This window comes from Streptomyces sp. NPDC088817, from assembly GCF_044750345.1.
Classification (GTDB): Bacteria; Actinomycetota; Actinomycetes; order Streptomycetales; family Streptomycetaceae; genus Streptomyces.
Map to the genome: position 1 here is coordinate 1 of NZ_JBIVJN010000019.1, position 57291 is coordinate 57291.

Sequence of the window (57291 nt, forward strand, 5' to 3'; positions counted from 1 at the left end):
TGTGCCATGTGGTGCCCAGTGAGGGACCCAGGATCAGGACAGGGGCCTCTTCCGGCCCGTCAAAGCGGTATTGCAGGGTGTTCGGTGGTGTCTCACTCACGCCCCAGACCCTCTCACGTGTCACGAGCTGTCACACGGCCGGGGAAAACCCCGGCGACTCCCGCGCCTGACAGCGCCACACCGCCGGCGCTGCCGGAACCCTCGAAGACCCAGGTACAAGTTCTCCGACGTGTACGCGTGGCCGCCCGGACAGTGCATCCTCCTGACACGCGCGCTCTCCCAGCCCCTGCTCCGCAGAGCTGCCTGCTTCGGCACTGCTTCCATGCGGTCCGGTTTGCAGCAAAGCGTATACTGCTGGCCCCAAGGATCAGCATGACCCACCTGAGAGGGCGTTAAGTCCCGTTCCTGATGATGTGGTGTCGCCCGTTCGTGGGTGATGGGATGGTTCCATCCTCGTGTCATGTCGTGTGCATGATGGGGTCGCGGCATGGAACGGATGCCGTACTCAACCGACTTGTCCGACGAGCAGTGGGCGTTGATCGAGCCGCTGATCACCGCGTGGAAGCAGGAGCGGGTGGCGCGGTCGGCGACCGGGGACCCGGGCTCCTGCGACCTGCGCGAGGTCGTGAACGCGCTGCTCTACCAGAACCGGACGGGCTGTCAGTGGCGGCTCCTGCCGCACGACCTTCCGGCCTGGTCGGCGGTGTTCTACTACTTCACCCTGTGGCGCCAGGACGGCCTTGACCAGCGGATCCAGGAGATCCTGCGCTGCCAGGTGCGGGAGCGGTCCAGACGATTAGAGGACCCGTCCCTCGTGATCATCGACACCCAGTCCGTCCGCGTGGCGGCCGGGGTGCCGAAGGAGACGACGGGACTGGACGCGAACAAGAAGACGCCCGGCAGGAAGCGGGGACTCGCCGTCGATGTGCTGGGCCTGATCATCGGTGTGGTGGTCCTCGCCGCGAGCGCGCACGACAACGAGGCCGGCATCGCCCTGCTGGACCAGGCGGCCGAGCGGTGCGGGATGCGCCTGGAGAAGGTCCTGGTCGACCAGGGTTTCAAGGACGCCGTGGTCATCCACGGGGCGGTGAAGGACATCACCGTCGAGGTGGTCCGACGCAACCCCGACGACGAGGGCAAAGGCTTCGTCCCGCAACCGAAGCGGTGGGTGGTCGAGCAGGTCAACGGCACCCTCATGCTGCAGCGGCGCCTGGCCCGCGACTACGACCACCGGCCCGACAACGCGGCCTCCCGCGTCTACTGGGCCTCCACCGCCGGCATGCTCCGCCGCCTCACCGCCCCTGCCCCCACCTGGCGGGACGACGTGGAGCTGGCCGCGTGAACGTCTGCGAACTCCTGCGGCTGCTGCAGACCGAACACGATGAGACCGCCGCCCGCGCCGACAACCTGCGCGAGCAGATCGAGCGGCTCACCACCGCCCTCGCCGAGACCGAGGCCCGCCTGGCCGAGCTCGCCGCCACCCGCAAGGTCATCGACGGCCTCACCCCTCCCGACCAGGCAACGGCCCCCGCGGAGACCGCCACCGTCTACCAGCGCATCGTGACCGCATTCAACGAGCACCCTGGAAAGGTGTTCCGCGTCCGCGATCTGCACGAGCACCTCGGCCTGCCCACCGACGAGCCCTCGATCAACGTCACCCGCTCCCGCCTGGGACGACTCGTCCGCCAGGGACTCCTCACCCAACCGGGACGCGGCCGCTATCAGAAACGGACTTAACGCCCTCTGAAAGCCTTCCGGGATCTCACCGACCAGCAGCCGGAACACCACACAGTGGACAAGCTGTGTCTTTCCCTCGTAGGAGACTTGGCCGTAGCCTGACCGCCCCTCCCCGTTACAGCTGCCGGTCCACAACCAGCAGGCGGTGTCCGGATCCATCTCGATCTTGGTTTCACACGGCTGGGCAAATCGCCCCGCTGCCAGGCTTCCTGACTCACGCTTGCTTCTCCGCCTCAAAACCGTGAAGGCCATCCCACGTGGTCGCGGCTCTGCGAAGGTCCTCCACGTCCGGCTTCACGTACCACTTCTTCGTGGTCCTGACGTTCGTGTGCCCAGCCCATCGGGCGAGGATGTGATCCGGCACGCCGTTGTTGGCGAGATAGGTGAGACAGGACGAGCGAGCGTCGTACAGGCGTACTCGGCGAAGACCAAGGATCTCCATGAGCCGGTACGCGCGTCTACGGAGTTGCTTGATCGTGAAGGCTTCCCCGGTCTCGTGCACCACGACGTACCCGGAGTCCAAGTAAGCCTCACCGAGGACGAGCTTCTCCTTGGCCTGGAGAGCCTTGAACGACTGGAGGGCAGCCAGCACCGGAGCCGGCAAGGGCAGATCGCGTTCTCCGGCCAGGGACTTCGTATCCTTTTCCACCACATATCGATTCCCCATCATTGTCCGCGTGTTGGCGATGGTCATCGTGGCATTCTCCAAGCCAACGTCTTCCCATCTAAGTCCGCAGACTTCACCCGGACGCAGACCCATGAGGGAAAGCAGAAGAGGAGCATAGAGCCGGTCTACCTTGACGCCCTGAATGAACGCCTGAACTTCCTTGACGTTCCACGGGTTTACTTCCTGCTTATTCTTCCGCTCCTCCTTGCGCGCCCTACGCGGGATGGTGACATGCTGAGCCACATTTATCGTCAGCAGCCGGCGTGTCACTGCCCGATTCAAGGCATCCCTCAATCGGGCGAGGCTCATTTCTACGCTGGTCACCCCCAACGGAGTTCCTGCTTTATCGCCACGTACTCGCCCATGCTTCAACGCCCACTGCATCCACTCCTCTACGTTCTCCTCCGTAAGGTCTTGAAGGCGAATGTGACCCATTTTCCCCCTGACCCGGTCGAGGGTGATCCGATAGTTGTAGATAGTGGTTTCTTCCAGATCCTCTGCTTTCATGGCGAGCCATTGATCAAGCCACTCATTGAGAGTTATCTGGTTGGGCGGGACGAATGTCCCTTCCTGACGACGGTTGGTGATGCGCGCGTACTCGGCCTTCGCCTCCTTGAGTGTGGCGAACGTACGACGCAGCTGCTTACGCTTCCCCGTTCCAGGGTCCACGCCGACGTCGACCACGAACCGGTAGCGCACTTGCCCCTTGGAGTTGGGCGGGAGCTTCTTGATCGGAGCTGACAGGGGGTACTCACTCTCCTTCTAGGCGGGTCCTACGCCCGAGAAGCAACGGGCTCGCCTGCCTGCTAGCAGACCGGTGCCGACTAGTCGCGCGGCTCTAGCCTCCTGAGCTTCGCTGCAGCTCCGCCGCCGGGCACAACCGCAGAGGCTGAACGCATTTCAGGGTCGCCACGATCGCCGGTTTGGCTAACCGGCGATCCTCGTCTATGTTGCGCTCGCCCACCGCAGGACATCCGCGCGTTCACTGCGTCGCGGACGGCGAGGACGAGGGCGGTATGCGAACAGACCATTCGCGTACGTCACCAAGGGGATCTCCTCAGCGAGACAGGGGCGGATTAGTCGGCCCATGGTTCAGGGGTGTTGTACGTTGACATAGACCCACGGCGGGTTCCACCCTTTCCGAGATGTTCCTCGTCTGCCGTGAGCGAATGAGGGCCTGGTGGGCGCCGAAATCGGCTTCATCGACCAAGAGTCTGTTCCCGCGCCGCTTAGCCTCGAAGTTTCGTGACGGTCCGCCGACGGAGTCAGTGGACCGTTTTCGCGTCGTGGGCTGAGGCTGTGCAGGCCGTAGACCCGAGTGTCGCCTCGGGGTGGCGCCGGGTTCCACTGCTCCGGGTGTTGAGGTGCTGTCGTAGGGAACGGGTGAATCCGCTGGTCAGCCGGGTTTCGGTAGGAGTGCGAGCCGGTCGAGGGCGGCGGTGATGTGGCCGGTCCAGGGCCAGTGCCGGGCCAGACGGAGGACCCGCCGGCGGCCGGTGGTGACGAGCTGTCCGGCCGCGCTGAACAGGCGGAGCCGCAGGCGGCGGGGCTCCCAGAGCCTGGCCTTCCCGGTCAGCGCGAGCATCGGCATCCAGGCCAGCAAATCCAGCGCTATCTGGACGATCTCCAGCCAGATGCGGTTCTGGGCGGTGTGGTGCAGGGGCAGGTTCCGCAGCCCGGTGGCCCGGGCGGCCCGGATGCGGTCCTCGGCCCGGGCCCGCAGCCGGTGACGGAGCTCGAGCTCGGCGATCGGCCGGCCGGAGGTGTTGGTGGCGAAGCATGTCAGCCGCATGCCGTCCGCGTCGGTGAGCCTCAACTGGGCCCCGGGGTGCGGCCTTTCCTTCCGAACGATCAGCCGCATCCCCTTCGGCCAACCCTCCAGGACGTCGCCGGTGAGTTCGGCGACCCAGGCGCCGTCGCGGATCTCGCCGTCCGCCTCGACGGCCGGCGTCCAGGCCGATGCCGGAACCTTCAGCACGTGCTCGTGGATCGCATCGGTGATCACCATGCCGACCGAGTAGGACAGCCACCGTCCCCGCCGGGCCAGCCAGGCAACGAAGTCATGGGTGCCACCCGCGGAGTCGGTGCGAATCAGGGTCCGGCGCCCGCGCCGGTACTTCTTCGGGAGCTGGGACAGGGCCAGGCCGGCGGCGGTGATGTGGTCGGCGGCCGTGTTCGAGCCCGCGTTGCCCGGCCTGAGCACGGCGGCCACGGCCTCCCCGGTGCCGCCCGGTCCGTGGTCGACGAACCCCATCAGCGGGTGATGCCCATAGGTCCGCTTCCAGGTGGGTGCGGCGTCCTCCTTGTCGGAGTGCGCGATCACCAGCACTCCGTCGAGGTCGACGGTCACCGTCCCGTCCGCATCGGGCGCGTTGCGCTCGGCCAACTGCCAGGCCCGCTCGCGTGCTTCGGCCCGCGCGGCACGGATGGCCCGCAGGGCTTTCTCCCCGGAGGCGGCGAGGGTGTCGACCAGGCGGGAGACCGTCGGGTCGGAGGCGACCGGCCCGAACACGGCCGGCTCGGCCCGCAGCATGCCGACATCGGCCAGGCAGTCCCCGCCCAGCGCGACCGCCAGTGCGACATCCAGGAGGACCTTCCCGGGGTCATGAACGGCCCGCGGCTTCCGCCACGGCGCCAGTGCCGCAGATATCGCCCGGTCAAGGCCCACCTTGCGGACTGTCTCCACCAGCAGGACCGAGCCGGCCTGCGAGACCAGCTGGCGGCCGTCCCCCTGGACACGGACACGCGGGTACGACGCGATAGGCTCTCTCACCTGGAAAGTGCTCTTTTCCTTGCAGCCAACAGGACCCTCAGCAAGTCCTATCGTTGCAGGTCAAGGGCACTTTCCGTGTTTCTGATCAGCCTGTGGACAAGGCCACCTCGTGAAAGCGCGAGGTTAGCGGAAAATACCCGCCGAAGCCCCCTCGTCGCGCAGAGCAGGCATCCAGACTCGCTCAGAAAGCCCGCCTATCCAGCGGCCGGCACAGCCCCTCACCGAATACGGGCACGGTTCTGGTGGCTATGCCCCGCCGGAGCCGGGCGAACCAGGCGGGATGCCTCCAGGCCCTCAGCCCTTGTTCGCCTCGTCCGGCTGGCCGAGGCGACTCAGAGCGCACCCCTGTGGAGGCCCGACCACGGAGGTCGCGTCATGAGCACCGCGCACCGGCCGTCTCCCACCGCCATCTGCCCTGCTGGCTGAACGAGGGCTCCGCGGTTCCAGTCCTTTGGAGTTCTTTCTTGTCTGCCGTGGACGAATGCCCGCCGACAGCTGCGTGGAACCCTCCTGCCCCGGACCCATTGAGGCGTAAGACATGCGCCGTCACCTGCGACTGATGCAGGTCGGTGGGTGAGTCCCACCCGCCTTCACCGGTAGCGACCAACCTTCGACGTGCCCTGGACGGCTGGGTAGGGTCGCGGTACCCGAGCTGGAAAGGTAGTTGCATGGCCAACGATATTGTGATCGCTCAGACGACCAGCGACGACGAGGCTCAGGCGAGGGCGCTGGCCCGGGGTGCGGTCGAGCGCAAGCTGGCAGCGGGCGTTCACATCGATGCTCCGATCACCGCCTACTACTGGTGGAAGAGCAAGGTCGAGACGGCGCAGGAGTGGCGGATCTCGTACATGACGACGACGGACCGTCTCCCGGCGCTGGAGGCATGGCTCCACGAGCAGCACCCGTACGACGTCCCCCAGTGGATCACGCTGCCCGTGACCGGTGGGTCGGAGGCGTACCTGTCCTGGGTCGTCGAGGAGACAGCACGGGGCTGACGAGGGGCGGGCCGTATGACGGCGTTCGCGTCCTGCGTTTGCCCGTGTGCCGCGCAAGTGGGTTTCAGGACGTGAACTGCCGCAGGTGAGCCGCGAGTTCCCGCTCGCTGTCGGGAAGTGACGCGGCGATCGTCGCTGCGCGCTCCTTGCCCATCGTGTTGGGCTTGACCTGTGTCGCCGCGGCGAACTGACGTGCTACATAGACGCCTTGGTCGACGTCACCTCCGCGCAGCAGGGCCGAAGCGAGATCGCCGAGGATCACCACACCGCCGTCCGGTAGTTCGTCCCCGAGACGGTCGACTGCGGAGTCGGCTGTGGCAGTGATTGAAAATCGTCGGCTATGTCGCGTCCACGCCTAACCCGATGCTTCCGCGGTCGACCACCTCAGTCGATACGAACTACATAATGCCCTTCCAGCTCCACGGACGCGGTCCGCGGCGGCCACGCAGGCAGTCGACGCGATGCTGGGCCTGATCTGCCCACTCGGGGTTGCTGGCGGCGTGCTGGGCAGCGTACGTCACCATGCGGAGTTCCCGAGCGCCGGCCAGGATCGGGTAACCGGCCCAGTCGGTTACGTCGTACCCATACGCGGCACAGAATTCGTCGTACTCCGCCGGCGTGATCGCGCTTGTCGTCCGCGCCCGTACGGCTGTTGAGACCAGGTCCCATTCCGGTGGGCCCAGTGAGAAGCGCTCCAGGTCGATCATCAGCGGGCCCTCGGCAGTGCGGATCAGGTTGCCGGGCCAGGCGTCGCCGTGCACAGCGCAGTCCGGATGCCCGTGCGGGCGCTCGGCCCACGCTGCCGCAAGTTCTTGATGCAGACCCCTCAACCACTCACGGTCCGTGCTGGCCAACGTAGTTGCTGCCTCCAAGCGCTCGCTGATGCGGACGAACGGGTCCAGGTACCCGAGTTCGACATCGGGAGCGGGCAGCGCATGGAGGCGTTTAAGCAGCTGTGCGACCTCCGTGTGGCTGCCGTGTTCGTGCGGCGGGAGTTCCTCCCAGAAGGTGACGGGCCGGCCACCGGCCTCGACCGGTTGCCTGACGTCGGCGAGGCGGACGGCCGGCATGTGGTTCTCGGCGAGCCATCGCGCAACCCGTACTTCCCGGAGCGCGGCTGCGCTCTGGCCACGCCGCGCGATTCGAACAATCACATGCTGTCCGGGCAGCCTCCATATCTGGTTCTCTGCCAGCCGTACGGGCTCGGCCCCGCTGGGGTCGAGCCCCACGGCGACGCACGCCTGTTCGAGTGCCTCTCGGGCGGGGGCTGCTGCCGAGGTGGTCATGCGGAGACCGTAGCGGCGATGCGCTCCCGCAGGGCGACGGCCTCCGCCACCTTCGGATGCTTGGTGGCGAACGCGCCGAGCTGTCGCAGGTCGTCGGCGGCGCGGCGGGAGGTGAGTCGGCCTACCTCGTCCAGCGCGTCGTGGCCGATGGCAGCCGCCTGGCGGGGGTCGCCCTTGGCCATGACGAGTGCGGCGAGTTTCGTGCGGGAGATCGCCCGGGAGCGTTTGTAGGCGTCCGAGTGGCCCTTGACTGCGGTGTCGAGGCGGCGGGCCGCCCGTCCCGGGTCCTGGTCCGCGAGGATGACGAGGTCGAACAGCCCGTGAGCGGTGTCGCCGTTGTGCTGGGCCTCGTCGTAGTAAGCCATCCACGGCGGATCCTCGGACGGGCGAGCGTGGGAGAACGCTTCGTCGGCCTCGCCGACAGCGGCCATGCAATCGCGGACGTTGCCCATCTTGCCGAACGCCCTGGCCCGTGCCGTGTGCAGCATGGCCCGCTCGGTGGCGGTAAGTCGATCGGAACGCACCAGGCCCTTCTCGGCGTGCGTGAGCCCGTCGTCGGGCTGACCGAGCCACACGGCCTGTCGCGCGAGGAACGAGTATGCCTTCGCACGCAGGTGCCAGTCCCCTGCTTCTTCGGCGCGATCGGCGGCGAAGAGGAACGTCGCGGTGGCGTAGGTGTGGTTGTAGGAGTCGAAAGCCGAGGCGCCAACGACGATGCCCAGCCGGGAGACGGCCGCCAGGAGGTCGGACCGCAAAGTTTCCGGGCACTTGGCGCTCAGGAGTCCGGCCGCCCACTGCATCGCACGACCGGCGACGTCGCCGACCATGCCTCCGCCACCGAACTTGTTGTCCCAACCGCTGATCGCGGTGGCTACTTCCTGAACCTGGTCGACGTTGTGGGAGCTGATCGAATCGGGAAGCGTCAGCTCATACGGGGCGAAACCGTGCGTGAGGTCTATGGGGGCAATGGCGGCCAGGCCGCTGACTTGGAGGAACGCGCGTCGGTCCACGGGCTCGGGGCTCCCAAGGCGAGGAGGTACTTCGTCACTGCCCAGGATGCGGCCTCGATGCACCTGAACCGTTGTCTCCGGCTCCTTGCGAGAACGCTTATCGGCATCAGGGCGCTTTTTATCGGCATCGCGGGGGCCGAAGGCCATCGGCCATGCCCGCTCGAAGACACCACCGGTCTCCAGCACCTTGTCCAGTTGCCGAGCGACCTCCAGCTGGCACGAGGGGTACTGCCCCTTCTCGATCGACAAGATCATGTCATCGCTGACCTGCGCCAACCGTCCCAGAGCCTTGGCCGAGAGGCCATCTGCCTTACGTCGGAAACGTAGCTCACTGCCGAACCAATCCTGCGGAGAGGCTCCCGGGTCGAGCGGCTTCTCTGGCTGCGGCATGTCCGTTCCCCATCCTCGCGATGCCGAACTCTTCGGCTCTCGGCATCAGGGCCTGCACGACGAACGCGTGCTCTGCCTCAATGGTTGCTGACCGATTCGGTCCCAGTACACACCGCAACCGCCCCCCGATGTAGGGCTTCCGGTGCAACGGACGGAGCATCGATGAGCACACTTCTTCAAAGCCCCGGCGCGGGCCCATCGACCCGCGCCGCGTCCAGAAGCAGCCGGGGCCAACTCGACATGACCTTCCAGCTCGAGAAGAGACACCTGGGTCTCGTGCGCGGTGTGGTGCGTCACCACCTCGCCTGGTGGGGGGTCAGCGGTGAAGTCGCCGAGATCGTCCTTCTCGCCGTGAACGAGCTGCTGACGAACGTGCTGGTGCACACCAGCCCGGATGAAAACGGGTGGCGCTCAGCAAGCCTGCTCGTACAGCACGTCCCGGGCGGTGTCACCGCGGTCGTCCGCGATCAAGACCCTCGGCCGATCGTGCGGAAGACAGCGGCGCCTCTCGACCTCGGAGGCCGGGGCCTCGCTCTCGTGCGGGCGTTGGTCGACGAGTTCTCGGTGGCGATGCCCGGCGAGGGGAAAGACGTGTGGTTCTTCATCGCCGATCCCGAACACCATGCCCCGCAGACCGCCGAGCCCACGGAGTCGTAGTGCGCAGGGCGTACAGAACAGCTCAGTCATTCGCACTACACGCCGCGCTCCGCAGGTCGTTCGCTTGCGTCCGCCCAGTAGCTCGGGTCGAGCATATCGCCTGGCCAAGCCGGCTGACGGACCGGGCCCCGAGGCCCCATCTGTTCGAAGTACGGTGCCAGGTCGATCACGGGCGTCCCATCGACGGCATCGAGGTCGGTGACCAGGAGGTCCCGACCGGCTACGTCGAGCAGCCGTGGGTAGCTGATCGCGAGCTGGTTCGGCCGCCGGTGGTTGCGGTGCACGAAGGTCCCTGTGGCCGGCCAGCGGGTGTTCCCTCGAGGGCTGCGGGCATGAAGCTGCACATCCTCCGGGCGCGCCAAGTGGAAGCGCCACGTCACCGTCAGGTGCGAGAACTCCTCGATCCCTTGCAGGGTTTCGAGCGGGTACTCGTCGTGGAGACGGATGATCGACCGGACCCCACCCTGGTAGTCGTCCAGGACGCGGGTGTGTCCTCCCACGACCGTGGCGATCGGCCTGACCTCGTACGTGGAGACCACCGTTCGTTCCTCTCGCTCGGCAGGGCGCGTTGGGCGGCATCCCGAGGGTGGGGGCGCCGCCGTCCGGATCGGTGTTCAGCCTATGGTGCGGAGCATTTCGCGTGCGCGGCGGTCCAGCTCCACAACGTGCCGGCCGCCGCGGTGCCGTACGGGCGAGAGATCGCTCTGCATCCGGACGATGACGTCGCGGGCGCGGCCGGACTGGACGCCGGACATCGCATCGAGGGCTTCACTCCAGGTGGCACACGCCTCGTCAAGGCGGCCCTGCTGGACCTGGACGGCGCCGAGGTAGCCGAGGGTCACGCTGTGGGTACGGGCGTACTGCTGCCGGCGTCGGGTTGCGACGCTGCGCTTGAAGTGGATCTCCGCGTCGAGCGGCCGGCCCAGGTCGCGCAGGGCGCAAGCGGTCTCGTGGGCGAGGGAGGCTTCCTGGAAAAAGCCCACGCGACCCGGCGCCTCCTTGTTGTCGGCACGGGCGAGGTCCCGCTCTGCGCGGCTGATGGCCGCGAGGGTGCCGGCGCGGTCACCGTCGGCCGCCAGGGCTCGTGCGTGGACGATCGCGAGCAGGGCCTTCTCCCGGGGGCTCGCCTGGCCGTAGCGGTCGCGGGACATGGAGGCGTCAGCCAGGGCGAGTGCCCTGCGCGGGTGCCCGAGGTCCACGGCTTGGTGGGCGAGGGCGCGCAGGATGTGGCCGCCGAGCGGTCCGTCGCCGGCTTCGGCTGCGATGCGGGCGGCAAGGGTGAGGTAGCGCTGGGCTGTGCGGTGTTCGGAGGCATCGAAGGCCATCCAGCCAGCGAGGTAGGTCATCTCCGCCACGGCCGAGTACGTGTCGCGGCGGAGCTGTTCCGTGCGGAACCTGTTGCCGAGCAGGGGCACCGCTTCGTCGCGAAGGTGGCCGGCCAGGGCCGAGCGGCCGGCGGCTCCGCCGCGCTGCTGGTCTCGCGCAGAGTAGAAAGTCGTCAGGTCGCGGACATCGTCGATGTCAGCCTGAGTCGCCGGCCGCGGGGAGACCGCTGGCCGCTTCGCCGCTGCGGCGGGGGCGGCTGCCCACCACGAGGCGGTGGGCAAGGCGAGGCCGGCGGCCGAGTACGCGGCAGTCGCCAGCAGTTTGCGTCGGTGCATATCGAGGTCGTCGCTTCCCAGCTCGGCCAGCACGGTCAGAGGGTCGACGCTCCAGTCGGAACCGCTGTCGGTTCGGCCTGTGGCTTCACCTTCCAGCCCGAGGTCGGCCAGGGTGAGGGGGCGGCCGAGTCTGCGGGACAGCGTCTCGCGCAGGATATGAGGTGCCTGGCCGCTCGGTTGTGTGCCCTGCACCCACATGGCGATGTGCGAGCGGGAGATGGCCTCCAGCTCACGCACCCCGCTCTCCGCGGCTACCCGGGCGACCGCTGCGGCTGCTTGTGGCTGGGACCAGCCAGCTTCGCGCAGAAGTGCGGCGAAGGCTTCGTTTCGCGCACGGGCCATGGGCTGCCCCTCGGTTCCGAAATGATCTTTGACGCCTTTGACGGCCCCGGGGGTCGCGCAGGCATACCCCTCGGCGGCGATTCACGGTTCGCTCAACGTAGCGACCAGATCACTCACTTTGCACGACGACCGACGCCGCCGCACGGCGAATCCCGATCAACTTGGCTTGATTCGAACAGGAGTTGTGTCATGCGCCTTTCGCTGGCTCCACGGCAAGCGGACGGTCAACGCGCCACGCCCAGCAGGAAGGCTCGCGTCACTGACGAGCCGGTCCGGCGGCGCGATGAAGCGGCGCCCACGGCGGTGACGGTGGCGCTCGTGCTGGACGAGGAATCGCCGCTGCCGGAGACCGCTGCCGACGTGGAAGACCTCGCGAGGCGTCTGCGGGGTCACATCAATCAACTCGGCGTCATGGTGCCGGAACCGGCGCTGCGCCACGCCCAACAGCTCGGCTCGGCGGGGGTCCCCGACAGCTATGTGTCCAGCAGGGTGTACCTGGTCCAACTGGCCAAGGCGACCCAGGAGCTCGCCGCGGCAGTGGGGTCCTGCGGCAGCCACCGTGCGAAGCAGCAGCGGGAACGGCGCCGTTGGGCGCCTGGAATCAACGTCCTGCGCGGCGCGGTCTTCGCCCTCGCACTCGCCTCTCTCGTCCTGGCTGCCTCCGTGCCCCGGACATGACCGTCACCGGAGCGGTTCTGATCGTCCTGCTCCTTGGTCCCACAGCGTGGCTGGTTCTCCGCGGTGACCGCGCCGTCAGTCCCCGCAAGTCGGCGAGGAGACCTCACCGGGCAGATCGAGTCGCCGCGACGGTGCCCCGCCTCACCGACTGTTCACCTGCCGCCTCAAACGGCCCTGAATCCCACCCCGTTCGCGGGGCCTAACGGAGATCTACACGATGAAACGCATACCGCGCATCGAGCAGTACGACCCCACGATCGGGCGGCAACTGGGCAACTTCCCGCAGGCGTACAGCCACATCCGGGTGATCGGGTCCGCGCTCCTACTGCAGCAGCTCGACTCGGGGGCGCCCGCGCCCGAGCCGGACGTGCTCCTGGTGGCGGGTGTCTGATGAACGCGACCGCCACGACCATGGTCATCCTGTTCGCCGCCGCGGCGATCGTCGCCGCGGCAGCCGCCTGGGTTGCCCACCGCCGCTGGCAGAAGACACGGCAGCAGGCCCACCTCCTGGCCCGCGAACAACAGGCCACCGAACGTGCCCTGCACAGGCTGGTCCACGAGACGCTGCCCCAGATCCACCAGACGGGCGGCCGGATCTCCGTGCCGGCCCCTGCACCGGAATTGGCCGGCACCGCGGTCGGTGAGCAGCTGACCAATGTGGTCAAGGGCACCGTCGGTGTCGTCCAGGCCGTGGTCCGCGACACCCGGTACGCGGCGCACCAGGAGATCGAGCAGGCGAAGACGCGCGGCGCGGAGGAGTTGCGGCATGCGCACACCGCCGCGCAGGAGGAGATCGCGCAGGTACGCGCTACGGCCGTGCGGTCGACGGAGGCCGCAGTGCGCAGTGTGTCGTCGGCGCTGGTGGGCATGGCCGCCAAGACCAGTCGCAAGGTCAGCGAGGGAGTCCGCGCGCACGAGGACGACGCCGCGTTCGAAACACTGACCGGTATCGACCACACCGTCCAGCAGATGCTGCTGGTCGCCCAGGGCTGGACCATCCTGGCCGGCGGCAAGCTGGCCCGGCACTGGCCCACCACGACACTGACCGACGTGGTGCGGGCCGCGATGGGCTCCGTCGAGGACTACCAGCGCGTGCAGCCCCAGGAACTCAACCTCGCGGTGAGGACCCGCGTGGTCGGGCCCGTGGTGCACACCCTTGCGCTCCTGCTGGACAACGCGCTGCGCTTCTCGCCACCGCACTCGAGAGTGCACGTGTCCTTCGAGCAGGGACACCACGGGGTCACCGTCTTCGTGGACGACAGCGGTCTGCAGATGACGCCGGAGCAGCTCGACGCCGCCCGGGACATCCTCACCGGGCAGCGCACGGATGACATCACGCAGCTCGGCGCCCGCCCGCAGACCGGGTTCCGGGTCGCCGCCGCCCTCGCGAGCGCTTACGGATTCCGGGTCGATGTCCAGGCGCCCAACTCCCTGCTGGGCACTCGCGCGCTCCTCACCCTCCCCCAGGACCTTCTCACCACGGTGCCGCAGGCACCGCCAGCATCACCGCAGCCGGCACAGGACGCTCCTCCGGCTGCTCTCGCCCCCGTCCCGGACGGTCGGCTCCCTGCGCTCGCTCCGGTTCCTGCAGCTCCGCAGCCCGCGCTTACCCCCGTCCCCCCGACGGCCGGGGAGCCCGCCCACGAGCCCCCGGCTGCCCGAACGACGGCCAGCGGACTGACGGTGCGCAGCCGCCGCACCACGCCCGCGGCCCCGCCTGCTCCCCGCCCTGCCAACGTCGAGCCGGGACGGGCGAGCGTGATCGCCGCTTGGGCGCGCGGCACCCAGCGCGCCCGTGTCGAGCAGGACGCCCCCCACCCCGCCGCCGACAACGACCAAGGACACGACGCATGACCGACAAGAAGATCGGCTGGCTCCTGGAAAGCCTGGAAGACACCGCCGGCGTGGAGTACGCCGTGCTGGTCGCCGCGGACGGCATGAGCCCGGCCCACACCGACCGGCTGCCGCGCGAGCGTGCCGAGAAGATCTCGGCCATCGCCTCCACGCTGTGGGGAGCGTCGCGGGCCTACGACCGGGAGACGAGCGGCGGGGGCGTCCGCCAGTTCGTCATGGAATCGGTCGACCACATCTCCCTGCTCATCCCGGCCGGCGAGAACACGATGCTCGCCGTCCGCACGGACAGCCCGCACGCGGACATCGGGGTGATCAGCGAGGCTGCGCTGCGCCTGGCCGCGAGCGTGGGTGACCGGCTGGGAGTCGAGACGCGCGTCGCCAGCGGCGCGCAGGCCCCGCTGGCATGAGCAGGCCGCGGCAGGACCCGGATCTGGTCAGGCCCTACGTCCGCACGGGCGGGCGGACCCGCCCCAGCACTGACGTGCGCCTGGAGAGCGTGGTCTTCGCCGCGACCGGCACCCGCCCCGGCCTGAATCCCGACGCACGCCGCGTGCTCGCCCTGTTCGCACCCGCGCAGGGCGGCGGGCTGGCCGTCGCCGAGGTCGCCTCCGCATTGGCCCTCCCGCCCTCGACCACCCGCATTCTCGTGGCCGACCTCATCGAGCACGGACTGATGACCCTCGCCCAGCGCCAGGACGACGACCGGCCCCCGGCCTCACTTCTCGAAAGGGTTCTCCATGGCCTTCGCGCTCACGCCTGACCGGTTCGTCGCGCCGACGGTGACGGAGACCGCGAAGATCGTGGTCGCCGGAGCCTTCGGCGTGGGCAAGACCACCTTCGTCGGCAGCGTCTCCGAGGTGCCCCCAGTGCACATGGAGGAGACCATCACCCGGGCGAGCGCCCTGGTCGACGACCTGGCCCGCACACCGGCCAAGTCCACCACCACCGTCGGCGTGGACTTCGGGCGCAAGCACCTCGGCGACGACCTCGTGCTCTACCTGTTCGGCACCCCGGGGCAGGCCCGGTTCAGCTTCCTGTGGCAGGAGTTGATCGTCGGTGCCCTCGGCGCCCTGGTCCTCGTCGACCCGCGCGACCTGGACGCCTCCCACGAAATCCTCGGCCTTCTGGAAGAGAACGGCGTCCCGTACGCAGTCGCGGTCAACCAGTTCGACGGCGCCCCCTGCCACCCGCTCGAAGAAGTCCACGAAGCCCTCGCGCTGGAGGGCCACACCCCGCTGACCGTGTGCGACGCCCGCGAGCGAGCGTCCTGCATGCATGCCCTGATCCAGCTCACCGAACACCTCGCCCGTCTCGCGCACCGTCTGGAGCCCCGACCGTGAGCACCGCGACCCACCGCATCCCTCTGTACGAAACGGACTTCGCCCAGAACCCACACGCCGCCTACCGGCGCATGCGCGAGCAGTGCGGCCCTCTGGTTCCCGTGGACCTGGCCCCCGGCGTGCCCGCCACGCTGGTCGTCGGGTACGAGGAGGCCCGCCGCATCCTCGGCGACCCGCAGCGCTTCCCCGCCGACCCGCGCCGGTGGCAGACGTCCGTTCCCGACACCTGCCCCATCCGGCCGATGATGGAGTGGCGCCCCAACGCCCTGCGCTCGGCCGGCGCCGAGCACGCCCGCTACCGGGCCGCGAACACCACCGCCCTCGAGACTGTCGACCAGCACGCGCTGCGCGTCCACGTCGAACTGGTCGCCGAGCAGACCATCAAAGCCTTCAAAGCCGCAGGCAAGGCCGACCTGCTGTCGCAGTACTCCTGGCCCCTGGCGTTCCAGATGCTCAGCCACCTGCTCGGCTGCCCCGACGAGGTCGGCCACCGGATCGCCGACGGAATGGCGAAGATCTTCGACGGGGTCAACGCCTCCATCGGCAACCAGATCCTCGCCCAGGCCGTCGCGGACCTCGTCGCCCTACGCCGCCGGCACCCTGGCGACGACGTGACCAGCAGACTCCTCACCCACGTCGCCCAACTCGACGACACCGAGATGGGCCAGCAGCTCATCACCCTCTACGGGGCCGGCATCGAGCCGCTGACCAACCTGATCACGAACACCCTCCTGGAGATGCTCACCAACCCCGAGTTCTCCGGGGATCTGCACGCCGGTGACGCCTCGGTCCGCGAAGCCCTGGACAGCGTCCTCTACCGTGACCCCCCGCTCGCGAACTTCGCGATGACCTACCCGCCCCGGCCGGCCGACATCGGCGGATTCCTGCTGCCGGCCGACCAGCCGGTGGTCATCAGCTACGCCGCCTGCAACAACGATCCCACCCTGGGGACTCACCGGCCGCTGGGCAACCGGGCCCACCTCGCCTGGGGCGCCGGGCCGCACAGCTGCCCGGCCAGCTCGCACGCCTACCTCATCGCCGAAGCCGCCATCCTCCACATCCTCGACGCGCTGCCCGAGATGGACCTCGACGGCGACCGCGACGACCTCACCTGGCGCCCCGGCCCCTTCCACCGCTCCCTGGCCGCCCTGCCCGTCACCTTTCCCACCAGCTGAAAGCGACCCCACCATGCCCGAACAGCAGATACTCGTCCTCGACCCCACCGCCACCGATCCGGACACCGAACACCGGGCCCTGCGCGAGCGCGGCCCGGCGACCCTGGTGGACATCCTCGGCGTGCGCGCCTGGTCCGTCTCCGACCCCGCCCTCCTCAAACAGCTGTTGACCAGCAAGGACGTCTCCAAGGACGGCCGCGCCCACTGGCCGGCCTTCGCCGAGACCGTACCCACCTGGCCGCTGGCCCTGTGGGTCGCGGTGGAGAACATGTTCACCGCCTACGGCGCCAACCACAGCCGCCTGCGCCGCATGGTCGCCCCCGCCCTCTCGGCCCGCCGCACCGCCGCCCTCCAGCCGGACATCGAGGCCCTCGTGACCGGCATCCTCGACGACCTCGACACCTTCCCGGCCGGTGAGACGGTCGACCTGCGCGAGCACCTGGCCTACCCGCTGCCGATCGCCGTCATCGGCAAGCTCATGGGCGTCCCCGCCGACCGGCGCACCGAGTTCCGCACCGTGGTGGACAACGTGTTCGCCACCCACCTCACCGCCGAGGAACAAGCCGCGAACACCGCCGCCCTCTACGCCCTGCTGGACGCCCTGATCGAGACCAAGCGCACCGAGCCCGGCGAGGACATGACCTCGCTGCTGATCGCCACCAGCGACGACGAGGGCGACGGTTCCGCCCTCAGCCACGCCGAGCTGCGCGACACGCTCCTGCTGATGATCAGCGCCGGGTACGAGACCACCGTCAACGTCATCGACCAGGCCATCACCGCCCTCCTGACCGATCCCCAGCAGCTCGCCCACGTCCGAGACGGACGGTGCACCTGGCAGGACATCGTCGAGGAGACCCTGCGCCACCAGCCCGCGGTCAAGCACCTCCCCCTGCGCTACGCCCGCATCGACATCCCCCTCCCCGACGGTCAGACGATCAAGGCCGGCGAAGCGCTGCTCGCCTCCTACGCCGCCGCCAACCGCCACCCCGACTGGCACGAGGACGCCGACCGCTTCGACGCCACCCGCACCAGCAAGGAGCACCTCGCCTTCGGGCACGGCGTCCACTTCTGCCTCGGCGCCCCGCTCGCCCGCCTCGAAGTCGCCACCGCGCTGCGCCTGCTCTTCGAGCGTTTCCCCGACATCCAACTCGCTACGGAAAAAGCCAGGTTGGAAATGCTGCCGAGCCTGATCAGCAACGGACACACCACCGTCTCCGTGCGCCTGCGCCCCACGCCGAGCCGCTGACCGAAACCGACGAGGAAGACCACCATGACCGCCCCCCTCCCGACGACGCCGCTCACTCCGGCCGAACGGCGCGTTGCCCAGCACGTCGTGCTCGGCTTGTCAGCACGTGAGATTGCCGCCGCCACGCAGCTCTCCCCGAACACGACGCACTCCTACCTGCGCGTCGTGCGGGAGAAGCTGCGCTGCCCCGAACGATGCACCCTGGCGGTCGTCGCCCACCGCTTGATCGCATCAGGGGAAGCTGCCGCCCCCTCACCGGACATGCCCGCGCCCGCACTCAGTGACGCGCAGCTGGTCCTTCTGCGAGCCGTCACCGAGTACAGCCGACCGCTCGACATCGCACGGGCAGCGAAGATCGCCCCCGCGGGCCTTCGCGCCTCGCTCGACCAGTTACTCGCGGACGCAGGTGCTGCGGACGCCATCCAGCTGGTCACCCGCGCCCACGCGTGGCAACTACTGAGTCCCAGCCAGTCCGAAGCGGTGCCGAGCGGAGCACGCCTGTGAACCCCGCGAACACGCCCGTGGCCTGGCCCCCGCACTCGATCCCCTCGGCCTACCAGATGCGCTCGCTGGGCACCGAGGCCGAGCGGACCGAGGCCGCCGCGCTCGCCGAGGAACGCCAGCGCTGGCTCACCCTTCGCGGACTTCCCATGCCCGCCCGCACGGACGTCCCGGCCCTCTTCCGCGACGCGCAGACGGAGTTGGCCGGCCTTTTCGAGGACGACGTCCTGATCGCCTGCATGATCCTGCAGCGCGAGCCGGACCTCGGCTGGGGCGCTGACGGCTCCGGCCCCTGCCTCTTCCTCGGCCACGTGCACACCCTTCCCGGGCGCTCCGACGACGCGATCCGCCTGGTGACCCTCTGGGCGTCCGACTACTCCGCCCGCCTGGGCCTGCCGCACGTGCGGGCCGAGGCTCTCGCCCGCCACGACCTCAGCGCCGACCCGATCGCCAGCTTCCTGCATCGCCTGCGGGACATGGGCTGGGCCCTGCGCGGCTCGGGAGCCGGACAGGACGGCGAGCGGGTTGCCCGGCTCGAACTCGCCGCGGATCTTCGTCCCGGACTCACTGCCCTCATCGGCTGCTCGGTCAGGGAGCCCCAGCCCACCACCAATAGCCGGAGCAGCTCATGACGGCCGCCCAACCGTTGCGGCCGGACCTCGCCCGCGAACTGATCGCCCTCGCCGACCAGTCAGCGCCACGCTGGTCGCGACAGGCCCGCAACCGGCTCGACGCCGTCCACCTGGGCCGAGGCCGCCATACCGACCACGCCAACGCCAAGCGGTTGAGCCGCATCCTGGCTGAGGAGAACTGGCCCGGCCATCGCCTCGTCGGAGCCGACGCCGCCCGCGCCGCGTGGCAGATCGCCCTCCACGCCGATGACCAGCCCGGCTTCCAGCGCGCTGCCGCACGCCTGCTGCACCGCGCTGCCCAGCAGGGCGACGCGCCACTGAAGCACTGGGCCCATCTCTACGACCGGTCCTTGATCAACAGCGGGCAGCCGCAGGAGTTCGGCACCCAGTACCGCCTCGACCGCGACGGATTGCGCGCCTGCCCCATCCGGGACCCGGCTTCGCTTACCGCGCGCCGGGAAGGCACCGGACTCCCCTCCGCCGATACGGCACTGAGCGCCCTGCGCGAGCGGCTCGCCACGCCGGGGGCACACTCCCCGGACAGCGACACCGTCCTGCTCGCAGCCCTGGCGGGTGCGGCGTGAGCCGCCCGCCGAACGCCTCGCTCCCCACCGCCCCCAGACGATCCGTCCGACCGTCTGGAACCAGACGCCGGGGCTCGTCCGAGCCTCGGAACCCGCACCACCTATCGCCACCAGGAGGCATGCATGACCGCCATCCATACCGAGAGGCCGACCGCCCCCGCGCAGCCGGCCCTCGCCAGCACCGAGTCGACCGACCCGTTCGGCCTCGACATCACCTTCATCGAGGGCACGCCGGCGACCGAGACGGTCCTGATGTGCAGCACCGGCGACACCTGCGGCAGCTCCTGCCCCAGCGCCTGCACCACCTCGTAAGCCGGGCCAACCCGGCAGTGCGGGCCGGACGGGGCTCCCGTCCGGCCCGCACCCCGCCCCGTCACGAAGGAAGAAGGGAGAGCGGTGATGACACGCGTACGACCCAGCCTGTACCAGGGCGCGGGGCAGGCGATGCTGCGCGCCACTGTGCATCTCGCCGAGCCCGCCATGCCGCCCTGGCCGGATCGCACAGCGCCGGTCGAACAGTGGCGTGCGTGGCTGAGCGACGTATGGTCCGACAACGCCTTCCGGCAGACGGTGACCGACGCCAGCCCCGACCTCGCCGGACAGGTGCAGGCCATCATCGACGGCCGCACGCCGAAGCCGCGCCGGATTCGCCGGGCTGCTCTGGCCACGGCCCGCTACGCGATCCGGTACGCACACCGCTCCACCCCCTACGGCCTGTTCGCCGGCGTCGTGACCCTCGACTTCGGGGATACGGCCTCGGTCCGCTTCGGGGAACACCACCAGGCCGTCATCCGCCCCGACCCGGTGGCTCTCGACGAGACGATCAGCGCCTGGGAGAGCGACAGCACGCGGATGGCCAGCGCGCAGGTGTGTGTCAACACCCTCGTGCGCCAACGTGACGGACACATCTTCGTGCCGTCCGAAGGGGACGCCGAGTTCCGTCTCGCGCTGAGTCCGGCGCTGAGGCTTGTACTCGACCTGGCCCGGTCACCGATCCGCTACTCCCACTTGGCTGACAAGCTCACCGCCGAATTTCCCGCCGTGAGCGACGTGGCGCGCGACAGGTTGTTGGGCGAACTGCTGCGGGTGCGGTTGCTGCGCTCGTCGCTGCGTGCTCCCGCCACCGTTGTCGACCCCACGGACGCCTTACCGCCCGCCGCTCGCACACAGGCACGTGGCCTGCGGGCGGTATGCGACCTGCGGCTGGACGCCGAGGTGCGGCTGCCGCAGGAGGTCCTGACCGAGGCGGGGACGGCAGCGACCGTTCTGGCCCGCCTCGCCACCCACCCGAACGGGACACCGACGTGGCGCCGGTGGATCGAGCAGTTCACCGAGCGGTTCGGCGAAGACGTCGCCGTGCCGGTGGAGATGGCCACTGACCCGGGGCGGGGCGTCGGCTTCCCCGATGGCTTCGTCACCGCGAGCGAACCGCCCCGCCCGATGACCCGGCGCGACCGCCTGCTGCTGGAGCTGGGCGGTACCGCCGCCGCCGAGGGCACCCGCACGGTGGCCCTGACCAGCGCGGTGATCGAGGAACTGGAAGCAGCGGTGGGAGAGAAGCCCCGCCGCCCGGCCCCCCACCTCGAACTGGCCGCCCAGGTCCACGCAGCCTCCGTCCAGGCCCTGAACCGCGGCGACTTCCGGCTGCGGGTGCTGACCGTCTCCCGGTCGGCCGGGTCGATGACCGGACGGTTCTGGCACCTCTTCCCCGGCACCGAGACGACGTACGCGCACTTGCCCACCGTCGACGCCGGGGCGGAGCTGGTACAGCTGTCCTTCCACGCCGGCCGGGTACCGGCCGACCTGCTCACCCGCGCGCCGCGGGCGCTGCACCGCATCGTCAGCGTCGGGGAGTTCCGCCACCCCGGCGGACACGTCCTCTTTCCCCGTGACCTCGCGGTCGCCGTCACGGATGGCCGCCCCCAGCTGGTAGAGATCACCACGGGCACGCGCCTGGAACTGCTCGCGCCGACCGCGATCAACTTCCTGTGGAACAACTACACCCCGCCGATGGCCCGATTTCTCGGCGAGATCAGCCGTGCCAACGCACCGCAGGTCACCTGGTTCGACTGGGGCGCCGCCTGGACCCTGCCCTTCACCCCAGCACTCACCTACCGGCGCACCATCCTCACCGCCGCCCGATGGAAGATCCGCAGCGGCGCACTGCCCGCCCGCACCGCGACACTTCAGGAGTGGGCGAGCCAACTCCACGCCCAGCGGGTCCGGTTGCGGGTGCCGGAGCGAGTGCTGCTCGCTGAGGACGACCAGCAGCTCCCCCTCAACCTCACCCGGGACGTCGACCTGGATCTGCTGCGCGCCCACCTGGACGCCAGCCCCTTCGGCATCGCGACCCTGCACGACGCACCCCCACCAGGCGCGGACGGGTGGATCGACGGCCGGGCCCACAGCCTCGTCCTTCCCCTGGCGGCCCGCCCATGACCACCACGACCGCTCCCCGCAAGCAGGACCTGTCCGAGGGGGCCCTGGGGATGGCGCTGCTCGACATCGAGCGCGGTGACCTCTCCACCGCCCGCCGCCATCTCGCCCAGGCCGTCGCCCAGGGCGTGAGCACCGGAAGCAACGCCAGCCTGTTCCACGGCGCCCCCGCGCTGGAGTTCGTCCTGACCCGGGCCCAAGGAGCCGGCGGCGACGTCGCCGTAGCCGTCGACCGCGTGGTGGACGCCCGCCTGGCAGCGGCCCGTCGACGGCAGGCGTCCGGCGCGCGGCCCCGCCTCGCGGAATGGGACCTCATCCGAGGACTCACGGGACTCGCCGCGCTACTGCTGACCCGCGGCACGCACGCGACCCGGCTGACAGACGTGCTCGCCCACCTCGTCGCGCTCTCCCACCCGGCCCGGTACCAAGGTTGGGACACGCCGGGGTGGTGGTCGCCCGTCGGGCCCGGCGGGGAGGAGATGCCCGGCGGGCACGGCAACAACGGCATGGCCCACGGCATCGCGGGACCTCTGGCAGTGCTCTCCCTCGCCCTGCGGGCCGGCGTCCGCGTCCCCGGACAGGTGGAGGCGGTCGGCACCTTCGCCAGCTGGCTCGACCAGCATGGCACCCGATACTGGACCATCCTGGCGGACCTGGACACCGCCCGGCCGCCCGAGCGACAACCAGCCCGGCAGTCCTGGTGCTATGGACAGCCCGGCATCGCCCGCGCACAGCAACTCGCCGCGCTCGCCCTCGGCGACCGCCCTCGGCGCCAGACGGCCGAGGACACCGTCGAGCGGATCCTGACCAACCCGCTCCAGCTCGCCCGAATCACCGACTCGACCCTGTGCCACGGCTGGGCCGGCCTGCTGGCCCTGACCCGGGCCGTCGCCGCCGACAGTCCCACCCCCGAACGCTTCGCCCCGGTGATCCAGGACCTGCACCGGCGCCTGGCCGCGGACTGGGAGCGACTGCCAAAGCCCGGCTTCATGGAGGGCCGGGCCGGTGCCCAGCTCGCCCTCGACGGCACCGACACCACCGGCTGGACCCGCGCCCTCCTGCTCACCTGACCCGCCGGCCCCGACCTCGCAAGGAGCTATCCCGCATGACCTTCGACGACGAGCATCTGCCGATGACCCGAAGCACGACCTGGTGGCACGCCTCCGTGTCCTTCCCCGACCACGGATCGGACGCCGAGGCCGCCCGCACTCTGGCGAGCGCGCTGGGCGACGGGCGCTTCCACTTCCTACGCAAGGACGCCGGCGTGCGACTGCGCACCGAACGCCCCGCCGCCGCCCTGCTGAACCGGCTCGTCGCCGAGAAGGTCATCACCGGTTGGGTCGGCGGGATCTACGAAGCGGAGACCGAAGCCTTCGGCGGGCTCGAGGGCATGGACGTCGCGCACGACGTGTTCTGCGCCGACAGCCGCGCCGCGCTGGCCGAGACCGGCAACCCCGGCACACGCGAGCGCAGTGTGATGCTGCTGTCCGCCATGATCCGCGAAGCCGGACTGGACCCGTTCGAAGCCGGGGACGTCTGGGCCCGCCTCGCCGCCCTGCGTCCCCCGGTCACCCCGCCCGACGGCCCCGCGCTGGAGCGGTCCGTCTCGTCGATGCGGCGCCTGATGAACGCGGACGCGGCCCGTCGGCCGGACGCCGAGGCTGGCTGGGCCGAGCGCGTCGCCGCGTTCGAGGACGCCGGCCGACGTCTGCGCCGCCTCGCGGCCGATGGGCGTCTGATACGTGGCCTGCGGGCCGTGCTCGCCCATCACGCGATCTTCGCGTTCAACCGCGCCGGCGTGCCTGCCGAAGCGCAGGCCGCCACCGCGTGGCTCGGCCGTCACGTCGCCTTCTCCACCGGAGAGGGAGATGACGTGTCTACCCGCAAGTCCGCTTCCGCGGACCCTAGCCTCCCTCGAATGGAGACCCCTGTGACACCCGTATCCGACCCCGCCGACCTGCGTGAATCCCTCGCCCAACGCCTCGTCGACAGCGGCCACCTGCGCAGTCAGACGACCATCGACGCCTTCCGCACCACCGACCGCCACGCCTTCCTGCCCGGCGTCGACCTGGAGGCCGCGTACAACGAGGACGCGGTCCCGATCAAGCAGGACGAGCACGGAGAGATGATCTCCTGCATCTCCGCGCCGTCCATCGTCGCCACCCAGCTCGAACAGCTCGGCGCCCAGCCCGGCCACAAGGTCCTGGAAGCCGGAGCCGCCACCGGCTACAACGCCGCCCTCCTGGGCAAGATCGTCTCACCCGGCGGGCAGGTGTGGACCCTCGACGTGGACCAGGACCTCGTCGCCGGCGCGAGCAAGAACCTCGCCCAGGCCGGCGTCGACAACGCCACCGCGACGCTGGCCGACGGCGCGGCCGGCCTGCCCGAGCACTCCCCGTACGACCGGATCATCTTCACCGTCGGCGCGGGCGACGTACCGGTGAAGATCCTCGACCAACTCGCGCCCGGCGGACGCCTGGTCCTGCCGATGCGCATCCGCGGCAGCATCTCCCGCTCCTTCGCCTTCGAGCGCGACGGACAGACCTGGAAGACCGTTTCCTGCGAGATGGCAACCTTCATCCCGCTGCGCAAGGGCGTCTGCAACGACGTCTACACCCTCGTGCCGATGGCCGGCGAGGGCAACGTCCGCCTGGAGACCTTCAGCGAGCAGGACGTGGACCGCGACGCCCTGAGTTTCGTCCTCGACCAGAAGCAGACCAAGATCTACACCGGGGTGAAGTTCCGGCAGGGCTCCGCGTGGGAGTGGCTGTACCTGTACCTGGCCTGCGTGCTGCCCAACGGCCTGTCCCGGCTGCCGGGCCGGCGCCCCGGATTCACCCCGCACTTCGGCTGGGGCTCCATGGCCGCGCTCGATGGCGGAGCGCTGGCGTACCTGACCATCCGCGAGGGCGAGGACGAGAAGGGCCGGTACTGGGAGGTAGGCGTCATCGGGCACGGCTACGGTGGCGCCGACCTCGCCGAGCACGTCGTGAGCGAGATCCGCGCCTGGCACGCGAGCGGCGGCAACGACGCCCCCGAGCCGGGCTTCCGGATGGCCGTCGCCGACTCCCGCGACCGGCTCACGGCTGACGATCCGCGCTTCATCGTCGACAAGCCCTACAGCCGTCTCGTCGTCGACTGGGCGCGCAAGGGCTGAGCCGATGATCCCCGCGATAGCCAGCCGCATCCCACTGGTCCGCCGCACCAAGGCACCGGCGCTCCCGCTACAGGAGCGCATCAACCACCTCACCGGGCTGACCGTCGCACCCGCAGGTGCGAGCCACCACGATCTGGTGGCCCGCACCTGCGGGGTCCTCAACTACGCCGCGTTGATCGCCTCCGACGTCGGCCTGCCCGACCTGGCCACCGACCTGTGCTGGAGACAGCACCAGGTCTTTGCCAACGCCGGACGCCTGAACGGACCGACCGCCGTCATGTCGCTGATGCCTCTGGTCAACCTCTCCCGGCTGCTGACCCGCGACGGCCAAGGCGAGGCCGCCTACGACCTGTTGGTCCGCCTCAACCGCGCTGCCCGGCAGCGGGAGAAGACCGAGATAGACGGCCGCACTGTCGACCTGTCCGCTCTGACCGGCACGGAAGGCGATCACTGCAAGGTGTGTCAGGAGCTGTGGGTCACCCTGCTCGTGGACGGCGCCCGCGCCCTCGCGCGCGTCGGCCGGTGGACCGAGGCGGCCGAGGCCATGGCCCAGCACCGTGGCATCGGCAACCGGCTCCTCGACGGCCGCCAGATCAAGATCATGTCCCTGATGGAACAGGGGCACGACCAGCAGGCCCGCGACATGATCGACGCCACCCAGCCCACGGAGCCTTGGGAGACCGCCGTCGCCCTCCTCCTGCGCACCCACTGCCGCCCCGCAAACACGCCGGTACCCGAGCCCGACCTCGACCGCACCCTGAGCGAAGCCGCCCTGCTCCTTGCCCACCCCGAACCGTCGACCGCCGCCTTCCAGACCCGGACGGGCCTTACGGCCCTGGAACTGGACCCCACCGGACGGCACGCCGACTCGCTGCTCGACGCCATCGTCGACGTCGCCCGACTCGACGCCTACGCCGCACGCGAAGTCCTGCATCATCCTGTCGCCGTATCCGCCCGCAACCCCGACCGGACAGACGCTCTCAGCGCGGTGATCGCGGCGGCGGAACTGGGAGCCGGCACCCTGCCCGCCCACCACCGCGCGTCTCTGACGGGCACGGTCGCCCATGCCGAGACAGAGCTGGGGAGGCTGCTGCGGACCGACCCTGCGCGCAGCCATGGCGGGTGTCGGCCGGGATGACCTGCCGCAACGCCAGCTCGTCACGCGGCGTTGTCGGCGTTTCGGCCATCTCCTGCCCGGAGCCGCTCCAAGCCGGACCGGGGACCCCGGACCCGAAGGGCCCCCTCGTGCAGGCAATTGCGGGCTTCCAAGCACGACCGAATGCCATGTGTTCGATATCGCTGCTGGGTCGTTAGTCCTCACGACTCCGCCGCAGCGACCGTCCCAGGGGGAACAATGACCTCGGCCATCACACAGGAGCAGCCGCCTCAGCCACCGCCCGGCACCTCGCAGGACAACGAACCGGAGGAGGCCAGTGTTCGAGAGGAGGAATACCTCTACCGCGACGAGTCGCGGCTCCATGCCGGATCGCTCCTGACCTCCCGCACGATGGCGCGCCGCCTGCCCGCGCTCGTACTGCGCTCGGTGCAGATGGCCTGGCGGGTGGACCGCAGCGCGACCATCGGACTGCTGGTGTGCCAGATCGGGACGGGCGTCCTCGCGGCCCTTGGCCTCCTGGCCGTCACGGGCACGATCACCGCGCTGATCTCCTCGGGCGACATCACCGAGCGGCTGTGGGGCGCCGCCCCGCAGCTGGCTGTCATCGCCGCCGCGACCGGCCTGCGCGCGCTGCTGGGCATCACCGTCGTCTGGCTGACCGGCCGTCTGCGACCCGTGCTCGGCCGGGCAGCGGAGCTGACGATGATCGAGGCCGCGCTCGGCGCGGAACTGGCCGCCAACAACAAGCCCGGCTACAACGACGCCTACGACATCGCCGACCGCGGCGCCCAGGTCACCCCCGACCTGGTGGAAGAAGCGCAGGACGTCCTCGCGGCGACCGCGACACTCGCGGCCGGCGCAGCCGTCCTGACCGTCCTGCACCCCCTGCTTCTCCCTCTTCTCTTCCTCGCATGCCTGCCGCAGGCCGCCGCCTACGTGCGCTCCGCACGCGTGCTCTATCTCGCCGGGCTGGAGACCTCCGGGCGGCGGCGGATGCTGGGCAAGCTGCGCTGGCACATGGCCTATCAGGAGTCCAGTGAGGAGATGCGCGCCTGCCTGGCCGGCCCCTTCCTGATCGGCCGGTACCGAAAGCTGGCCGCCTCGGTCAACGCGGCCGAACGCAAGGCCGCGAACACCGGCGCCTGGATGGGACTGGCCGGCGCTGTGGCAGGCGGGGTCGCCTCGACCGCCGTGTGGGCGGCACTGCTGTGGCTCCTCGCCTCCGGCCGCATGAGCCTGGCAGCCGGAGGCGGCGCCGTCTTCGCTCTCCAGACGGCCACCGGCTCCGTGCGCGGCATCATCAACGGCGGGGCCCGCCTGGTGCGCACCGGCTGGTACGTGCAGGACTGGCAGAACTTCCTCGACAACGCCCACGGCCAGGCCATGACCGACTCCCGCGGCACCGCGGCCCTGTCCGCAGTCCCGGAGCGCTTCGAGGTCCGCGACGTCACCTACCGCTACGACGGCGCCCCGAAGGACAGCCTGAGCGGAGTATCCCTCCACGTGCGGCGCGGGGAGATCGTGGCGTTGGTCGGTGAGAACGGCTCCGGCAAGACGACCCTCTCGCGCCTGCTGTGTGGACTGCTGCTGCCCACCGAGGGCGACGTGGCCTGGGACCACGCCTCCACTGCGGACCTGGACCCATGGGGGTCGTGGGAGCACGTCGCGCTGGTGCCGCAGAATTTCACCTACCTGCCGCTGACAATGCGCGACAACATCACCTTCGGGCAGGGCGACACCAGCGACGCGGCCCTGCTCGCCGCCTGCGAGGCGTCCGGCGCCGCGGAGATGCTGCCGGGCCTGCGCTCGGGCCTCAACACCCTGCTGACCAGTGAGTGGTTCGGCGGGCAGCAGCTCTCCGGCGGGCAGTGGCAGCGCCTTGTGCTCACCCGCGCGTTCCACCGGCAGGCGGCGCTGCTGGTGATGGATGAACCCACGGCCGCCCTCGACGCCCGCGCCGAGCACCGGATCTTCGCCGGCCTGCGCGAACTGGCCAAGGACCGCGCCATCCTGCTGATCACGCACCGGCTCACCAACGTGGCCGTCGCCGACCGGATCGTGGTCCTGGACGAGGGCCGGATCGTGCAGGAAGGCACCTACGCCCAGCTCACCCAGGAGCCCGGGCTCTTCCAGTCCTGGTGGGAATTGCAGCGCCGGATGAGCGGCGGCACCGCCTGATCACTACTCCCCGGTCCGCGCCGTACACACGCCCGCCCACCGTTCTGAAAGGCAAAGCCCCGTGACCTCTTCCGCCTCCCCTTCGAATCACGTCGCACCGAGTGCCGCCCTGTCGGCAGCGCAGTACGCCGCGTCCCGGCACGCGGTGTGGCTCGGCGCCGCCGCGATCGTCACCGACCAGGTCGGCCGCGTCCTGCTGGTGCACCCCACCTACCGCGAGGACGACCGGTGGCTACTGCCCGGAGGAGTCGTCGATCCCGGCGAGCATCCGTTGGCCACCTGTCGGCGGGAGATCGCCGAGGAACTGGGCCTGACGGACCTGACCCTGTCGGGCGTGCTCGCTGTCCACTCCCTCTCGTCGAACCACCCCGACATCAGGCCCGGCATGCCCTGCCCCGGAGAGATCCGGTACGTCTTCGACGGCGGAACTCTCACCCCCGGCCAGGCGAAGGCGATTCGCCTGCCTCGCGAGGAGCTGTCCGAGTTCGCCTTCTTCGAGACCCGGGACGCCGTGCAGCGGCTGCTCCCCGTGGACGGGCAGATCATGCTCGCCGCCTACCGTGCCCGCCTCGGCGGCACCGCCACCGCCCACCTCGCCGATGGCCGGCACATCCTCGAGGCCCCGGCGCTGGATCGCCATGACGTCCACGTCCGCTACCGGCCCCTGTGGGACAGCCCTCTCGATCGCGGCACCGTCCCCGAGCGGCTCCCCGTGCAGCAAGCCTGGGCATGGTGCTTCGTTCCCGACGGCCGCGTCGTCCTCGTTGCCGACCCCGGCCCCCGGGGCGCCCTGCCGATGCTGCCCGGCGGCACCGTGGAGAAGACCGACACGACTCCCGAGGACACCCTCCACCGCGAAGCCGCCGAGGAAGCCCAGCTCACCCTGACCGACCCGGTGCGACTGGGCTGGGTGCTGGACGAGACCGGCGAGGTCTACGGCGGAGTGGGACCCAACGCCCGGCTCCGCCTGGCCGCCCGTGTCACCGCCATCGGGCCGGCGGCCGTCGACCCCGCCACCGGCCACCCCTTCGCCCGCCTGCTCGTCACCCCCACCCAGGCAGCCGCCCTGCTGGGATGGGGCCCGCCAGGCGCGAGGCAAGCCCGACTCGCCGCTGAAACAGCACGTGCCCGCTGGGGCCTGCCCACCGCTCGCCCCACCGAAATCGAAGAAGTCCCCAGGGAGGGGATGCGGCTGAGCTGACTCGAACGACCACCCCGCCCCGACTCGTTTCGTTTTCCGCTCCTCTGAGGTACACCTATGCCGCTGTCGCACAACCACGTCCGCACCACCGTCGAGACCTACCTCGCCCGTCACCCGCACGAGCGAACGCAACTCGGCGGCTTCCTGGCAGCACTCGACCGGTCCACCGACATCACCAGTCGTTCCACCTTCTCCGGACACGTCACCTGCGGCGCCATCGTCGTCGACCAACTCGGCCGCGTCCTGCACGTGCTGCACCGGGCGAGCGGGAAGGTACTCGCTCCAGGCGGACACACCGAGCCCGAGGACGAGTCCCTGGCCGCGGCGGCCCTGCGGGAGCTGCACGAGGAGACCGGGATCCCACCCCAGGCAGTGGCGCCGTGGCCGGGCTACGAGGCCGTGCCGTTCGACATCGACATCCACGACATCGACGAGCACCCGGGCAAAGGTGAACCGGGCCACCCACACTTCGACCTCCGCTTCCTCTTCCGCCTGCACTCGGCGACAGAGGTGCCGGTGGTGCTGCAGGAAGAGGAGGTCGACGGGATCGAGTGGCGGCCGGTGGACAAGGTGACTTCATCCTCTCTGCGCGAGAAGCTGCTCAAGCTCACGCCCGCCGTCGAACCGGAGGCCGCCAACGCCTCCGCTCTGATCTACAACGAACGCGGCGAGTACCTGCTCCACCTGCGCGACTACTTCCCCGGCCAGATCTGGGAACCGGGCATGTGGTCGCTGCTGGGCGGCGGCCGAGAGCCCCAGGACGCCACCCTGGAGCACACCGTGCGGCGCGAACTGGACGAGGAAGCCGGCCTGCGCATCCCCGACCTCACCCCGTTCGGCGTCGAGGAGGCAACTGACGACACCGGCGCGACCGTACCCATCGCCATCTACGCCGGCAGCTGGAACGGCGACCCCCGCGAACTCCACCTGACAGAGGGGGTCATGCTGGCGTGGTTCGCCCCCGACGACCTCCACCGCCTGCGCATCGCGCCCACCACCAGCGACCTCGTACGGCGCCACGCCTCCAACCGCACGACCGGCGCAACCGCTCCAGCCCTGCGGATCGGGGCCTCACCAAAGAAGGAGCGCCGACCGACTTCACCGAGCGGCACGGTCCTCAACGTCATCGGCGTCCACCTCTACCTGGAGCGGCCCGACGGAACGGTGCTGCTCGGGCTACGCCACCCCGACTCCGCGTTCGCACCCTCCACCTGGCACGTCCTGGCAGGCCACTGCGAGCAGGAGAGCGCGGTCGCGTGCCTGATCAGGGAGGCACGAGAGGAGGCCGGCCTGCTCATCCGGCCGCAGGACGTTGATCTCGTGCACGTCGTCCACCACGTCGACCGTGCCGGGGGCCAGCCCCGCATGGGCCTGTTCTTCCGTGCGCGAACCTGGACCGGCGAGCCGGAACTACGTGAGCCGGACAAGTGCACCCAGTGGAAGTTCTGGGACCCGACCGCACTTCCGGACGACCTCGTCCCCTACACACGGGTGGTCATCGAGGGCATTCTCGCCGGCCGCCTCTACTCCGAGACGGGATGGGCATGAGCATGGCCGCGTCTGCGCACTCGGGCCTCCCGCCAGAGGAAGCGCGACGGCTCGCCGAGCAGGCGGTGGGACGCGTCGCCACGTGGACGGACACCTCATGGGCCCGCAAAAACAGTCGGGTGTGGCGGGCCCTCGGAGCGGAAGGTGGAACTTGGTACCTCAAGATCCACCAGAACGACCGATTCCATGGCCGCGAGGTGGAGGCGTACCGCACCTGGGTCCCTCACCTCGGAGCGGCTGCCCCCACGCTGGTGGCCGCCGACAGCACGTTGCGCGCGGCCATCGTCACCGCGGTGCCCGGTCGCCCCCTGCACGATCTCGAGCACCCGCCCGGGGAACAACGACGCCTCTTCCACCAGATCGGTGCCTTGGCCGCAGCCATCCACCGCAGTTCACCTGCACCGGTGACCACTACTGAGGGGGTGGCGGCCCTCGCGAAGGTCGAGAGGCATCTACAGGCGGCACGGCCCTATCTGACACCAGGGGACGAGGAGTTCATCCGATCCATCGCAGCGCGAGCCGAGGAGGTCCCGCTCCTGGACTGCGTGCCGACACACGGGGATTTCCAGCTGCGCAACCTGCTGCTGGACCAGGACGGCAGCCTCGCTGTGATCGACTTCGAACGCATTGTCTCCGCTTAGCGGTCATGTCTCATAGCCGGAACGGGTGAGGCCCTGACCTGTATTTGTGCTTTGCAGTCTCTGCTGTCCCCCACGTACCGTCCGGGCCATGCAAATGATCTTCTTCAGCTCGAAGGGCTGGAAGTCGTGGGGGCTCAGCGGCCGACCCGTGATACCCGACCGCATGCCGGTCCTCGTCGATGACGACCTTCTCTTCGAGGATGAGCGCGGCGTGCGCAACACGGTCGCGATCAATACCTGGTTGCGGTGGCTGCCCCTGGATGGTGTCCCAGCGCCCAACTCTTGGGAGTTCTACGGGCGGACGCTGCGGGAGTGGTGCGAGTTCCTTGCGACCTTGGGGATCGGCGTCTTCGATGAGCGTGCCCGGCTGAAGGACGCGCTGAGTCTGTATGCGGTCGACAGGTCGTGCGGTCCGCTGAAGCGTCGGCTCGCGGCCAGCACGTGGAATCAGCAGATGAGCATCCTGTCGCGCTTCTACTCATGGGCGGACAAGGAGAGTTACGCGTCTGCGGTGCCGTTCACCTACAAGGAAGCCGTCTCGATGTACGGGGACCAGGTGCGGACCCACCGAGTCAACCAGGCCCGCCGACGTACTCCGAAGCGCCATGTCACGATCCGCTACTTCGAGTCCGACTTCGCGGAGATCTTCGTCCGGGGCCTGGCGGGGGCTCCGCCCGGATGGATCGCCAGATACCTCCTACCGCGGACGGACACTTACGCGTAACGCCGCGGTGGGTGACTTCGTGCTTTCCTCGGGGCTGCGGTCGCAGGAGTTCACGTACCTGCTGGACGTGGAGGTTCCCCCGCTTCCGCCGAAGCCGACCGCGCTGCCGATCTCCTTCCCTGTCCCCGAGGGCGTGACGAAGGGGCGCAAGTTCCGCACGACGTGGACGTCCTACAGCAGCCTGGCTCGCCTACACCGGTACATGGCGACCGTTCGCCCCTTGGCCACGGCCGGTTCGCGCTGGACGCCGCCGGCCCGGTGGGGGGAGCCGCTGGTGGTGAGCGAGGCCGATGCCCGGGGCGGTCGGGTGAACGGCACCCGGGTGAAGTGGGCGGCGCTGACGCCGTCCGAGCGGCGGCGCCTGGTAGCACCCGATGGCGGATCGATGCTGCTGGGGGTGCAGGCGAACGGGGCGCCCTTCACCGCCTGGGCCACGGTCTTCGAGCGGACGTCAACCCGGATCCGGGAGCGTTTCGAGCCCCGCTTCCCTCACACGGCTCCGCATCGGCTCCGTCACACTTTTGCGATCAGGACGTTGGAGTGGCTGGTCAGCGGCCACTTCATGGAGGCGGCCCGCATGGTTCACGCGACCGACACGGATGCGGCGCTGGCTCTGTACCTGAGTAGGGCGGACCCGATGATGGTGCTGCGTGACCTTCTTGGACACACCAGTGTCGTCACCACGGAAGCGTACCTACGCCGTCTGGACATGACCCGGATCTACCGCGAGGCGTATGAACGCGCGGGGCATGAGTTCGGCTTGTTCGCCGAGGCGGAGGCTGATGATGAGTTCGAGGACGAGGCGGTGCTCGACTGATGGCCGCTCGGCTGATGGAGGAGCCCGCTCGGCTGGTCTGCTGGTTCACCAAGGGCACGACCGCGACGGTGGAGCTGCCCGAGCAGGAGAACCCGCAGCTGGTGCGCGACCTGGCAGGCGGGTTGATCGGGCTGATTCATCCACACGGCCGGGTGGACGCGGAGACGACTGTCCGGGAGTTTGTGCGGGCGACTCGCCTGTTCGCCGCGGCGATGGCCAAGCGCGGGCATATCGGCGGCGCTGCGGCGCTCACCCGTCCTGGCCTCGTTGAGCAGCTGTGGGTGACCGGGGCCGCTCACGAGTCGATGATCCGGCGGATGCTCGCGTCGTTCGACCAGGACACCCAGGCGCTGCGTCCAGAGGTCCGCGCACTGGTGACCGGACGGGCGTACAACCAGAGGTGCCGGCGGGACTCCAAGCCGCTGCTGCCGTACGACGAGACGGTCTGGAGCAGGCTGCAGGAGGTGTGCCAAGCCGAGATCCAGGAAGCGTGGTCGCAGTTCCGGCAGGCTCGCGCCGCGGCCGAGAAGGGGCGCGACCCCTATCAGCATGGCTGGTCATACGAGAATCTGTGCTGGTGGATGCTCCGCCATGGCCCGGAGAACGCGGTCAGTCTGGGGCAGCGGGCCGGGTGGACACCGACGATGGCCTACTACCGGATGGGCCGCGGCGGTGACGCACAGCGTGCCTGCACGGCGCTGTTCCCCTCCCCGTCCGTGGTGATCGCCTACCAACTGCTGTTCGGCGCGTACACCGGCATCGTCCCCGACGGCATCGCCGATCTCGGTGTTGAGGACCTGGAGTGGGCAGGAGACGCGGCGATGCTGGTGAACTACCTCAAGGGCCGAACCGCCGAGGAGAGTCTGACGCTTTCCCCGCGCGCCGTGCGGCTGGTGGAGCGGTGGCTTGAGCATTCCTCCCTCTCGCGCCGTTTCGCGGACCGAACCGAGGCCGCAGAGCTGTGGCTGCGCCACGACTACACCCGCGTCGGGGTCTGGCGGACCGGGGCGTCGCTGCATGACTCCATCCAGCGATGGGTGATACGGGCGGGGCTGACGGCCACCGATGGCAAGCCGCTGCGGATCCACCGGCACAGCATCCGGACCTCGTTCGAGTCCCACCGGGACCGCAGGAACTGGTTCGGCAGCGGGCGCGGGCGGATCGACCCGAACCACAGCCCACGGGTCGAGGGCGACCACTACCTCACGGCCGCAACCCCCGCACAGAAGGATGCGCTGGAGGCGATCGTGGAGGAGGCCCAGGGCGATCTTCTGCGCAAGGCGCTCCCGCCGACCGTGCTGAGCGACGACGACCTGGCGGAACTGGCCGACAACCTGCCCGAGTTCGTCGCCCAGCTCGGCCTGGACGACGCGGCCACCGCCGAACTGGTCGGCGGACAGCGGGACGTGTTCGTCGCCGCGTGCGCGGACCCGCTCGCGGGAGTGCATGGTCCGAAGGGCAAGCCGTGCCCGGCCCGCCCGTGGGTGTGCCTGCTGTGCCCGCTCTCCCTGTTCGCGCCCCGGCACGCCGCCAATCTCCTGCGGATGAAGGCCTTCTTCGCACGGCAGTGGCATCAGATGCCAGCCGCACAGTTCATGGCCGTGTTCGGTCCGTACGCGCACCGGATCGAGCAGATCCTCACCTCCTACGACCCGGCCGAGCTTGCGCGCCTGGCCACGGTGATCTGCGACACCGACGACGAGATCCCCCTGTACCCCGAGGAGCGCACCACATGATGCCGCCACCGAACCACAGGCCGAGCCGCGTCGTCTCGCCCTTCACCGGAGCCGAGCTGTGCCCGCTGTTCGGCTTCGCCCTGCCGCCGGGCGTGACGGGACCCTCCTTCGACGAGGACCGGTGGCCCTTGGACAAGGTGATCGGGCTGCCGGCCTATCTGCGGCCCAACCAGCGCGCCCTCGACTTCACGCCGATCGTCAACAGGGAGTGGAGGCTGACCGCGAAGGAGTACATCGCGGCCCTGATGGCGCCGCGCCACGACGCCGTCCGCGACCTCGCCCATGCCGAACGCACCGTGCAGACGCTGACGACCTGCCACGGCAAACTGTCCGAACTCATACGGTGGTTCAAGTGGCTCACCGAGCAGGGCATCACCGATCTGGAGCAGGTCACCAACTACCACTGCACCAGGTACGTGGACTTCCGGGGCGAGAAGCTCGGCGACGACGGTGAAGTGGTCGCCGACTCCGCGTCGACCAGAGCCGTCGCGATGGGCGCGGTGATCGGACTCGCGCAATACCGGGAGCTGTTCAGCGGGCAGAAGTTGCGCGACGACCTCCGCCCCTTCGACGGCGCGAGTGCCGCTGGGGGCTCCGGCCGGACGGCCGAAGTCGCCGGCGCGAACAAGGTGCAGCCGCTGGCCTCCGAAGTCCAGCAGCCCCTGCTCGCCGCCGTGCTGTACATGATCCAGACTCTGGCCCCGTACATCCTGCGCGAAGCCGAGGCCAAGCGGAAGCGTCAGGCTGCGGACCGCGGCCTCACCGCCACCAAGCACCCCGGACACGGGGCGTTCCTGCGCAATCTGGAGCGCCGCGTTGAAACCGGAGAGCCTCTGGAACTGATGACACCGGCCGCAGTGAAGGATGCCCGTGTTCGCGGACTGCGTGAGGAGAACGACCCTCTGGCCGCTGTTTCGCTCAGCGCTCTCGCTCGGGAGTGCGGGACCCGGCAGTTTCGGGGCGACTGGCTTCCGGATCTCCGTCCCGACCTGGAGCGGGCCCTTGCCCTCGTCGGGGTCTGCGCTCCCTACGGCCGCAACGCAGCCGAGGTGGAGCGAGCCGACGGGCAGGGACACGTCGCCTGGACGGAACCGCTGTTCTCGGTTGAGCTGAAGTTCCTGGTCGGATACCTGGCCACGGCCTGCGGCCTGGCGCTGGCTGCACTCGCCGGAATGCGCCACTGCGAGTTGGGTGAACTGGTCGTCGGATGCCGTCAGCCGCCACAGGAGATCATTCCGGGCCTGTTCCGCTACCGGCTCACGGGCAAGCTGATCAAGGGCCAGCCGCTCGGAGGCGTCCGGGACGAGTGGGTGGTGACCCGGGAGGTCTACGAAGCGATTGAAGTGGCCGAGCAGCTCCTTGGCCCGGACGCGGCGCCCGGTACCTCGCTGTTCCATCCGGTCTTCTGCGACACGACGTACCAGAACTTCAGAACCTGGGTGAACGGGCCGGCAGGCCAGCGGCTGGGTCTGGCCCCCATCCCGGAGGGCCCAGTGACGCCACGGGCGCTCAGGCGCACCCTCGCCGTGGAGATCGCGTATCGTCCCGGCGGCCTGCTGGCGGCAAAACTGCAGCTCAAGCACCTGTCTGTAGTTACTACGGAGGGGTACGCGGCGCGACCGGGCGGCGCTCAGGCGAAGTTCCTCGCTGAGATCAACGAGCTCGAGGAAGAGCGCAACGTCGGCATTCTGGCCAACGTCTACCGCGACTATCGGCGCGGGGTCATGCCGTCCGGTCCCGGCGCCCGCGATCTGATCAGTCTTTTCACCAGCGTCGACGGCTGGCTCCACGAGCTCTCCGAGCTCGCGCCCCAGCTGGTCGACAACGACCTGGAGGTCGTCTCCATGCTCTCGACTCGGGCCCGCACCCTCCACCTGGGGACGGCGAACTACTGCTGGTTCATCGATCCGGCCAAGGCCCTGTGTCTACGGCTGGCCGGCACTCCGGATGCCGACCGGCCGCTTGCCGGCATGTGTGACTCTGCCCGCTGCCCCCAGGCCACGCACCATCCGTGCCACCGCCCAGTGTGGGAGGAATCTCGGGAAACCGCCAAGGTGTTCATCGGCAGCCTCAGCCGTCGGCAGAAGACTGAGCGGACCCGGCTGGAAGCGAGCGTGGCCCGTGCCGAGCGGGTTCTCGCCGAGATCGACCAAGCCGCCTCCGCAGGTGCGGCCGGGAAGGACGAGATCTGATGGGGCGGATCAACGACAGCGACCGCGCGCGCAACGAGGACGCCATCCGAGCGGCCATGGACCGTCTTCTGCGCGGGGAACTCCCGCCGGGCGGCAAGTGCGATCTCAAGAGCCTGGCCCTGGAGGCCGACGTCACTCGGACCGGCTTCTACCCAAAGAGGAACCGGGACGGCACCACCCGGCCCGGCCCCTACCAGCATCTTGCCGAGGAGTTCGTGCGGCGCCTTGTGGCTCTGCAACAGGCCGGAGAGACCGGCGACCCACGGGCCGCGCAGATCGAACGGCTCAAGGCTCAAGTCGCCGAGCTCAAGGCTCGAGCCGCCAAGCGGGACGACGTCGTAGCCGACCTCACCGAGTTCAAGACCGTCGCTCTCTCGCAACTCGCTGCCCAGCACGACGAGATCACGCGGCTCCGAGAACAGGCAGCCGATCTCGGCAACGTCCGCCGACTGCCTGCCACCCGCGGTGGTACGGCGCCGTATGGGTCGTGCAGCTGAGAGACATGCAGGTCACCGAGCCCGGGCCGCCGAAGACCGGGCGCAGTTGGCCCGGGACGAGGCTTCCCATGCCCGGCACGTCGGACGCGACAGAGCAGCCAGCCACGTTGACGGACAGCTGAGATGCTGTGGCACCTGTGTTCCCCCTCACGCTGGCCGCTTGTGTGGATAACCAGCCAGACCGCCGGACATGACGCCAGCCGGTTGCTGCCCTCGGTAGTCTGCACATCGTCTTGCAGGTGGACGATCGCACACGGGGGCAGGTGTGGCGCGTCAGGCGCATTCTTCACCAGACGAATCGACTTCAAGGGAGCGTCGGCCGGGCGCCAAGAAGACAGCGGCCTGGCTTGCCTCCTGCTTGGTCAGTTGGGCGCTCTTCTACCCGTTCTTCGGGCCATCGGCTGCACTTCTAGGGCTGTACGTGCCGTTCTTTGTGTACTTCCCAGGTCCTTCACCGGTAGCCATCTGGAAGGCCGGGAAAATCGGCAAGATTGCGGCTTCCTGGGCTTGGCAACGTCTGTTGCGACCGGAGGCCCTCGCGGTGCCGTTCGCCATTACCGTCGCTTTGGCCTGGCAGGTCACCGTGGCACCGTCCGGAAGCTTCTACTTCTGGGAGGCCATGACGCTCCTGCCCCTCGGCATCGCGGGCACCGTCTGGTGGGCTGGGGTTCAAGTAGCCGTGGGAGGTGTTCCCCTGGGGCAGGAAAATGTCGGACGGGGAGGCCCACGGTCTGTACGCACCTCGGGATGGTTTCTCGCTACACACGCTCTCGTTGCTGCAGTGATCGCGGGTGGCGGCGCCTGGGTCCTGCGGACCGTGGGCCGTCCACTTGCGTTCGGCACAGCCGAAGTTGCTCCAGGCATGGAGCAAGCTGCAGACGCAGTACGTTTGCTCGACGCACAGTTCTCCGCCAGCCTGTTCGGGCCGACATACGAACATCAGCAGTACTGGGTGGGACTGGTCGCCGGCGTCGGACTGCTTGCAGCTCTCTCCTCGGCCCTCCTCCGGGATCTCGCATCACGGCTCGGCACGACATCGGACCCGTTCAGCGACGCCTCCTCCGAGCCACGGGCGGACGCCCCGTCGCCGGAAGCGACGGGCAAGGTGTTCCTTAGCTATTCACGCAAGGACGGCGCCGTCGCCCGCGGAATCCGAGAGAGTCTGGAAGGCAAGCTGCGCCACGTCTGGGTGGACTGGGAGGCGATCGAGCCTTCCGAGAAGTGGCGGCAGGCTATCGACGAGGGGATCCGCACCTCCGATGCCTTTATCCTCCTTGTGAGTGAGGATTCACTGCGGTCCCCGTACTGTCGTGACGAGTGCATGAAGGCAATCGATTTACGCAAGCGGATTCTGCCTGTCATCATCGACCCGAACCTGGCCACGGGCGTCACGGCCGCAATGAACGAGCATGGTTGGGAGCCGCTCCGCTCATACCAGAGCTTCCACATGATTGAGGGAAGCGATGAAGATTCTGAACGAGGGATTCAGCGCATCGTCTCCTTCGTCACGCAACGCCATCGCTGGGATGCCTTCCACACACGCCTGGGCAATCTAGCTCACGAGTGGTGGGAGAGTGGCTGCAAAGACGGTCTATTGCTCCGCGCCGAGGAACTAGCTCTTGCTGAAAAATGGCAAGAGCATCCTTGGGGCGAGGAGCACGAAATTGGCCTGACCGAGCGAGAGATCCGATATCTCAGTGATAGTCGGCGCACGACCAAGCGGCGTGCTAGGCGTCTCCGCGCCGGCGTTGCCGTCGTCACTGCAGCCGTGGTCGGCCTAAGCTCGCTGGCTGTATCTGCGCAGGGGGACGCCGAGGCCCAGCGACGTACGGCACTCTCTCGGAAGCTCGCCGCAGCCTCGCTAGGTTTTTCCAAGACTGAACCGGAGAAGGCCGTTCAGTTGGCTTTGGCCGCTTACGGTCAGGAGTCCACGGCCGAGGCTCAAAACGCATTGGCCTCACACCTGGCGAGCTTCAACAAGGTACGAACCATCATTCCACCTAAAAAGGGTGTGGTGTCACGACTGTTCCTCAGCCCTGATGGCGGACTCCTCTTTATCGAGCGGGATTACAACACCGTTCAGATCTGGGATGTGAAAACTGCACGCAGTCGGGGAACTTTGCAAGGAACTCTGCTCAGTTGGCCTGACGGCGGAGCGCGTTCCCTCAGCGCCGACGGTCAGACTCTGGCGTTGCGCACCGGACAGCACGGCGAGCAGGTCCACCTAGTGGACACCGATACTTTGCGAACCAAGGAGACTTTCTCGGTTCCGAAGACCGAAAGCACAGGCGCAATCCGTGACAACGGTGGCGGGCTAAGCCCGGATGGTGAAATTCTCATGGCTGGAGGGGCGTTTGGTGCTGGAGCATCGATAGCCGTGTGGGACGTTCCTAACCACCGTACTCTGAAGGTCCTTTCGTGCGACGTGGCCGAAATGGCACCCTCAGGGAAGACTCTCACCTGCGGAAGAGACGAGAGGGTGCAGGTGCTCGGGTTGCCAGACCTACGAACCCGGCAAACGATCTCCACACCGGGTTGGAGTTTCGAGGGCTACACCACAGATGACGGTGTGGTGGTGAACTACGGCGAGACGGCGGACCTCGTAGGTGAGGCCAGGGTTTATGAGCCAGGATCTTCCCGCCCTTGGATCCCGTCAAAGAATATGTCGCTGAACTACGGTCTATTGATGGACGATCGTCGGCATGCGGTTGTCCACTCGACAGACATGAGGCATTGGGAGCTGTGGGACCTGAAGTCGCACAAGAGGCTGCGGACCACGACCGACCAAAAGGAAGCTGCCCACACCATGCGCTCGGACACTCCTGTCGAGCCCCAGTACAGCGACACAAACGGTGACCGCGAAACGGCCGCTGCTGACGGAAAACAGGTCGCAACCTTGACCAAGGACGGGGCAGTGGTCATCTGGGAGCGCACGACTAGTGGACGGCTCGCCGAGCACCACGCCCTACCCAAGGCCAAGGCCCCATTCAATGGGTTCGCCATAAGCCCCAGCACGAACACCTTCGCCACGGCGGACTCTCAGCAGCCCGTGGTGCAACTGCGGGATAGCCGCACAGGAACCCTCACCGGCACGATCCGGCTTGCCGAGACGGGCACAACTCTGGCGTTCAACGAGGACGGATCACTGCTCGCTGTGGCTGAGAGCGTAGGAACATTCCGGCGCTCTCCGATCGAAGTCTTCGAGGTGCCTAGTGGCCATCGTGTAGCGCAGATGCACTACACACCCGGCCTGAAGAGCGGTCTCCCGACGCTGCTCTTCTCTCCGGACAGTAGAGAGCTGTACGGCACGCTACAGGGGGAATCCAGGGTTGCAAGGTGGAATCTATCAACCGGCTCTGAGACCCACAATTATGGTCCGGATCCCGTGAGCAACGGATACGCAGACCAAGCTGCACTTAGTGCGGATGGAGCGACGCTGGCCCTCACCGACCGTCAACAGACCGTGAGTTTGTGGGACACCGCAACTGGAAACCAACTTACCTTCAAAGTCCGCAACGCCAGGAATGCGGCACTTAGTCCTGACGGACGCGTCCTCGCGACAGTCGGTGAGGACAACAATGACGATTTTGGTGGTGGCTCCGTGACGTTGTGGGACGTCACTACCCAAAAGAAAATCGGGAAAAGTCTCGTACCCGAAAGAGGTGTTTCTCGTGCGCTGTTCAGTCCCGACGGTCTTACCCTGGCTGTGGTCGGAGATGGGGATGTTTCCGACGTGGCTCTAACCCTGTGGGACGTTGCGAGTCACCGCAAGGTTGGTCCCGATTTGTTCGTGACACACCGCGACGCGGCTGTCGGTTTCAGCCCCGATGCCACCCGAATCGACGTCGCAGACGGAAACGGCATCACGAGGATCCGTGTAGACCCTTGGGCGTGGGCAGCGGCTCTGTGCGGAATGCTCACGGGCCCTCTCAGCAACTCCGACTGGCAGGACGCCGCACCGAGGGAGCACTACAGGTCACCATGCTGAAAGCCGCCCCACTCACGGAACGGTTCACCCCACGTTCCAGCGGATCATCCATGCCTCATTCTGAACGGAGATGACACCTTCACACTCGGCGACGAATGCGTCAGCGAACTCCGCAGAGTGATGGGGTGACGTGCCCCATCGTTCAAGCAGACGTTCCAGTTCCTCAGCGGTGCGCGTGAACTCAAGTTGCTGATACGCGTATCGCTGAGCGATTGCATGCGCCGTTACCGCGATCGAGACCGACGCGACAACGGCAATCCACGCTGCCGCCCGCTCCACGGAAAAGACACCCGCGGCAGCAGCGAGCATCGCGCCAAAGCCCCCCAGCAGCAACTCGATCCGTTCGACGAACCGAACCTTGCGATGCATCGCCTCCGCTTTGGGCCGGTAGTACGTCGCGATCTGCTGTCGCAGGCGATACTCCACGTAGGTGCCGGCATCGACTACCGCCGGGACCGATCGCGGCCGTGCTGCGATCCCTGTGGTGTAACGCACCAGGTCGATGCCGTCGGAACGGTAGCTGCGGCTGCGCTCGGCGAGCAGTGCCGTCGGCGACGTCGCCGTGCGGTAAGGACCAACTCGAGCCAGATAGGTATACACCTCGGCCTTGAGCGCCTCGGACACTGCCCGCAGGCGCGTCCAATCGCTCAACCGATTCGGGCCGCCGCGCTGTGCCACCAGGGGAGCCGCTCCAGCAGCAGCCGCGGCGGCAAAGGCGAGTGTCTTACCCAGTAGGGAGTTCCAGCTCATCATCTGGGACGCCGCCGTCCCCATGGCTGCTGCAGCAATGCCCAGAGCCAATGCCAACGCACGTGCCCGCTCGACTGACGCCTTGAGTCGGTTCGCACTCTGAGACCAGATGCTCTGCTGGTCCCAAACCGACGAAACTGCTGCATCCTCTGAGATCCCTGTCACCTTCAGATTCTGACGGCTTCCCCGCACGCACGCCAGGGGAAAGGAGATGCGCATCGAAGCAACCGGGCTGCAAGGCAGAGCAGTTCGGCGGATCTTGTCAGGGTGGGCTAGGCAGAGCCAGTAGAGTGTGGGCTTCGTCACAGCTCTGGATGGGGATAACGACACGATGCGCTGCTGCAATACGACACTGACCACGTCGTTGGCCGCCTCGTAAAGCGACACGACCAGCGGGGGACACGGCGTCTGCTGACACAAAGCGCAGCGAGCCCGGCCCGGCCATCCGCGATCTGGTCCGCCTCGCGGACGCCTGGGCCACACAGCCGCGCCTCTGCGACGCGTTCATGGCCGGCTACGGCCGCGAACTCACCCCAGCCGAAGAAGAACGCTTCGTCATCGACTCCGCTCTCGACGCCCTATCCGGAATCCAGTACGGCGCCACGCACAGCGATGCGGAAACACAGGACCGCGGGCACCGCACCCTGGCGCGCCTACGAGCCCAAGACCACCCCCAGTGAACCGGCCACCCTGAAGGTCCGCCCCGGACAAGCCCTGGCTTGTCTTCCAGTAGCCCGCACACCCCGCAACAGACCAGCCGCAAGCATCGATCGGAGGCGCTCGTGCCTGACGACATCCAGCAAGCAGTCTCGGCCATCCCTGGTCCGGCGACAGGAGGTGAACGGCATGAGCACCACATGCGCCTGCTCCCGAGGTACTACCGCCAAGTGGAGGCAGGCCGTAAGACGATCGAGGTCAGGGTGGCCACCCCGCAGAAGCGCGTCATCGCAGCTGGCGACCTGGTCGTCTTCCATGACCAGGACAGCGACCGGGAACTCGACGTCATCGTGCAGCGGATCACCCGCTACGCCTCCTTCGAGGCTCTGCTCAGCTCGGAGGACCCCGCGCGCATCGACCCGGACGGACCGCTCGGGGAACTGCTCGCCAACCTCCGGAGCATCTACCCGCCGGCCAAGGAAGCTCTCGGCGCTCTCGCCTTCGAATTCGACCACCGCCCCGCCCGGCCGGGCCGCCCCATGCCGATGACACCCACGCAGTACGCACAGACCGTTCCCCACCACACCGTGTACGGCTGCCTGTACGTCCGCGACGAGGACGACCGACCAGTACAGCTGCGCTCGGTCTACGGCTCCCGGCTCTGGCAATTCCCAGGCGGCAACCTCGACGCACAGGGAGAGGACCCGCTCCAGACCGCCCGGCGCGAAGGACTCGAAGAGACCGGTCTCGAACTCGGGCTGACAGCACCGAAATTGCTACTCACGCACTTTCTGCACGCCGGGCCGCGCATGCCGCTGAACAAAGTGGGGCTCATCTTCGACGGCGGCCAACTGACCAGAGACCAACTAGCACAGATCCGCCTCGATCCCGCAGAACACGACATGTGGGCCGTGCACGACATGGCCGGCTGGCAGGAGTTGATGGCGCCCCGTGACTTCTCCCGTCTCAACGCCCTCGAACGTGCCCGAACTGGCGAAGGCCCCGCCTACCTCATCACGCACGCCTGACCGTCTACCGCCCACCGAGGAGGCACCGTGCCCGTGGAGGACATCAACACTCGAGCCTGGAAGATCTACGGCCAGCGCCAACTCGCGCGTTCCTACACGCCGCCCATTCCCGACCGAATGTCCTGGACGCCGTGGGAGGGGATCGGGCCAGGTGCTGAAATCCTTGGCGACATCACCGGCCGCCGCGTCCTGGACATCGGGTCCGGGGCAGGCCATCACGCCGTCCACCTCGCGCCCACCCACGGCGCTCGCGTCACCGGAATTGAACTATCCCCGACCCAGCACGAACGCGCCACCTCCACCCACGCCGGTACCCCGGACGTGGAGTTCACACAAGGAGATGTAGCCGAATACCTCGCCGAGGTCGAGCCGTTCGACGCCGCGTACGCCATCGGCACACTGGCCTTCATCGACCCACACCGGGCGCTGCCAGCCCTGCGCGACGGACTGCGTCCCGGCGCACCGCTGATCCTCTCGCTCCTGCACACCGACCTGAACGGTCTCGGTCCGTCCACGCAGGTGACACCGCGCGAGCAGATGATCCTGCTGCGCGACGATCCACCGCTGGCCACCCAGATGTGGGTCCTGGCACCGCAACTGTGGGAGGACCTACTCACCGAGTACGGCTTCCGTGTCGAGACCATTGACCTGCTGCACCACCCGGACGAAAGCGCCGCGGTCATCCAGCAGCTCATCCGTGCCCGCCGCCTGCCCGACCGGCCGGCAATGGTCTCCAGCCGCCCCCGCAGCAGCAGGCCGCCAGTGCCGCACGCGGCTGTCGGCGTCGGAGCCATCCTCGTCAGCAAGCAGGGCCTCCTGTTGGGCCGCCATAAACGCGGCACCCTCGAACTGCCCGGTGGAACCGTCGAGGCCGGTGAGTCCTTCGATGCCGCAGTGGTGCGCGAACTCGGCGAGGAGACCGGTCTCACCACTCACACCAGCGCCGTCACACTCCTGGGCACGCTCGTCGACCATGTCGAAGGCGTCCTGCGGGTCACCGTCGGTGCCCTCGTGCATGCCTGGCACGGACAGCCGACCACGCAGCCGAACGAGAGCGTCGGCGACTGGGAGTGGTACCCACTCGATCATCTTCCCGACGGTTTGTTCGTGTGCAGTGCTCAGATCCTCACCGCCTGGCAGCCCGACCTGCCCATCGACCACACCCCCGCTCAGTTCACCCCTTACGCAGTCGGCGACGGAGCCCCCCACGGCTTTCGGAAGCGAACCCGACCGCCCGCCTAACCCCCTTCACGGCTCTCCATTAGGGCATCCCCAACCGTCCACCGAGACCAGGAGATCAAAGTGCTCAAGTCCATACGCCACTTGCAGGACGTGGCCCGCGAGTGGGAGATCAACGCCGAAGACGTGCTGCTCATCGCGCTGAACAGCTGCGGAGCGCGCTCGCCGCTGGACAAGCCGCGCATGCGGTTCCAGCTGGAGCTGGACTCACGGCCGACCGACCCGTCGTATCTGATCCTCTCTCTGGGCCGCCAGGACTCGCCGTTCGAAATCGACGATCGCGAGCTGCGGCTGCATGGTGAGCGGGTCGGCACGGTCACCGGCATCGAGGATGACGACGCCGTGCTGGGCTACTGGCGCAACGGCACGAAGATGCTCACCCTGAACTCCAACCAGCGCTCCCAATGTGTCGGGTGCACCTTCTGTCCGAACACCCTGGAAGGCGCTGCGGACCCGGCGATCCGCGAACTCGACCTGCCCGGCTACTTCGCCGCCCTCGCGGCGAACTCCGGCGTCCCGGACCTGTCGGGAGTCGAGACCGTCACGGTGTGCACCGGGTGCTTCCTGTACGAGCACCTGGCCTTGGAGCACCTGGAGGGTGTGCGTGCCGCGATGCGCAGCACTGGCTGCGAAGGGACTCTGCACTTCCTGTCGTCGGTCCTCACCAGCGAGGCGGGCCTGGACCGGGCCGCCGCACTCGGTCCGTTCCACCTGACGCTGACGGTGGAGTGTTTCACCAACCGGGCGAACATCCTCAAGCAATCCAAGGCCGCGCTCACAATCGAACAGATGGTCGCCACGCTCGGGGCGGCGAAGGAACGGGGCATTACCACGGACTTCACGTACATCGTGGGCCTGGACCCGGTCGAGGAGGCAGTGGAGAACCTGAAGCGGCTGGTGCCGGTGACCACGGCGTTCCCGCGGTTCCAGACGTACCAGGCGCACAACCCGCTAATGGACGTCTACCGCACACCGGGGTCGGACACCATCGAGTGGAACCTGGAGATGCGCCGCGCGATCGAGGAGCTGTTCGCACGGACGGGGCTTCGCCCGCAGTGGTGGCAGAACTACCGTTCACCGTGGGCGTACACCTTCGCCGCGGAGCAACTGACTGGGGCGCGGATCTGATGGCCGGGCAGCGCCGCAGTGCCGCGACGGTGGTGCGGGCGGTGCGGGTGTGGCCGGTGGCCGGGCAGCCGGCCGGTCTTCCAGAGGGCTTACCGGATGCCGTGGCCGCGGTGGCTGTGGCGCCGGCGGGTCCGTCGTGGCCGGAGCACCGGACGCGGTTCACGATCGAGGTGGTCGGCGACGGGGTCTCGGGCTGGCATGCGCCCGTGGGTGAGAGCGTGGCGCGGCTCGTCGTGGACACCCTCGCTGACGGGCTGGTCGGCCACGATGCGGCGGCGCCGCGCAAGCTCGGCTACCGACCGCGGGCCGGCCGGCACCAGCAGGGGGCACACGCCCGGCAGGCCGTGTCGGCGACCGAGCTGGCGTGCTGGGATCTGGCGTCGCGGGCCTCGGGGCGGTCGGTGCCGGAGCTGCTGGGCGGCACGGTACGGGCCCGGGTGCCGGTGTACGCGTCCGCGCTCGGCCTGGACCCGGTTCGTCCGGAGGCGGTGAAGGCGGCGGCGTGGATCGCCGAGCAGGGGTTCTGGGGGCAGAAGTGGCCGCTCACCAAGGAGTTGCTGCGCCAGGGGACGCGGGCCGTCGCCAGGGTGCTGGAGGTTCTGCGGGAGGCGGCGGGCGAGGGTCGGTTCATGGTCGACGGGCTGCGCCGGTGCCGGCTGGACGAGGCGCTCGCCCTGCTACCCGTGCTGGCCGACCTGGAGGTCGCGTTCGCCGAGGAGTTGCTGGAGCCGGGCGGCTTCGCCTGGGGCAGGGTGCGGGCGGCCGGTATCGGAGTTCCGATGGCGGCCGGCGAGCACGCGGTCGACGAGCACGAGCAGATGCGGCTGCTGGCCGGTGGGACGGTGGACGTGTGGCAGACCGACCCGGGCTGGTCGGGCGGGCTGGCCCGCTCCCTGCACACCACTGAGGTCGCCGCCGATCTGGGGATGGCGACGTTCCCGCACGGCGACCGGCTGTGGGCATCGCTCGCGCTGGCCGGGGCGTGCTGCCGGGACAAGATTCCGGCGGTGGAGTGGCATCTGACTCTGGAGCCGCTGCGGCAGCAGGTGTTCACCGAGCCGGCCGCCGTGGAGGCGGGGCTGCTGCCGTCCGGGCCCGGCGCCGGGCTCGCCCCGCTGCCGGTCACCTCCTCGCCTCTCCCGGCGTGGGAGGTCGGGTCGTGACCGGCCGGGTGATGTGGACCGGGGTGCGGGCGGTCTGCTTCGACATGGGCGGCACGCTGGTGCGCCCGGAGCCGGTGGCGACGACCGGCCAGGTCGCCGAGGTCCTCGGCATCTCCTTGGAGGAGGCCCGCGCCCTGATGGGCCGGGGTGCCAAGCGGCGCCTGGTCACCCCGCAGGACCTCGCCCACGAGCTCGCGGACGGCTTCGGGCGGCCCGGGCTCACCGGCCCGCTCACCGAGGTGCTGGAGCGGGCTCGGTGCCGGGCCGAGGACCCGCAGCTGTACCCGGACGTGCCGGACACGCTGGCCGTGCTCCGGAGGCGGGGCTTCGCCCTGTACGCCATGACCAACGCGCTCGGCTCCTCGGTGCCCGAGCAGGAGCCAGAGGTGTTCCAGAAGTTGCTGGACACCGTCTTCTACTCGGCGCGGACCGGCGCGATCAAGCCGGAGCCAGAGGCGTTCGCCGCAGTCCAGCGCGCCAGCGGGCTGCGTCCGCGGGAGCTGCTGCACGTCGGCGACACATTGAACGCTGACGTACACGGGGCCGCAGCAGTCGGTTGGAACACCGCCTTGGTAGACCGACACCACACGACCGAGCCGCTGACGCCCGTCATGAGCGCGCCGCGACTGCATTCCCTCGTCTCTCTCCCGCCGCTGCTGCCACTCAAGGCTGCGACGACCGGCACGATCGCCTCGGAGGTGGCCGGCTGATGGAGCCGTCCCGCATATCCCGCCCGGCAACACCCCCGGCTCACAACCCGCTGTCGTCATCGGTGCCCCTGTTCGACTCCAGTCAGCTGCCGCTGCGCACCTGGTGCGAAGGCAGCCGCGAGGACGCGGTCACCGGCCTGGTCGCCTTCCCCGACTTCCACAGCCACATCCCGCGCTGCCTGGCCGCCGCTCTGGACGAGGGGCGGCTGGTGGCGCTGGCGATCGGGGACGTCGACGGGCTGAAGGACCACGTGGAGCGGACGAACTCCACAAGCCCGACCTCCTACGGGCACCTGGCCGGCAACGAGGTCATGGCGACCCTGGGGGCCACGACCCGTGCGTGGTTCCGCGAGCAGCTCTTCGACTCCGGCTGCGCGGCGACCTTCGGCGGAGACGAGGTGATCCTCGCCGCGGTCGTGGATGACGCCGCCCAGTTCCACCAGGCCCTCGGGGTGCTGCGGGAGCGGCTCGGCTCCGTGTTGCCAGTGACGGTCTCCTTCGCCCTGATGTTCGTCACCACCGGCGACCTGCCCGCGAAGCGGGAGCGGAGCTGGAAGCACGACTTCACCAACACCCTGCTCGCGGCGGTGGACCGGACGCTGTTCACGCACAAGGCGGCGCGGCGCGCCGGGGGCGGCCAGGGCGGCATCATCGCCGTCACCCGCCCGCCCGTACTGTCCGAGCATGACCAGGCGGGGCCGAATCCGCTGGCCCTGCTCCCGCTTCCGGCCGCTTCCGACGTCGTGCATGTGGTGGCCCGTCCGGGGCGGATCGGCAGCCTGGACTTCCTGCTGCTGCCCTGCCGCGGGCCGGTCGGCCAGCGCGGCGCCCAGCTGCGCGTCACCTTCCCCACCAGCAGCGCGAAGACCGTCGTGGCCTACGCGCTGCGCGGCCAGGCCGCGGTGCCGTACGCTGCTGTCACCGACGGTGTGACCGGGGTGCCGCTGACCGTGCAGGGCGTGCGGGACCGCACCCCGCGCAGTGTGGCCGAGGACCTGGCCGCCGCTCTGGAGCAGGCCGGGCTGGACTGGAGCGTGGTGCCCATCCACGAGCAGGCTCAGATCCTCCACCTGATCACCGAGGCCGGAACCCCAGAGATCCGGGCCGGGCGGGTCACCGCCGCCGTGGATGCGGTCGCCGCACGGAAGGGGGCGGCACGGTGACCAAGACCGCTCTGCTCCCCGAGCCCGCTGCCATGGCGGGCCCGGGCGACTTCCCCGCCTGGGGGCGGGCCGCCGCGCAAGCCGCAGCCTGCGTGCCGGACTCGGCCGTCACAGCCGCATGGCGGGCGCTGAACTACCTGTGCGCCGCGCAGCTGTACCTGAACGACAACGTGCTGCCCGCCCGATCGCTGCGGGTGGAGGACGTGAAGGAGGCGCCGAGCGGCCACTGGGGGGTGTGCCCGCCGGTGAACTTCATGCTCGCGCACCTGGGGCCGCTCACCGCCGGACGTCCCCCGGGCAGCGAGCTCCTGGTCGTCCACGGCGCCGGGCACGCTGGACCCTCCGCCCTGGCCCACGCCTACCTGACCAAGACCCTCACCCTGACCGGCAACGGACCGGGCTGGTCCGCGGCCGACATGCGCGCCCTCGCCGCAGGCTTCCCCCACACCCGCGCCTACGGCGGGGAGATCACCCCGCTCATCCCCGGCGTGCGCTACACCGGCGGCCAGCTCGGGCCGGCGCTCGCCGTCGCGCAGGGCATGGTCCTGGACGCCCCACACCGCCTGGTGGTCGCGCTGCTCGGCGACGGGGAGCTGGAGACCGGCGCCACCGCGGCGGCGTGGACGGCCCGGCGGGCGCTGCTCGGGTCCGGGCTGCACGGCGCGGTGCTGCCCGTCGTCCTGGCCAACGGCCTGCGGATGGGCGGCCCCTCCATCCTGGCCGGGCTCGACGAGGACGAGCTGCGTGCGTACTTCACCGGCCTGGGGTACGAGCCGTTCCTCCACGACGGCTCCGCCGTGGCCGGCTTCCGGGCGGTCCTGGCCGAGGTGTTCGCCCGGCTGCGCCCGCTCGGAGTCGCCCGCCCGCAACCGGTGCTCGTCCTGACCATGCCCAAGGGCGCGACCGGCCCCGAGGAGGTCGCCGGCCGCCGGATCGCCGGAACCCCGGCCGTCCATAAGACCCCGCTGAAGGACCCCGCCCGCAACCGGGAGGAGTTCGACGCCCTCGCCGCGTGGCTGGCCTCGTACGAGCCCGCTGCGCTGTTCACCGGCCGAGGACAGCCGTCCGGCCTCGTACAGCAGGCGCTGCCGCACCCGGCGCCCCGGCCCCGCTCGGCTCCGCCCGTGGCACCACTCGCCGTCCGCGGAGAACAGGCGTGGCCGCTGGTCAGCGCGGTGATCCGCGAGCGCGCCGCCGCCGGCGCCTTCCGGTTGTTCAGCCCTGACGAGTCCGCCTCCAACCGGCTGCGCCTGGCCGCCGACGGCGGAGACGGCCCGATGCCCGAGTGGGCGAGCGAGATCCTCAACGAGGAAATCTGCCACGCCTGGCTGCAGGGCTACACCGAGACCGGCCGGGACGCGCTGCTGGCCACGTACGAGGCGTTCGCCGCGGTGAACACGAGCGTGCTCGTCCAGCATCTCAAGCACCGCAGCGCGCGGACCGCGACCGGGGCCGGTGGGCTGGCGAACGTCAACTACCTGATCACCTCGCTGGGTTGGCGCAACACCTACACCCACCAGAACCCCGGGCTCGTCTCCGCGATGCTGGAGACGGAGAACCCCACCGTGCACGTCTACACCCCGGCCGATGCCACCCGCGCGGCGGCCGTCCTCGCGGTCATGCTCGCCGGGCGGGATGGGGCGAACTTCCTGATTGCCGACAAGCACCACACGCTCGCGTTCCCCCCGGACACCTTCCGCGAGGAGCTGACCAGCGGCGCCGCGATCTGGACCCACCTGAGTACCCCCAGCCCGGAGCACCCGGACATCGTCCTGGCCTCCGCCGGGGATGTCGCGGCGCGCGAGCTGTCCGCCGCGGCCGGCCAACTCGCCGCCGCCCGTCCGGACGCCCGTATCCGCTACGTGCACATCAACGACCTCACCGTCCTTGGCCCCCCGGGCACCTGGCCCGCCGCACTGCCCGACGGCGCCTTCGACCGCCTGTTCCCGACCGGGGCCCCCGTACTGCTGGCCACCGTCACGCAGGCCCCGGCCGTACGAGCCCTGCTCGCCGGCCGCGGCGAAGCCGCCCGTGTCCGCGTAGTCGGCTACCGTGACCCAGGCCGCCCCCTGCCCTCCGCCGACCTGCTGGAGTACTGCGGCATGTCCGCCGCCGCACTCACCGACCAGGCGCTCTCGATGTTGAAGGAGCAGTGATGACTACCCCGCTCGCACCCGACCCTGAGCAGCTGGCCACCTTCGACCGCGACGGCCTGCTCATCCTGCGCGGCGCCCTCGACCCCAAGGCCCGCGACAGCGCGGCCAAAGCCGCAGGCCGACTCCTCGCCACGGACCGGACCGCAGGCAGGGACCGCTCGGTCGACGGCAAGGACGGCTTCCGCGGCGTCGTCGCCTTGGACGACGCCTTCCTGCCGCTCGTCGCCAACCCGGCCGTGCTGCCCACGCTCATCGCGCTACTCAGCCCCAACATCCATCTGCTGTCGAGCAACCTGATCTCCATGCCGTCCCTGCCGGACGAGCAGCGCACCATCCGCGTGCCGTCCCGGCACGGATGGCACCGCGACATGTCCTCCACTGTGACCGACCTCGGCGTCGAGCACACGCCCCGTCTGGCGATCAAGGTGGCGTACTTCCTCACCGACCCAGGCCCGGACGCCGGGCTCACGATGTTCGTGCCCGGCAGTCACACCCGCACCGGGCCCGTCTCCGTCCCCCGGGGGGCCATCGACCCGTCCGGCGCGATCACTCCGGACATCGGCCCGTACGACGTGGTGCTCTTCGAGAACCGCACCTGGCACGCCGGCGGCCTGAACCGCTCCGGCCACGAGCGGCTGGCCGTGATGATGCAGTACGGCTTCCGGTGGCTCAACGCGGTCGACGACCCTGTCCCCGACCTTCTCGACCGGCCGGACCTGGATGACGTCGAGCGACAGCTCCTCGGCGCCCGCGACCGCCACCCCGACAACTCCGTCGCCCGCGAGGGCTCCGGCGCACGCCCCCTCACCGACTGGTGGGAGCACCTGAACGCCACCCCGGCTCGTTGACCGATCACCCGCCCCTGACCGCACCCCGGCGAGAGACTGGATCCGTGACCCCCTCCACCCCCTCGTACACGCCCGAAGAACTGTTCGCCTCCACCTCGCCGTACTACGTCGTCTTCCGGCCCCGCTACGCGCCCGAGTTCTACACCCTGCTCGCCGACCGCTTCGGCCTGACCGGCAGCCAGCGCGTCCTCGATCTCGGTGCCGGTCCCGGCATCATCGCCCTCGACCTCGCCCCGCTCGTCGGCGAGGTCATCGCCGTCGACCCCGAAAAGGGCATGCTCGAAGAGGGCCGCCGCCTCGCCGCCGAGCACGACATCACCAACATCACCTGGCACGAGGGCGACTCCACCACCCTCCCGACGATGGACATCGGGCCCGTGCTGCTCACCATCATGGGCGCGGCGTACCACTGGATGGACCGCGACCGCGTCGCCCGGGACCTCGACCGGATCATCGAGCCGGGCGGAGCGATCGTCCTCGCCTCCGGCGGCGCCCCCGGCGACCTCGAGCCCGCCCCCTGGCGGCAGGTCGTCGACGAGGTCCGCACCCGCTACCTCGGCCCCGAACGTCGCGCCGGCTCCGGGACCTACTCCCACCCCAAGGAGCGCCACCAGGACGTCCTCGCCCGCTCCCCGTTCTCCCAGGTCAACACCGCGCGCTGGGATCACACCCTGACCCGCACCGTGGACGAGGTCATCGGCTGGGTCTTCAGCCTCTCCTACTCCAGCCCCGCCCAGCTCGGCGCGAACAAGGACGCCTTCGAGCAGGACCTGCGCGCAGCGCTGCTCGCCTTCGCCCCGACCGGGCGGTTCGACGAGGTGATCCGCACCGAGGCGATCATCGCTACCAGGCCGTAACCCAACCAGGGGCAGCTCGGACATACGGTCCGCGTAACAGCATTCAGGATCGTAGACGTACCCGAAGCATGCGTCGCCCGCCACCTCCGTGAGCGGGCTCCACCTTCAAGGGGGAGCCCGCGTCCGGCACCGGCCGCGACCCTGACCACTTCATCACCGCGGGCGAGCCCACACTCACCTTGGAAGGAAGCACGACATCGTGAGCGAGCACCGCCGTCCTGCTCATCGGGATCACCGGCTCCGGCAAGACACGCCTCGCCCAGGCCCTGGCCGACCGCGGCCTGATCCGCCTTAGCGTGGACGAGGAGGTCCACCACCTCCACGGACGGTACGGCGTCGACTACCCCGCGCACCAATACTTCGAGCGCGACACCCCCATCGTCGAGACCGTACGCGCGATAGCGTGACTGGACGAGGTGATCGTCAGCCGCTGCTGCGCGTGGCTACCAGGCGGCTCCACCGATACGGGGCGCGCCCGACACGGCGCGCCCGCCGAAGCTGCTACCGCAGAAGCGTGAACACCAGGGCAGCGGTGGAGCCCAACGCGGTGCCGCAGACGAGCTGAGCCAGAGTGTGTGCCTTCAGGACGCGACGGGACCACCCCATGGCCACGACGAAAAGGACCGCAGGAAGGACCAGCGCCTGGCCGAAGACCAGGACGAGGATCATCACAGCGCCGCCGGCAACGGCGTTGTGCACGGATATCTGCCACCACACCGTCACCGTCAGCGCGCTGGCCAGGCCGACGAGCATGGCGATGACGAGCGCGAAGACCTCCTGCGGCGCGCCCAGGACGTTCAGGAGCACGATGCCGGTCACCACTGAGGCCAAGGTGGCCGTGAGGGGAGCGATGCGCTGTTTACGTACGCGGACGTGCTTGTCGGTGAGCTTCCCGCGACGGACGCCGAAGTGGATGATCCCCATGGGGACGATGCCGCAGAAGAAGGCAGCGAACAGGCCCCATCCGACACCGCTGAAACTGCTGGTGCTGTGCCAGCCGATCAGCAGGAGCAGCGCGATGACCAGGTTGGCCGGTGCGAAGACGTCGGTGAGGACCTTCGCCGCTTTCACCTGCGGGGTGGCTTCGGCGTAGGTGGGGGTGGGGGGTGCAACGAAGGTGCTCATGCCGGTTGCTCCATCAGGCGGTCTTCCACGTCCGTGAAGTCTCGGACGAGGTCGGAGTGGTAGGCGTCGGACAGCTGGGTGAGCGCAGAGATCTCACTGCGCAGGTCCCGCCCGCCGCCCGCGGGGCGGTGCTCTGCGCTGGAGCCGGGTGCTGCGCCCCGGAGCTTGGCGTGGCGTGCGGCGGCGAGCCAGCAGGCTTCGGCGGCGATTGCAGCCTGCGTACCGAAGAGGCCGCGGGCTTCGGCGTGTTGCTGGGCCCGTTTCCGGAGGGCGGGCGACGCGTAGTTGTTGAGGGCCAGTGCGGCATCGCGGATCTCGACGCCTCGGCGGTACAAACGGTCGTGCACATTGAGTGGGTTGAGGTATTCGGTCACCGCGCCGCGTGGAGTGTGAAGGCGTACGGAGGGTGTGGCCTGTGTGAGGTCTCGCCACAGGGGGCGCAGGCGCAGTAGCGCGTGCCGCTTGGCCCGCCAGCTGCGGAGCAGGCTGAGCATGGGCAGGCTGGTGCCTGCGACGATGAGGACGAGGGCCGCCATGAGCAGGGCGGTGCAGATGTAGTCGTCCACGGCGCCGGGGAAGAGACCGTCACCGCGGATGCGTGCGGCGATCGTGGTCGCTCTGACGACGGCATACGCGACGCCAGCGGCCAGGCCCACGCCAATGGTTCGAAGCCCCCAACTGAGCGCTCGGCCACTTGAGTTGCGTCCCCAGCGCCAGCAGACCCTCATGCCTCCCAGCAGCGAGGCGGTGAGGTAGCCGAGGAAGAGAAGCGTGTAGGCGAGGAACACGTAATGGGCCACGGGGTCCGCGAATATCGCCGGCGTCTCGTACGGCTGGAGTTTCGCGAAGAACAAGATCGCCATGGCGAGCGCCGTCGCACAGGCGAACGTGATGCGCCGCCGCTTGGTTCGCGGCCCATCCGAAGCCCCGGAAACCTTACGCAAGAAGGCCAGCAGAGCAGCTGGTGCGAGCACCCCTCCGACGAGGTGCTTCAGCAAGTAGGAGAGATCGGTAACGCCAGTCCATAGGTCGAGCGCTCTTCCGGGCGGCATGCGCAACGTCATCATGACGGCCAGCCCGAAGAACGCCCACCAAAGAGATCGGTCCTGCCCCTTCCGCCAGACCTTGACGGCGCGCCATGCAACGGTAATCCACAGGAGCGCGGTGACCACAAACGTGAAGACGTTCATCATCTGCCGTCACCGCGCAACGCCGCAGCTATACGGTCGAGTTCAGGATCATGGGTTTTCGGAAGGGGCGTCAGTTTTGCCAATTTGGCTATTCGAGTGGCGAGTTGCTCGGCCTCGCGCTCTTGGGGACTGCTGAAGTTCGCCCGTCCCAGCACACTGCGGACAGTGCGGGGATCGATGGTGGTGAACAGTTCGCCCAGGTTGGCGCCCAAACTCGCGTCGCTCGAGGAGCTGTGCCCGAGGAGCATGTGGCTGATCTCGTGCAGGACGATGTGGTCTCGGTGCAGCGGGGAGGTCGACGCCTCGAAAAAGATGCAGTCCGCTGTGTCGAGTTCCACCCACAGGCCGCACAACTCGTCGTCCGCTCCGCTCACTCCTCCGACTTCCTCGACGAGTAGAGGGCGACCTCGGTGCTCCGCTACGGCTGCGCAGAACTTCCGCAGATCGAAGGGGGAAGGAATCTCGATCCCTGACAGTGGGTCCGGCTTCACCGGTTTCCGGAGTTGCCGGAAGGACGGCATCCGGAGTCGCTGCTGCGAGCGCAACGATTCCCTCCCTGGTCTTTCATTTCTGCTTGCTGCAGGCGCACTGATGGCGCACCATCGGGCACTTTATGTGACCCGGGGATGATGATCCAGAGAGGAGAATTCCGACTTCCAAGATCGACACCCTGCGTGGCCACCCCAAATACAGAGCGCTCCCAAGAGCCTCGCCATTTTCGGGACGACCGGACAGAAGTGTCCTAATTCCTACAGGACCCATCTCCTGCAGGAAGTGACGAGAGTCATACACTCTGTCCCGACTGACCGCCATCGTTGAGGCCCTCAAGTTCCCGAGCTCGCTCGATGAACGCCTGCACGGTGCGGAGGGTCTCAGGAGAAAGGCCGGAGGCGCGCAGGGCCACGGAACGGACCTGGTTGTCGCGCATCGACTCGAGCAGGGTCACTTCCGCCTGAGCGCGCGCCCCCTCGTCGTCATCAAAGAAGTACGCCGGCGACACGCCAAAGAAAGCCGCGATCGCCTTTAGGTACTTGATGCCCGGATTATCCCGTTGCCCCGTGCGCAACTGGTGAAGGAAGCTCGCCGACATGCTAGGGCCGCCCATGTCCGCCACGCCTCGGGCTACTTCGCGCAGCGAGTAAGGCCCCCGCCCTTCGGGATGAATCACCCGAAACAGTCGGTCGACCTTCTCCGCCAGAGCGCGCCCCTCCTCACTGACCTCGTCGCCCACCACTCGACCTCTCTCTGTCGCACATAGGGGTCCATCAAACCAAACCCGTCAACTCACGCGTACACCCCACCCGCAGAGCCAACGAAGATGTCCGCATCAGTTGACAGATGCCGCCGCCCACAGCTTACGATCTTGCCTGACTGTCAACAGGTGTAAACAGCCTCCGTGGGGGCGATCCCATACGAGAGGCACGAGAAGCTGACTGCACGTAAGCCCATCAACGGGCAAATCCACACGAAGCAGAGAGTTGTAGAGAGTTTAAGAACCAAGTCTGGATCTTGACACA

Annotated in this window: 52 protein-coding genes and 1 pseudogene; 40 read left to right on the plus strand and 13 right to left on the minus strand. The window is 68.9% G+C overall.

Annotated features, from left to right (window positions below; all coding sequences use genetic code 11):
- Nucleotides 1-100 (minus strand): annotated as a pseudogene (locus ACIP4X_RS29285) (3-oxoadipate enol-lactone hydrolase); the annotation flags it as partial.
- A gap of 387 nt (nucleotides 101-487) precedes the next feature.
- Here ACIP4X_RS29285 and ACIP4X_RS29290 point away from each other — a divergent pair.
- Nucleotides 488-1342 (plus strand): IS5 family transposase, encoded by an 855-nt coding sequence (locus ACIP4X_RS29290; protein ID WP_391455014.1) that lies wholly within the window; start codon nucleotides 488-490, stop codon nucleotides 1340-1342.
- On the plus strand, nucleotides 1339-1737 hold the full coding sequence (locus ACIP4X_RS29295; RefSeq protein ID WP_391455015.1) for a type IV toxin-antitoxin system AbiEi family antitoxin domain-containing protein: 399 nt from the start codon (nucleotides 1339-1341) through the stop codon (nucleotides 1735-1737). Before ACIP4X_RS29290 ends, ACIP4X_RS29295 begins: the two co-directional genes overlap by 4 nt.
- Before the next feature lie 214 nt (nucleotides 1738-1951).
- On the opposite strand, the gene ACIP4X_RS29300 is transcribed toward ACIP4X_RS29295, so the two are convergent.
- The gene (locus ACIP4X_RS29300) at nucleotides 1952-3103 is read right to left on the minus strand and encodes a tyrosine-type recombinase/integrase (protein WP_391455016.1); all 1152 of its coding nucleotides are present in this window, start codon (nucleotides 3101-3103) and stop codon (nucleotides 1952-1954) included.
- Nucleotides 3104-3800: 697 nt separating this feature from the next.
- On the minus strand, nucleotides 3801-5177 hold the full coding sequence (locus ACIP4X_RS29305) for an IS1380 family transposase (protein WP_391455017.1): 1377 nt from the start codon (nucleotides 5175-5177) through the stop codon (nucleotides 3801-3803).
- A 668-nt stretch (nucleotides 5178-5845) separates the two neighbouring features.
- Between ACIP4X_RS29305 and cutA the strand changes: the two genes are divergently transcribed.
- The gene (cutA, locus tag ACIP4X_RS29310) at nucleotides 5846-6172 is read left to right on the plus strand and encodes a divalent cation tolerance protein CutA (RefSeq protein ID WP_391455018.1); all 327 of its coding nucleotides are present in this window, start codon (nucleotides 5846-5848) and stop codon (nucleotides 6170-6172) included.
- Nucleotides 6173-6236: 64 nt separating this feature from the next.
- Here the strand turns inward: cutA and ACIP4X_RS29315 are convergent, their stop codons facing one another.
- The 3 genes from ACIP4X_RS29315 to ACIP4X_RS29325 form a co-directional block, all read right to left on the minus strand.
- Nucleotides 6237-6437: a hypothetical protein gene (locus ACIP4X_RS29315; RefSeq protein WP_391455019.1), complete on the minus strand. Its 201-nt coding sequence runs from the start codon at nucleotides 6435-6437 to the stop codon at nucleotides 6237-6239.
- A 133-nt stretch (nucleotides 6438-6570) separates the two neighbouring features.
- Nucleotides 6571-7458 (minus strand): phosphotransferase, encoded by an 888-nt coding sequence (locus ACIP4X_RS29320; protein WP_391455020.1) that lies wholly within the window; start codon nucleotides 7456-7458, stop codon nucleotides 6571-6573.
- Entirely contained in the window at nucleotides 7455-8858 is a 1404-nt protein-coding gene (locus ACIP4X_RS29325; protein ID WP_391455021.1) for a helix-turn-helix domain-containing protein, read from the minus strand. Before ACIP4X_RS29325 ends, ACIP4X_RS29320 begins: the two co-directional genes overlap by 4 nt.
- Nucleotides 8859-9098: 240 nt before the next feature.
- Here ACIP4X_RS29325 and ACIP4X_RS29330 point away from each other — a divergent pair, with 240 nt between their 5' ends.
- Nucleotides 9099-9515: an ATP-binding protein gene (locus ACIP4X_RS29330; protein ID WP_391455022.1), complete on the plus strand. Its 417-nt coding sequence runs from the start codon at nucleotides 9099-9101 to the stop codon at nucleotides 9513-9515.
- A 35-nt stretch (nucleotides 9516-9550) separates the two neighbouring features.
- Here the strand turns inward: ACIP4X_RS29330 and ACIP4X_RS29335 are convergent, their stop codons facing one another.
- Complete coding sequence (locus ACIP4X_RS29335; protein ID WP_391455023.1) at nucleotides 9551-10054, minus strand: TrmO family methyltransferase; 504 nt, start codon at nucleotides 10052-10054, stop codon at nucleotides 9551-9553.
- Nucleotides 10055-10129: 75 nt separating this feature from the next.
- Nucleotides 10130-11518, minus strand: coding sequence for a Tat pathway signal protein (locus tag ACIP4X_RS29340; protein ID WP_391455024.1), 1389 nt, complete (start codon nucleotides 11516-11518; stop codon nucleotides 10130-10132).
- A 189-nt stretch (nucleotides 11519-11707) separates the two neighbouring features.
- On the opposite strand from ACIP4X_RS29340, the gene ACIP4X_RS29345 reads away from it, so the two are divergent.
- From ACIP4X_RS29345 to ACIP4X_RS29470, 26 genes are all read left to right on the plus strand, one after another.
- Entirely contained in the window at nucleotides 11708-12196 is a 489-nt protein-coding gene (locus ACIP4X_RS29345) for a DUF6415 family natural product biosynthesis protein (RefSeq protein ID WP_391455025.1), read from the plus strand.
- 217 nt (nucleotides 12197-12413) lie between these two features.
- On the plus strand, nucleotides 12414-12587 hold the full coding sequence (locus ACIP4X_RS29350; protein WP_391455293.1) for a hypothetical protein: 174 nt from the start codon (nucleotides 12414-12416) through the stop codon (nucleotides 12585-12587).
- Nucleotides 12587-14050: an ATP-binding protein gene (locus ACIP4X_RS29355; RefSeq protein WP_391455026.1), complete on the plus strand. Its 1464-nt coding sequence runs from the start codon at nucleotides 12587-12589 to the stop codon at nucleotides 14048-14050. The genes ACIP4X_RS29350 and ACIP4X_RS29355 overlap by 1 nt, the downstream gene beginning before the upstream one ends.
- Nucleotides 14047-14457, plus strand: coding sequence for a roadblock/LC7 domain-containing protein (locus ACIP4X_RS29360; RefSeq protein ID WP_391455027.1), 411 nt, complete (start codon nucleotides 14047-14049; stop codon nucleotides 14455-14457). Before ACIP4X_RS29355 ends, ACIP4X_RS29360 begins: the two co-directional genes overlap by 4 nt.
- Nucleotides 14454-14810: a DUF742 domain-containing protein gene (locus tag ACIP4X_RS29365; protein WP_388475955.1), complete on the plus strand. Its 357-nt coding sequence runs from the start codon at nucleotides 14454-14456 to the stop codon at nucleotides 14808-14810. Before ACIP4X_RS29360 ends, ACIP4X_RS29365 begins: the two co-directional genes overlap by 4 nt.
- On the plus strand, nucleotides 14788-15390 hold the full coding sequence (locus ACIP4X_RS29370) for an ATP/GTP-binding protein (RefSeq protein WP_391455028.1): 603 nt from the start codon (nucleotides 14788-14790) through the stop codon (nucleotides 15388-15390). Before ACIP4X_RS29365 ends, ACIP4X_RS29370 begins: the two co-directional genes overlap by 23 nt.
- A complete protein-coding gene (locus tag ACIP4X_RS29375) occupies nucleotides 15387-16565 on the plus strand; it encodes a cytochrome P450 (protein ID WP_391455029.1) in 1179 nt (392 codons plus the stop codon). The genes ACIP4X_RS29370 and ACIP4X_RS29375 overlap by 4 nt, the downstream gene beginning before the upstream one ends.
- Before the next feature lie 13 nt (nucleotides 16566-16578).
- Entirely contained in the window at nucleotides 16579-17811 is a 1233-nt protein-coding gene (locus ACIP4X_RS29380) for a cytochrome P450 (protein WP_391455030.1), read from the plus strand.
- 24 nt (nucleotides 17812-17835) lie between these two features.
- On the plus strand, nucleotides 17836-18315 hold the full coding sequence (locus ACIP4X_RS29385) for a LuxR C-terminal-related transcriptional regulator (RefSeq protein WP_391455031.1): 480 nt from the start codon (nucleotides 17836-17838) through the stop codon (nucleotides 18313-18315).
- Complete coding sequence (locus ACIP4X_RS29390) at nucleotides 18312-18944, plus strand: hypothetical protein (RefSeq protein WP_391455032.1); 633 nt, start codon at nucleotides 18312-18314, stop codon at nucleotides 18942-18944. Before ACIP4X_RS29385 ends, ACIP4X_RS29390 begins: the two co-directional genes overlap by 4 nt.
- On the plus strand, nucleotides 18941-19528 hold the full coding sequence (locus tag ACIP4X_RS29395) for a DUF6624 domain-containing protein (protein ID WP_391455033.1): 588 nt from the start codon (nucleotides 18941-18943) through the stop codon (nucleotides 19526-19528). Before ACIP4X_RS29390 ends, ACIP4X_RS29395 begins: the two co-directional genes overlap by 4 nt.
- 123 nt (nucleotides 19529-19651) lie before the next feature.
- Nucleotides 19652-19840, plus strand: a complete 189-nt coding sequence (gene fxlA / locus ACIP4X_RS29400; protein ID WP_388475933.1) for an FxLD family lanthipeptide — start codon at nucleotides 19652-19654, stop codon at nucleotides 19838-19840.
- An 87-nt stretch (nucleotides 19841-19927) separates the two neighbouring features.
- Nucleotides 19928-21967 carry a lantibiotic dehydratase gene (locus ACIP4X_RS29405; protein WP_391455034.1) on the plus strand — a complete coding sequence of 680 codons (2040 nt, stop codon included), beginning with the start codon at nucleotides 19928-19930 and terminating at the stop codon, nucleotides 21965-21967.
- Nucleotides 21964-23034 (plus strand): lanthionine synthetase LanC family protein, encoded by a 1071-nt coding sequence (locus tag ACIP4X_RS29410; protein ID WP_391455035.1) that lies wholly within the window; start codon nucleotides 21964-21966, stop codon nucleotides 23032-23034. Before ACIP4X_RS29405 ends, ACIP4X_RS29410 begins: the two co-directional genes overlap by 4 nt.
- Nucleotides 23035-23069: 35 nt before the next feature.
- The gene (gene fxlM / locus ACIP4X_RS29415) at nucleotides 23070-25121 is read left to right on the plus strand and encodes a methyltransferase, FxLD system (RefSeq protein ID WP_391455036.1); all 2052 of its coding nucleotides are present in this window, start codon (nucleotides 23070-23072) and stop codon (nucleotides 25119-25121) included.
- Nucleotides 25122-25125: 4 nt separating this feature from the next.
- Nucleotides 25126-26259, plus strand: a complete 1134-nt coding sequence (locus tag ACIP4X_RS29420) for a hypothetical protein (protein ID WP_391455037.1) — start codon at nucleotides 25126-25128, stop codon at nucleotides 26257-26259.
- Between the two features lie 216 nt (nucleotides 26260-26475).
- Nucleotides 26476-28416, plus strand: a complete 1941-nt coding sequence (locus tag ACIP4X_RS29425; protein ID WP_391455038.1) for an ATP-binding cassette domain-containing protein — start codon at nucleotides 26476-26478, stop codon at nucleotides 28414-28416.
- A 61-nt stretch (nucleotides 28417-28477) separates the two neighbouring features.
- Nucleotides 28478-29617 carry an NUDIX domain-containing protein gene (locus tag ACIP4X_RS29430; RefSeq protein ID WP_391455039.1) on the plus strand — a complete coding sequence of 380 codons (1140 nt, stop codon included), beginning with the start codon at nucleotides 28478-28480 and terminating at the stop codon, nucleotides 29615-29617.
- 57 nt (nucleotides 29618-29674) lie between these two features.
- Nucleotides 29675-31165, plus strand: a complete 1491-nt coding sequence (locus tag ACIP4X_RS29435) for an NUDIX domain-containing protein (RefSeq protein ID WP_391455040.1) — start codon at nucleotides 29675-29677, stop codon at nucleotides 31163-31165.
- Nucleotides 31162-31806 (plus strand): phosphotransferase, encoded by a 645-nt coding sequence (locus ACIP4X_RS29440; RefSeq protein ID WP_391455041.1) that lies wholly within the window; start codon nucleotides 31162-31164, stop codon nucleotides 31804-31806. The genes ACIP4X_RS29435 and ACIP4X_RS29440 overlap by 4 nt, the downstream gene beginning before the upstream one ends.
- A gap of 88 nt (nucleotides 31807-31894) precedes the next feature.
- Nucleotides 31895-32530, plus strand: a complete 636-nt coding sequence (locus ACIP4X_RS29445) for a site-specific integrase (RefSeq protein ID WP_391455042.1) — start codon at nucleotides 31895-31897, stop codon at nucleotides 32528-32530.
- Nucleotides 32531-32537: 7 nt separating this feature from the next.
- Entirely contained in the window at nucleotides 32538-33347 is an 810-nt protein-coding gene (locus ACIP4X_RS29450) for a hypothetical protein (protein ID WP_391455043.1), read from the plus strand.
- A complete protein-coding gene (locus tag ACIP4X_RS29455) occupies nucleotides 33347-35083 on the plus strand; it encodes a hypothetical protein (protein ID WP_391455044.1) in 1737 nt (578 codons plus the stop codon). The genes ACIP4X_RS29450 and ACIP4X_RS29455 overlap by 1 nt, the downstream gene beginning before the upstream one ends.
- Entirely contained in the window at nucleotides 35080-37275 is a 2196-nt protein-coding gene (locus ACIP4X_RS29460) for a site-specific integrase (RefSeq protein WP_401351355.1), read from the plus strand. Before ACIP4X_RS29455 ends, ACIP4X_RS29460 begins: the two co-directional genes overlap by 4 nt.
- Nucleotides 37275-37772: a hypothetical protein gene (locus tag ACIP4X_RS29465; RefSeq protein ID WP_391455046.1), complete on the plus strand. Its 498-nt coding sequence runs from the start codon at nucleotides 37275-37277 to the stop codon at nucleotides 37770-37772. The genes ACIP4X_RS29460 and ACIP4X_RS29465 overlap by 1 nt, the downstream gene beginning before the upstream one ends.
- A gap of 265 nt (nucleotides 37773-38037) precedes the next feature.
- Nucleotides 38038-41760 (plus strand): TIR domain-containing protein, encoded by a 3723-nt coding sequence (locus tag ACIP4X_RS29470; protein ID WP_391455047.1) that lies wholly within the window; start codon nucleotides 38038-38040, stop codon nucleotides 41758-41760.
- A gap of 24 nt (nucleotides 41761-41784) precedes the next feature.
- On the opposite strand, the gene ACIP4X_RS29475 is transcribed toward ACIP4X_RS29470, so the two are convergent.
- Nucleotides 41785-42897 (minus strand): DUF4231 domain-containing protein, encoded by a 1113-nt coding sequence (locus ACIP4X_RS29475; RefSeq protein WP_391455048.1) that lies wholly within the window; start codon nucleotides 42895-42897, stop codon nucleotides 41785-41787.
- Nucleotides 42898-43367: 470 nt separating this feature from the next.
- On the opposite strand from ACIP4X_RS29475, the gene ACIP4X_RS29480 reads away from it, so the two are divergent.
- The 10 genes from ACIP4X_RS29480 to ACIP4X_RS29525 all read left to right on the plus strand — a co-directional run bounded on the left by ACIP4X_RS29480 (nucleotide 43368) and on the right by ACIP4X_RS29525 (nucleotide 53866).
- A complete protein-coding gene (locus ACIP4X_RS29480) occupies nucleotides 43368-44195 on the plus strand; it encodes an NUDIX domain-containing protein (RefSeq protein ID WP_391455049.1) in 828 nt (275 codons plus the stop codon).
- A gap of 27 nt (nucleotides 44196-44222) precedes the next feature.
- Nucleotides 44223-45437: an NUDIX domain-containing protein gene (locus ACIP4X_RS29485; RefSeq protein WP_391455050.1), complete on the plus strand. Its 1215-nt coding sequence runs from the start codon at nucleotides 44223-44225 to the stop codon at nucleotides 45435-45437.
- 60 nt (nucleotides 45438-45497) lie between these two features.
- Nucleotides 45498-46562 carry a radical SAM protein gene (locus tag ACIP4X_RS29490; RefSeq protein ID WP_391455051.1) on the plus strand — a complete coding sequence of 355 codons (1065 nt, stop codon included), beginning with the start codon at nucleotides 45498-45500 and terminating at the stop codon, nucleotides 46560-46562.
- On the plus strand, nucleotides 46514-47725 hold the full coding sequence (locus ACIP4X_RS29495) for an enolase C-terminal domain-like protein (protein WP_401351358.1): 1212 nt from the start codon (nucleotides 46514-46516) through the stop codon (nucleotides 47723-47725). The genes ACIP4X_RS29490 and ACIP4X_RS29495 overlap by 49 nt, the downstream gene beginning before the upstream one ends.
- The gene (locus ACIP4X_RS29500; protein WP_391455052.1) at nucleotides 47722-48435 is read left to right on the plus strand and encodes an HAD-IA family hydrolase; all 714 of its coding nucleotides are present in this window, start codon (nucleotides 47722-47724) and stop codon (nucleotides 48433-48435) included. Before ACIP4X_RS29495 ends, ACIP4X_RS29500 begins: the two co-directional genes overlap by 4 nt.
- Nucleotides 48435-49598, plus strand: coding sequence for a hypothetical protein (locus ACIP4X_RS29505; RefSeq protein WP_391455053.1), 1164 nt, complete (start codon nucleotides 48435-48437; stop codon nucleotides 49596-49598). The genes ACIP4X_RS29500 and ACIP4X_RS29505 overlap by 1 nt, the downstream gene beginning before the upstream one ends.
- Nucleotides 49595-51754 carry a phosphoketolase gene (locus ACIP4X_RS29510; protein WP_391455054.1) on the plus strand — a complete coding sequence of 720 codons (2160 nt, stop codon included), beginning with the start codon at nucleotides 49595-49597 and terminating at the stop codon, nucleotides 51752-51754. Before ACIP4X_RS29505 ends, ACIP4X_RS29510 begins: the two co-directional genes overlap by 4 nt.
- Complete coding sequence (locus tag ACIP4X_RS29515) at nucleotides 51754-52602, plus strand: phytanoyl-CoA dioxygenase family protein (RefSeq protein ID WP_391455055.1); 849 nt, start codon at nucleotides 51754-51756, stop codon at nucleotides 52600-52602. The genes ACIP4X_RS29510 and ACIP4X_RS29515 overlap by 1 nt, the downstream gene beginning before the upstream one ends.
- Nucleotides 52603-52646: 44 nt before the next feature.
- A complete protein-coding gene (locus ACIP4X_RS29520; RefSeq protein WP_391455056.1) occupies nucleotides 52647-53459 on the plus strand; it encodes a methyltransferase domain-containing protein in 813 nt (270 codons plus the stop codon).
- Between the two features lie 224 nt (nucleotides 53460-53683).
- Nucleotides 53684-53866 carry a hypothetical protein gene (locus tag ACIP4X_RS29525; RefSeq protein WP_391455274.1) on the plus strand — a complete coding sequence of 61 codons (183 nt, stop codon included), beginning with the start codon at nucleotides 53684-53686 and terminating at the stop codon, nucleotides 53864-53866.
- A 94-nt stretch (nucleotides 53867-53960) separates the two neighbouring features.
- On the opposite strand, the gene ACIP4X_RS29530 is transcribed toward ACIP4X_RS29525, so the two are convergent.
- The 4 genes from ACIP4X_RS29530 to ACIP4X_RS29545 form a co-directional block, all read right to left on the minus strand.
- Nucleotides 53961-54584 carry a hypothetical protein gene (locus ACIP4X_RS29530; protein WP_391455057.1) on the minus strand — a complete coding sequence of 208 codons (624 nt, stop codon included), beginning with the start codon at nucleotides 54582-54584 and terminating at the stop codon, nucleotides 53961-53963.
- Nucleotides 54581-55777 carry an MAB_1171c family putative transporter gene (locus tag ACIP4X_RS29535; protein ID WP_391455058.1) on the minus strand — a complete coding sequence of 399 codons (1197 nt, stop codon included), beginning with the start codon at nucleotides 55775-55777 and terminating at the stop codon, nucleotides 54581-54583. The genes ACIP4X_RS29530 and ACIP4X_RS29535 overlap by 4 nt, the downstream gene beginning before the upstream one ends.
- Nucleotides 55774-56148, minus strand: a complete 375-nt coding sequence (locus ACIP4X_RS29540) for a hypothetical protein (protein ID WP_391455059.1) — start codon at nucleotides 56146-56148, stop codon at nucleotides 55774-55776. The genes ACIP4X_RS29535 and ACIP4X_RS29540 overlap by 4 nt, the downstream gene beginning before the upstream one ends.
- Nucleotides 56149-56558: 410 nt before the next feature.
- Nucleotides 56559-57005 (minus strand): helix-turn-helix domain-containing protein, encoded by a 447-nt coding sequence (locus ACIP4X_RS29545; RefSeq protein ID WP_391455060.1) that lies wholly within the window; start codon nucleotides 57003-57005, stop codon nucleotides 56559-56561.
- Nucleotides 57006-57291 lie beyond the last annotated feature (286 nt).

Bases quoted from the DNA above. Each gene is read 5' to 3' on its own strand.
- ACIP4X_RS29290 (WP_391455014.1), top strand. From the start codon at position 488: ATGGAACGGATGCCGTACTCAACCGACTTGTCCGACGAGCAGTGGGCG.
- cutA (WP_391455018.1), top strand. From the start codon at position 5,846: ATGGCCAACGATATTGTGATCGCTCAGACGACCAGCGACGACGAGGCT.
- ACIP4X_RS29320 (WP_391455020.1), bottom strand. From the start codon at position 7,458: ATGACCACCTCGGCAGCAGCCCCCGCCCGAGAGGCACTCGAACAGGCG.
- ACIP4X_RS29325 (WP_391455021.1), bottom strand. From the start codon at position 8,858: ATGCCGCAGCCAGAGAAGCCGCTCGACCCGGGAGCCTCTCCGCAGGAT.
- ACIP4X_RS29330 (WP_391455022.1), top strand. From the start codon at position 9,099: ATGACCTTCCAGCTCGAGAAGAGACACCTGGGTCTCGTGCGCGGTGTG.
- ACIP4X_RS29340 (WP_391455024.1), bottom strand. From the start codon at position 11,518: ATGGCCCGTGCGCGAAACGAAGCCTTCGCCGCACTTCTGCGCGAAGCT.
- ACIP4X_RS29345 (WP_391455025.1), top strand. From the start codon at position 11,708: ATGCGCCTTTCGCTGGCTCCACGGCAAGCGGACGGTCAACGCGCCACG.
- ACIP4X_RS29350 (WP_391455293.1), top strand. From the start codon at position 12,414: ATGAAACGCATACCGCGCATCGAGCAGTACGACCCCACGATCGGGCGG.
- ACIP4X_RS29355 (WP_391455026.1), top strand. From the start codon at position 12,587: ATGAACGCGACCGCCACGACCATGGTCATCCTGTTCGCCGCCGCGGCG.
- ACIP4X_RS29360 (WP_391455027.1), top strand. From the start codon at position 14,047: ATGACCGACAAGAAGATCGGCTGGCTCCTGGAAAGCCTGGAAGACACC.
- ACIP4X_RS29365 (WP_388475955.1), top strand. From the start codon at position 14,454: ATGAGCAGGCCGCGGCAGGACCCGGATCTGGTCAGGCCCTACGTCCGC.
- ACIP4X_RS29370 (WP_391455028.1), top strand. From the start codon at position 14,788: ATGGCCTTCGCGCTCACGCCTGACCGGTTCGTCGCGCCGACGGTGACG.
- ACIP4X_RS29380 (WP_391455030.1), top strand. From the start codon at position 16,579: ATGCCCGAACAGCAGATACTCGTCCTCGACCCCACCGCCACCGATCCG.
- ACIP4X_RS29385 (WP_391455031.1), top strand. From the start codon at position 17,836: ATGACCGCCCCCCTCCCGACGACGCCGCTCACTCCGGCCGAACGGCGC.
- ACIP4X_RS29395 (WP_391455033.1), top strand. From the start codon at position 18,941: ATGACGGCCGCCCAACCGTTGCGGCCGGACCTCGCCCGCGAACTGATC.
- fxlA (WP_388475933.1), top strand. From the start codon at position 19,652: ATGACCGCCATCCATACCGAGAGGCCGACCGCCCCCGCGCAGCCGGCC.
- ACIP4X_RS29405 (WP_391455034.1), top strand. From the start codon at position 19,928: ATGACACGCGTACGACCCAGCCTGTACCAGGGCGCGGGGCAGGCGATG.
- ACIP4X_RS29410 (WP_391455035.1), top strand. From the start codon at position 21,964: ATGACCACCACGACCGCTCCCCGCAAGCAGGACCTGTCCGAGGGGGCC.
- fxlM (WP_391455036.1), top strand. From the start codon at position 23,070: ATGACCTTCGACGACGAGCATCTGCCGATGACCCGAAGCACGACCTGG.
- ACIP4X_RS29420 (WP_391455037.1), top strand. From the start codon at position 25,126: ATGATCCCCGCGATAGCCAGCCGCATCCCACTGGTCCGCCGCACCAAG.
- ACIP4X_RS29425 (WP_391455038.1), top strand. From the start codon at position 26,476: ATGACCTCGGCCATCACACAGGAGCAGCCGCCTCAGCCACCGCCCGGC.
- ACIP4X_RS29435 (WP_391455040.1), top strand. From the start codon at position 29,675: ATGCCGCTGTCGCACAACCACGTCCGCACCACCGTCGAGACCTACCTC.
- ACIP4X_RS29440 (WP_391455041.1), top strand. From the start codon at position 31,162: ATGAGCATGGCCGCGTCTGCGCACTCGGGCCTCCCGCCAGAGGAAGCG.
- ACIP4X_RS29445 (WP_391455042.1), top strand. From the start codon at position 31,895: ATGCAAATGATCTTCTTCAGCTCGAAGGGCTGGAAGTCGTGGGGGCTC.
- ACIP4X_RS29455 (WP_391455044.1), top strand. From the start codon at position 33,347: ATGGCCGCTCGGCTGATGGAGGAGCCCGCTCGGCTGGTCTGCTGGTTC.
- ACIP4X_RS29460 (WP_401351355.1), top strand. From the start codon at position 35,080: ATGATGCCGCCACCGAACCACAGGCCGAGCCGCGTCGTCTCGCCCTTC.
- ACIP4X_RS29465 (WP_391455046.1), top strand. From the start codon at position 37,275: ATGGGGCGGATCAACGACAGCGACCGCGCGCGCAACGAGGACGCCATC.
- ACIP4X_RS29480 (WP_391455049.1), top strand. From the start codon at position 43,368: ATGCGCCTGCTCCCGAGGTACTACCGCCAAGTGGAGGCAGGCCGTAAG.
- ACIP4X_RS29505 (WP_391455053.1), top strand. From the start codon at position 48,435: ATGGAGCCGTCCCGCATATCCCGCCCGGCAACACCCCCGGCTCACAAC.
- ACIP4X_RS29515 (WP_391455055.1), top strand. From the start codon at position 51,754: ATGACTACCCCGCTCGCACCCGACCCTGAGCAGCTGGCCACCTTCGAC.
- ACIP4X_RS29530 (WP_391455057.1), bottom strand. From the start codon at position 54,584: ATGAGCACCTTCGTTGCACCCCCCACCCCCACCTACGCCGAAGCCACC.
- ACIP4X_RS29535 (WP_391455058.1), bottom strand. From the start codon at position 55,777: ATGATGAACGTCTTCACGTTTGTGGTCACCGCGCTCCTGTGGATTACC.